General features: G+C 68.3%; 47 protein-coding genes, 1 tRNA gene and 1 other RNA gene (2 of these 49 only partly in view). 20 read left to right on the top strand and 29 right to left on the bottom strand.

Going from position 1 to position 57,305, the window contains the following annotated elements; translation table 11 throughout:
* Window positions 1-772, bottom strand: the 5' portion of a protein-coding gene (locus CIK77_RS06180) for an alpha/beta fold hydrolase (protein WP_087053694.1). It extends 74 nt beyond the left edge of the window; the window shows 772 of its 846 coding nt (coding positions 1-772); the start codon lies at window positions 770-772; the stop codon falls past the left edge of the window.
* 232 nt (window positions 773-1,004) lie between these two features.
* On the opposite strand from CIK77_RS06180, the gene CIK77_RS06175 reads away from it, so the two are divergent.
* From CIK77_RS06175 to CIK77_RS06150, 6 genes are all read left to right on the top strand, one after another.
* Window positions 1,005-1,931, top strand: a complete 927-nt coding sequence (locus CIK77_RS06175) for an exonuclease domain-containing protein (protein WP_332841607.1) — start codon at window positions 1,005-1,007, stop codon at window positions 1,929-1,931.
* A gap of 28 nt (window positions 1,932-1,959) precedes the next feature.
* A complete protein-coding gene (locus tag CIK77_RS06170) occupies window positions 1,960-2,895 on the top strand; it encodes a sugar-binding transcriptional regulator (RefSeq protein ID WP_087053654.1) in 936 nt (311 codons plus the stop codon).
* Between the two features lie 164 nt (window positions 2,896-3,059).
* Window positions 3,060-4,112: a substrate-binding domain-containing protein gene (locus CIK77_RS06165; RefSeq protein WP_087053653.1), complete on the top strand. Its 1,053-nt coding sequence runs from the start codon at window positions 3,060-3,062 to the stop codon at window positions 4,110-4,112.
* A 4-nt stretch (window positions 4,113-4,116) separates the two neighbouring features.
* Window positions 4,117-5,808 carry a dihydroxyacetone kinase family protein gene (locus CIK77_RS06160; RefSeq protein ID WP_114347216.1) on the top strand — a complete coding sequence of 564 codons (1,692 nt, stop codon included), beginning with the start codon at window positions 4,117-4,119 and terminating at the stop codon, window positions 5,806-5,808.
* A 55-nt stretch (window positions 5,809-5,863) separates the two neighbouring features.
* Window positions 5,864-6,325 carry a ribose-5-phosphate isomerase gene (locus CIK77_RS06155; RefSeq protein ID WP_087053651.1) on the top strand — a complete coding sequence of 154 codons (462 nt, stop codon included), beginning with the start codon at window positions 5,864-5,866 and terminating at the stop codon, window positions 6,323-6,325.
* Window positions 6,322-7,062 carry a GolD/DthD family dehydrogenase gene (locus CIK77_RS06150; protein ID WP_249268453.1) on the top strand — a complete coding sequence of 247 codons (741 nt, stop codon included), beginning with the start codon at window positions 6,322-6,324 and terminating at the stop codon, window positions 7,060-7,062. The genes CIK77_RS06155 and CIK77_RS06150 overlap by 4 nt, the downstream gene beginning before the upstream one ends.
* Before the next feature lie 61 nt (window positions 7,063-7,123).
* On the opposite strand, the gene CIK77_RS06145 is transcribed toward CIK77_RS06150, so the two are convergent.
* The gene (locus tag CIK77_RS06145; protein WP_087053649.1) at window positions 7,124-7,372 is read right to left on the bottom strand and encodes a type B 50S ribosomal protein L31; all 249 of its coding nucleotides are present in this window, start codon (window positions 7,370-7,372) and stop codon (window positions 7,124-7,126) included.
* A gap of 209 nt (window positions 7,373-7,581) precedes the next feature.
* Window positions 7,582-8,364: an ABC transporter ATP-binding protein gene (locus tag CIK77_RS06140; RefSeq protein ID WP_087053648.1), complete on the bottom strand. Its 783-nt coding sequence runs from the start codon at window positions 8,362-8,364 to the stop codon at window positions 7,582-7,584.
* A 39-nt stretch (window positions 8,365-8,403) separates the two neighbouring features.
* Between CIK77_RS06140 and serB the strand changes: the two genes are divergently transcribed.
* Window positions 8,404-9,036 carry a phosphoserine phosphatase SerB gene (gene serB, locus CIK77_RS06135; RefSeq protein ID WP_087053647.1) on the top strand — a complete coding sequence of 211 codons (633 nt, stop codon included), beginning with the start codon at window positions 8,404-8,406 and terminating at the stop codon, window positions 9,034-9,036.
* Window positions 9,037-9,050: 14 nt separating this feature from the next.
* On the opposite strand, the gene uvrB is transcribed toward serB, so the two are convergent.
* The 7 genes from uvrB to CIK77_RS06100 form a co-directional block, all read right to left on the bottom strand.
* Window positions 9,051-11,120 (bottom strand): excinuclease ABC subunit UvrB, encoded by a 2,070-nt coding sequence (gene uvrB / locus CIK77_RS06130; RefSeq protein WP_087053646.1) that lies wholly within the window; start codon window positions 11,118-11,120, stop codon window positions 9,051-9,053.
* Window positions 11,121-11,186: 66 nt separating this feature from the next.
* Window positions 11,187-11,792 (bottom strand): alkylhydroperoxidase domain protein, encoded by a 606-nt coding sequence (locus tag CIK77_RS06125; protein ID WP_087053645.1) that lies wholly within the window; start codon window positions 11,790-11,792, stop codon window positions 11,187-11,189.
* Window positions 11,789-12,436: a CMD domain protein gene (locus CIK77_RS06120; RefSeq protein ID WP_087053644.1), complete on the bottom strand. Its 648-nt coding sequence runs from the start codon at window positions 12,434-12,436 to the stop codon at window positions 11,789-11,791. The genes CIK77_RS06125 and CIK77_RS06120 overlap by 4 nt, the downstream gene beginning before the upstream one ends.
* Window positions 12,433-13,203 carry an ABC transporter ATP-binding protein gene (locus CIK77_RS06115; protein ID WP_087053643.1) on the bottom strand — a complete coding sequence of 257 codons (771 nt, stop codon included), beginning with the start codon at window positions 13,201-13,203 and terminating at the stop codon, window positions 12,433-12,435. Before CIK77_RS06115 ends, CIK77_RS06120 begins: the two co-directional genes overlap by 4 nt.
* Window positions 13,200-14,096 (bottom strand): ABC transporter ATP-binding protein, encoded by an 897-nt coding sequence (locus tag CIK77_RS06110; RefSeq protein ID WP_087053642.1) that lies wholly within the window; start codon window positions 14,094-14,096, stop codon window positions 13,200-13,202. Before CIK77_RS06110 ends, CIK77_RS06115 begins: the two co-directional genes overlap by 4 nt.
* Complete coding sequence (locus tag CIK77_RS06105) at window positions 14,093-16,039, bottom strand: ABC transporter permease (protein WP_087053641.1); 1,947 nt, start codon at window positions 16,037-16,039, stop codon at window positions 14,093-14,095. The genes CIK77_RS06110 and CIK77_RS06105 overlap by 4 nt, the downstream gene beginning before the upstream one ends.
* A gap of 3 nt (window positions 16,040-16,042) precedes the next feature.
* A complete protein-coding gene (locus tag CIK77_RS06100; RefSeq protein WP_087053640.1) occupies window positions 16,043-17,197 on the bottom strand; it encodes an ABC transporter substrate-binding protein in 1,155 nt (384 codons plus the stop codon).
* A 155-nt stretch (window positions 17,198-17,352) separates the two neighbouring features.
* Here CIK77_RS06100 and CIK77_RS06095 point away from each other — a divergent pair, with 155 nt between their 5' ends.
* The gene (locus CIK77_RS06095) at window positions 17,353-19,368 is read left to right on the top strand and encodes an FAD/NAD(P)-binding protein (RefSeq protein ID WP_140403478.1); all 2,016 of its coding nucleotides are present in this window, start codon (window positions 17,353-17,355) and stop codon (window positions 19,366-19,368) included.
* Window positions 19,369-19,519: 151 nt separating this feature from the next.
* Here CIK77_RS06095 and coaE read toward each other — a convergent pair whose 3' ends face one another.
* From coaE to rpsA, 9 genes are all read right to left on the bottom strand, one after another.
* A complete protein-coding gene (gene coaE / locus CIK77_RS06090; RefSeq protein WP_087053638.1) occupies window positions 19,520-20,113 on the bottom strand; it encodes a dephospho-CoA kinase in 594 nt (197 codons plus the stop codon).
* Between the two features lie 33 nt (window positions 20,114-20,146).
* Window positions 20,147-20,512 (bottom strand): YchJ family protein, encoded by a 366-nt coding sequence (locus CIK77_RS06085; RefSeq protein ID WP_087053692.1) that lies wholly within the window; start codon window positions 20,510-20,512, stop codon window positions 20,147-20,149.
* A 42-nt stretch (window positions 20,513-20,554) separates the two neighbouring features.
* The gene (locus CIK77_RS06080; RefSeq protein WP_087053637.1) at window positions 20,555-21,934 is read right to left on the bottom strand and encodes an alpha/beta hydrolase family protein; all 1,380 of its coding nucleotides are present in this window, start codon (window positions 21,932-21,934) and stop codon (window positions 20,555-20,557) included.
* An 87-nt stretch (window positions 21,935-22,021) separates the two neighbouring features.
* Window positions 22,022-22,951: a PaaX family transcriptional regulator gene (locus CIK77_RS06075; RefSeq protein WP_087053636.1), complete on the bottom strand. Its 930-nt coding sequence runs from the start codon at window positions 22,949-22,951 to the stop codon at window positions 22,022-22,024.
* A 23-nt stretch (window positions 22,952-22,974) separates the two neighbouring features.
* Window positions 22,975-24,228 (bottom strand): cytochrome P450, encoded by a 1,254-nt coding sequence (locus CIK77_RS06070; protein ID WP_087053635.1) that lies wholly within the window; start codon window positions 24,226-24,228, stop codon window positions 22,975-22,977.
* On the bottom strand, window positions 24,228-25,859 hold the full coding sequence (phnE, locus tag CIK77_RS06065; protein WP_170934016.1) for a phosphonate ABC transporter, permease protein PhnE: 1,632 nt from the start codon (window positions 25,857-25,859) through the stop codon (window positions 24,228-24,230). Before phnE ends, CIK77_RS06070 begins: the two co-directional genes overlap by 1 nt.
* 1 nt (window position 25,860) lies before the next feature.
* A complete protein-coding gene (gene phnC / locus CIK77_RS06060; RefSeq protein ID WP_087053633.1) occupies window positions 25,861-26,655 on the bottom strand; it encodes a phosphonate ABC transporter ATP-binding protein in 795 nt (264 codons plus the stop codon).
* A 22-nt stretch (window positions 26,656-26,677) separates the two neighbouring features.
* Window positions 26,678-27,667: a phosphate/phosphite/phosphonate ABC transporter substrate-binding protein gene (gene phnD, locus CIK77_RS06055; protein ID WP_170934015.1), complete on the bottom strand. Its 990-nt coding sequence runs from the start codon at window positions 27,665-27,667 to the stop codon at window positions 26,678-26,680.
* Between the two features lie 245 nt (window positions 27,668-27,912).
* Window positions 27,913-29,382 carry a 30S ribosomal protein S1 gene (gene rpsA, locus CIK77_RS06050; protein ID WP_087053631.1) on the bottom strand — a complete coding sequence of 490 codons (1,470 nt, stop codon included), beginning with the start codon at window positions 29,380-29,382 and terminating at the stop codon, window positions 27,913-27,915.
* A 264-nt stretch (window positions 29,383-29,646) separates the two neighbouring features.
* Here rpsA and CIK77_RS06045 point away from each other — a divergent pair, with 264 nt between their 5' ends.
* Window positions 29,647-30,000, top strand: coding sequence for a DUF488 domain-containing protein (locus tag CIK77_RS06045; protein WP_087053630.1), 354 nt, complete (start codon window positions 29,647-29,649; stop codon window positions 29,998-30,000).
* A gap of 7 nt (window positions 30,001-30,007) precedes the next feature.
* On the opposite strand, the gene CIK77_RS06040 is transcribed toward CIK77_RS06045, so the two are convergent.
* The 7 genes from CIK77_RS06040 to CIK77_RS06005 all read right to left on the bottom strand — a co-directional run bounded on the left by CIK77_RS06040 (window position 30,008) and on the right by CIK77_RS06005 (window position 38,985).
* Window positions 30,008-30,364 carry a TraR/DksA family transcriptional regulator gene (locus CIK77_RS06040; protein WP_087053629.1) on the bottom strand — a complete coding sequence of 119 codons (357 nt, stop codon included), beginning with the start codon at window positions 30,362-30,364 and terminating at the stop codon, window positions 30,008-30,010.
* A 4-nt stretch (window positions 30,365-30,368) separates the two neighbouring features.
* Window positions 30,369-32,267, bottom strand: coding sequence for a DEAD/DEAH box helicase (locus tag CIK77_RS06035; protein WP_114347215.1), 1,899 nt, complete (start codon window positions 32,265-32,267; stop codon window positions 30,369-30,371).
* A gap of 528 nt (window positions 32,268-32,795) precedes the next feature.
* Window positions 32,796-33,821 (bottom strand): ketol-acid reductoisomerase, encoded by a 1,026-nt coding sequence (gene ilvC / locus CIK77_RS06030; protein ID WP_087053627.1) that lies wholly within the window; start codon window positions 33,819-33,821, stop codon window positions 32,796-32,798.
* Between the two features lie 89 nt (window positions 33,822-33,910).
* Window positions 33,911-34,423 carry an acetolactate synthase small subunit gene (gene ilvN, locus CIK77_RS06025; protein WP_087053626.1) on the bottom strand — a complete coding sequence of 171 codons (513 nt, stop codon included), beginning with the start codon at window positions 34,421-34,423 and terminating at the stop codon, window positions 33,911-33,913.
* 4 nt (window positions 34,424-34,427) lie between these two features.
* Entirely contained in the window at window positions 34,428-36,224 is a 1,797-nt protein-coding gene (locus tag CIK77_RS06020) for an acetolactate synthase large subunit (protein ID WP_087053625.1), read from the bottom strand.
* Window positions 36,225-36,734: 510 nt separating this feature from the next.
* Window positions 36,735-37,547, bottom strand: a complete 813-nt coding sequence (gene otsB, locus CIK77_RS06010) for a trehalose-phosphatase (RefSeq protein ID WP_087053623.1) — start codon at window positions 37,545-37,547, stop codon at window positions 36,735-36,737.
* 16 nt (window positions 37,548-37,563) lie between these two features.
* On the bottom strand, window positions 37,564-38,985 hold the full coding sequence (locus CIK77_RS06005; RefSeq protein ID WP_087053622.1) for an alpha,alpha-trehalose-phosphate synthase (UDP-forming): 1,422 nt from the start codon (window positions 38,983-38,985) through the stop codon (window positions 37,564-37,566).
* Window positions 38,986-39,134: 149 nt separating this feature from the next.
* Between CIK77_RS06005 and CIK77_RS06000 the strand changes: the two genes are divergently transcribed.
* The 4 genes from CIK77_RS06000 to CIK77_RS05985 all read left to right on the top strand — a co-directional run bounded on the left by CIK77_RS06000 (window position 39,135) and on the right by CIK77_RS05985 (window position 40,962).
* Complete coding sequence (locus CIK77_RS06000) at window positions 39,135-39,386, top strand: hypothetical protein (protein ID WP_249268452.1); 252 nt, start codon at window positions 39,135-39,137, stop codon at window positions 39,384-39,386.
* 115 nt (window positions 39,387-39,501) lie between these two features.
* A tRNA-Lys gene (locus CIK77_RS05995) sits at window positions 39,502-39,574 on the top strand.
* Window positions 39,575-39,649: 75 nt separating this feature from the next.
* Window positions 39,650-40,450 carry an inositol monophosphatase family protein gene (locus tag CIK77_RS05990; RefSeq protein ID WP_087053621.1) on the top strand — a complete coding sequence of 267 codons (801 nt, stop codon included), beginning with the start codon at window positions 39,650-39,652 and terminating at the stop codon, window positions 40,448-40,450.
* Window positions 40,447-40,962 carry a hypothetical protein gene (locus tag CIK77_RS05985; protein WP_087053620.1) on the top strand — a complete coding sequence of 172 codons (516 nt, stop codon included), beginning with the start codon at window positions 40,447-40,449 and terminating at the stop codon, window positions 40,960-40,962. Before CIK77_RS05990 ends, CIK77_RS05985 begins: the two co-directional genes overlap by 4 nt.
* A gap of 73 nt (window positions 40,963-41,035) precedes the next feature.
* On the opposite strand, the gene CIK77_RS17630 is transcribed toward CIK77_RS05985, so the two are convergent.
* The 3 genes from CIK77_RS17630 to ssrA all read right to left on the bottom strand — a co-directional run bounded on the left by CIK77_RS17630 (window position 41,036) and on the right by ssrA (window position 48,198).
* Window positions 41,036-41,725, bottom strand: coding sequence for a hypothetical protein (locus CIK77_RS17630; RefSeq protein ID WP_181861399.1), 690 nt, complete (start codon window positions 41,723-41,725; stop codon window positions 41,036-41,038).
* A 5-nt stretch (window positions 41,726-41,730) separates the two neighbouring features.
* Complete coding sequence (locus CIK77_RS05975) at window positions 41,731-47,463, bottom strand: metallophosphoesterase (RefSeq protein WP_087053618.1); 5,733 nt, start codon at window positions 47,461-47,463, stop codon at window positions 41,731-41,733.
* 357 nt (window positions 47,464-47,820) lie between these two features.
* Window positions 47,821-48,198, bottom strand: a transfer-messenger RNA (tmRNA) gene (ssrA, locus tag CIK77_RS05970).
* Between the two features lie 200 nt (window positions 48,199-48,398).
* On the opposite strand from ssrA, the gene CIK77_RS05965 reads away from it, so the two are divergent.
* The 7 genes from CIK77_RS05965 to CIK77_RS05935 form a co-directional block, all read left to right on the top strand.
* Window positions 48,399-49,718 carry a M20/M25/M40 family metallo-hydrolase gene (locus CIK77_RS05965; RefSeq protein WP_087053617.1) on the top strand — a complete coding sequence of 440 codons (1,320 nt, stop codon included), beginning with the start codon at window positions 48,399-48,401 and terminating at the stop codon, window positions 49,716-49,718.
* Window positions 49,715-51,193 (top strand): MFS transporter, encoded by a 1,479-nt coding sequence (locus CIK77_RS05960; RefSeq protein ID WP_087053616.1) that lies wholly within the window; start codon window positions 49,715-49,717, stop codon window positions 51,191-51,193. Before CIK77_RS05965 ends, CIK77_RS05960 begins: the two co-directional genes overlap by 4 nt.
* A gap of 120 nt (window positions 51,194-51,313) precedes the next feature.
* The gene (gene nirB / locus CIK77_RS05955; protein WP_170934014.1) at window positions 51,314-53,914 is read left to right on the top strand and encodes a nitrite reductase large subunit NirB; all 2,601 of its coding nucleotides are present in this window, start codon (window positions 51,314-51,316) and stop codon (window positions 53,912-53,914) included.
* Window positions 53,911-54,312, top strand: coding sequence for a nitrite reductase (NAD(P)H) small subunit (locus CIK77_RS05950; protein ID WP_087053615.1), 402 nt, complete (start codon window positions 53,911-53,913; stop codon window positions 54,310-54,312). Before nirB ends, CIK77_RS05950 begins: the two co-directional genes overlap by 4 nt.
* Window positions 54,309-55,547, top strand: a complete 1,239-nt coding sequence (cobA, locus tag CIK77_RS05945; protein ID WP_087053614.1) for a uroporphyrinogen-III C-methyltransferase — start codon at window positions 54,309-54,311, stop codon at window positions 55,545-55,547. The genes CIK77_RS05950 and cobA overlap by 4 nt, the downstream gene beginning before the upstream one ends.
* Window positions 55,547-56,677, top strand: a complete 1,131-nt coding sequence (locus CIK77_RS05940; RefSeq protein WP_087053613.1) for a uroporphyrinogen-III synthase — start codon at window positions 55,547-55,549, stop codon at window positions 56,675-56,677. The genes cobA and CIK77_RS05940 overlap by 1 nt, the downstream gene beginning before the upstream one ends.
* Window positions 56,674-57,305, top strand: partial view of a sirohydrochlorin chelatase gene (locus CIK77_RS05935; protein ID WP_087053612.1) — the 5' portion only. The gene runs 67 nt beyond the window's last position; 632 of the gene's 699 nt are visible here — the first part of the coding sequence; it begins with the start codon at window positions 56,674-56,676; its stop codon lies off the right edge, out of view. Before CIK77_RS05940 ends, CIK77_RS05935 begins: the two co-directional genes overlap by 4 nt.

Genomic DNA, 57,305 nt, shown 5'->3' with positions numbered 1-57,305 from the left:
CGCTGAGCTCGACCAGCGTCGCGCGAGGGAACTCATCGCGCAGCACGCGCTCCGCCTCGATGTGCGTGATGTCGTCGCGATCGGCGGCGATCATCAGGGTCGGCACATCGATGCGCGAGGCGTACTCCGTCACATCGTGCGACACGCTGGCGACGAACGCCTCGCGCAGCACGTCTCGATCGCTGAAGCCGGAGAAGTAGCGATCGTGCTGGTCGTGCACGAACGCGCGCATGCGCTTGTCCCGCGATTTCACCATGGCCAGGCTCATCACCCGCACGACGATGCGTGTGCGCAGCAGCCACGTGCCGATGCGCCGCGGCAGACGGGCGCCGAGCCAGTAGTACAGCACAGCCAGTCGGGTGAACACGCCGCGCGGCCCTTCCAGCGCTGGCGCGCCGATCGGGTTGACCAGGATCAGCTGCGGCGTGCTCAGACCGCCGGCGACGGCCGCAGAGACGATGATCGAGCCGAAGGAGTGGCCCAGGACGGTGGCGCCCGGAGCGACCGACCGGATGAACTCGGTGACGAAGCGGGCGTAGCCGTCGAGATCGTGCGCGTGCCGTTCCATCGGCGGCGTGGCACCGAACCCCGGCAGGTCGGGCATGAGCACCCGCGCCTCGGGCAGGTGCGCGACGACCGGCTCGAGACCGTGATGGTCGCCGCGGAAGCCGTGCACCGCGACGATCGTCTCCGTGGCATCCGCCGGACCGTACTCCCAGTACGCCGCGCGCGTGCCGCAGACGTCGATCTCCCGCCTGCGAGCGGCGGCCATAGCGTCCTCGAGCAGCTGGGCGTACGGCGCGTCACTCACATCACAACTCTAGTAGCCGCTCCTCCCGCGCTCCGGCCCTCTGCCGTCTCGCGCGGAGATGCCGAACGGCTCGCGTCGCCCCGGACGACGCCGATCAAGCCCGCGGCCCGATCCACAGGCGCGCAAGCCGCGGGCCGTGCACCGCGCGGCGCGGCGGGGTGATTTCCCGCGGCAGGCGACCTATCGTTGCCGCATGAGCGTCCGCTGGCCCGATCCCCCGCCGCTGTTCGATCTGACGGACGTGGAACGACCCTCCGGCTCGCAGCCCACGGCCACAGCACGTGCTGCCCCGGCGTCGGTCGCACAAGCGCCCCCTCACGCGCCCGATTCCACAGCAGCTGCCTCAGCATCCACGCCGCAGGCGGCTTCGCCGGTCGGCCCCAGCACGACGGACTCGTCGGCGGACCTGCTCCCCGACATGGATTCGACCGGGCCGCTGCTGGGGAGCGTCGCGGTATTCGACCTGGAGACGACAGGCGTCGACGTCGAGAACGACAGGATCGTGACAGCGTTCGTCGGCGTCGTCGATGCCGACGGCCAGGTCGGACGCACCTCGAGCTGGATCGCCGATCCGGGAATCGAGATTCCGGATGCCGCTGCCGCCGTCCACGGCATCAGCACGGAACGCGCCAGAACGGAGGGGCGCCCCGCCGGCGACGTCGTCGCAGAGATCGTCGAGACCCTGCGCCTGCTGCTCGCCGAGAACATTCCGGTTGTGGCATACAACGCGGCATTCGACCTTTCCCTGCTTCGACATGAGGCGGCACGGCATGCGCTGCCGCCCCTGGACGCCCCTCGCCCGATCATCGACCCGTTCGTCGTCGACAAAGCGGTGGACCGGTATCGCAAGGGCAAGCGCACGCTCGATCGCGCGGCGGAGCACTACGGCGTCGCACTCGACGACGCCCATGAGGCATCAGCCGACGCGATCGCAGCGGGCCGGATCGCGATCGCCATCGCAGAGCGCTTCGCCGATGAGCTCCCCGACACTCTCGACGCCCTGCACGATCAGCAGATCGTATGGGCCCGCGAACAGGCAGAGAGCCTCACGGAGTATCTCGTCAGGGTGGGCCGATTGGAGCCGTCGGACGCCCTCGACGGCACGTGGCCCGTCCGCTGAGGCGGCTCTTCGGGTATATTCACCGGCTATGTCCACCGGTCCGCTCTCCAGCGTGCAGCTCGCGCACATCGCCCGCGAGCACTACGTGCGGCGCAAGTCGCGCATTCAGATCGCTGAGGAGACCGGCCTGAGCCGATTCAAGATCGGCCGGATGCTCGATGAGGCGGTCGAACGCGGCATCATCCGGTTCGAGATCGTCGCGTCGCCCGGAGTCGACGTCGAACTGTCAGGTCGACTGGCCGCCCACTACGGCTTGGAGCACGCCGTCGTGTTCGAACAGTCCGCCGACACCGATGCCGACGCGCAGCTGGGCCTGGGCGCTGCGGCGGCCACGATGGTCGAGGAGCTGGTGCGTCCGGACGACGTGCTCGGGCTCACCTCCGGCAGAACGCTGAACGTGATGGCGAGCAAGCTCACGCACCTGCCGTGCCGTGATGTCGTCCAGCTCGCAGGTATCGCGGGTCCGATCCTCGAGAGCGGCCTCGAAGTCATCCGGTCGCTGGCGGCACTGCCCGACGTACGCCCGTGGCCGATCTATGCCTCCTTGGTCATGAGCGACACGGAGGCTGCACAGGGCGTGCGGCGACAGCCGGGCGCCCGCGCTGCGATCGATCAGTTCGGAAAGGTCACGGTCGCCCTCTGCGCCGTCGGCTCGTGGGACCCGCCGAACTCGCTGATGATGATCAACCCCGCCGTCACCGACGAGGACCGACGCCGACTGCGCGCCCGCGGTGTGGCAGCAGAGGTGGCGTCCACGCTGATCGCCGAGGACGGCGAGATCCTGCACGACCTCGACGCGCGCTGCATCGCCATCTCCGATCGGCAGCTGCGCGCCGTCCGTTCCCGCGTGGCGATCGCAGGCGGCCCGTCGAAGACTCGCGCGCTGCGCGCCGTGCTGCGTTCCGGACTGATGACCGCCGCCATCACCGACACGTTCACGGCGTACCGCCTGCTCGAGCAGTAGCACTCACGTTCGCCGCGCTCACGTGAGCAACGACGGCACCTCGCAACCTCGACGTGCACACTTGAGCAGCACATTCGCATTCTGAGCAGACGGCGGTCTATCGTCGGATCATCCGCCGCCCGTCAGCGGTCCCCGGATCCCTCCCATCGACGAAGGAGCACGCGATGAAGCGTTCACTGACCATCCGCCTTGCCACCGCCGCTGTTGCCGCCGGCACGGCCGTCTCACTCGCCGGCTGCGGCGCGGGCGACCCGAGCGCAGGAGCTGACACGATCACCGTCGGCGTCTCGGTGTACGACATGTCGTCGTTCATCACCCAGGGCAGGGAGGGCATGGAGCGCTACGCCGAGGCCAACGACATCGACCTGCAGTGGAACTCCGCGGGCAACGACGTGACGGCGCAGGCCGACCAGGTCGACCAGTACGTCAGCGCCGGCGTCGACGCGATCATCATCGTTCCGGTGCAGGCCGACACGCTCGAGCCGCAGGTCGCCGCGGCGCAGGGAGCGGACATTCCCGTGATCGCGGTGAACACTGCGCTGACGGGCGTCGACGTCGACGCGAGCGTGCAGCCGGATGATGTCGCCGCTGGCGCGCAGGAGGCACAGATGATGGTCGACGAGCTCGGCGGCGAGGGCAATGTCGTGATCTTCCAGGGACCGCTCGGCTCCTCCCCGGAGATCAACCGCGGCGCCGGCATCGACAGCGTCCTCGAGGAGAACCCCGGCATCGAGGTGCTGGCCAAGGACACGGCGAACTGGAACCGCGCTGAGGCGGTCAACAAGATGGGCAACTGGATCTCCGCCTTCGGCGACGACATCGACGGTGTCATCTCACAGAACGACGACATGGGCCTCGGCGCGCTGCAGGCACTGAAGGAGGCCGGAATCGACGACGTGCCGATCGTCGGCATCGACGGAATCGAAGACGGCCTGCGCGCTGTGGAGAGCGGCGACTTCATCGGCACCTCGTTGCAGCACGGCACTGTCGAGCTCGCATCAGGTCTCGCCGTCGCCGCCGGTCTGGTTCGCGGCGAGGACGTTCCCCTCGAGCCCGTCTACACGATGCCCGCGGTCACCGCCGACAACGTCGAAGACACCATGAAGAACGTCGTCACGGAGCGCGACCCCTTCCTCGAGAACCTGCCGACGCTGATCGACGAGAACCTCGCGGCGGAGAACATCGCGTACGAGGGCCTCGAGGGACAGGAGCGCTGATCCGATGACCACCATCTTCAACGACCCGGCGGAGTTCGCCGAGGATCAGCTCGAGGGCTTCGTGTCGCTCTACGCCGATCGCCTCACGGGCGTTCCGGGCGGGGTGGTCGCGCACCGCGGCGACGACCCGATCGTCGCGGTGGTCGTCGGAGGCGGATCCGGCCACTACCCGGCGTTCGCCGGTCTCGTCGGTCCCGGGTTCGCATCGGGCGCCGTGGTCGGCAACATCTTCACCTCGCCGTCCGCCGCGCAGGTGTACTCGGTGGCCAAGGCCGCAGACCAGGGCCGCGGCGTGATCCTCACCTTCGGCAACTACGCGGGCGATGTGATGAACTTCGGCATCGCAGCGGAGCGTCTGCGCCGCGAGGACATCGACGCGCGCATCGTGCTCGTCACGGACGATGTCGCATCGTCGCCGAAGGAATCGGAGCGCCGGGGCATCGCCGGTGACTTCACCGTGTTCAAGTCCCTCGGTGCCGCAGCCGCGGCCGGACACGACATCGATGAGGTCGAGCGCATCGGCCGCGCCGCGAACGCCGCCACGCGCTCCTTCGGCGTCGCCTTCTCCGGATGCACGATGCCGGGTGCCGCGGAGCCGCTGTTCCGTGTGCCGGAGCGCCAGATGGGCGTCGGCCTCGGCATCCACGGCGAACCGGGCATCCGTGACGAGCCCGTCGCGACCGCACGCGAGCTCGCCGGACTGCTCGTCGACGGGCTGCTCGCCGACCGGCCGTCCGACGGCGGGAACAGGGTCGCCGCGATCGTCAACGGTCTCGGCACCACGAAGTACGAAGAGCTGTTCCTGCTGTGGAACGAGATCCGGCCGCTGCTGGCGGATGCGGGTCTCGAACCGGTTGAGCCTGAGGTGGGCGAACTCGTCACCAGCCTCGACATGGGCGGGTGCTCGCTCACGCTGATGTGGCTCGATGACGACCTCGAGCACGCATGGCACGCCGACGCATATGCTCCGGGCTACCGGAAGCAGGCATCTCCCCTGGCTGCCCTGGTTCCCGCCGCACGCACTTCCGGCGCCGACGACGACGAGCTCGCACCGACACCGACTCCTGCGGCGGCACGGCTCTCGCCGCTGACCGCCGAGGCCCTGCGCATCATCCGCGACGTCCTCGTCGAGGCCGAGGATGAGCTCGGGCGTATCGATGCGATCGCCGGCGACGGCGATCACGGCCGCGGCATGGTCAAGGGCGCGCAGGCGGCCGTCGCCGCGACGGAACGCCTCGAAGAGTCGGGCCCCGGATGGGCGCTGCTGCAGGCGGGCCGTGCGTGGGCCGCCGCGCGCCGGCGGCACATCGGGCGTGCTGTGGGTGCCGCGCTCGAAGCAGCGGGGCGGCGCGCTCGGCGACGACCGCGACGCCTACGCGCGGATGACGCCGTGCGCGCCGTCGATGCCTTCGTCGACGCGATGCTCGACCTGGGTCGCGCGGAGATCGGCGACAAGACGATCATCGATGCCGCGCTGCCGTTCCGCGAGGCACTGCGCGAGGGCATCGCAGACGGCGTCGGTGCGGCGTGGGCCTCCGGTGCGGATGCCGCCGAGGCTGCCGCACGCGCCACCGCGGGCCTCACCCCGCGGAAGGGACGCGCCCGACCGCTCGCCGAGAAGAGCGTGGGCACGTCGGACCCCGGCGCGACCTCGTTCGCGCTGATCGTGAGCGCCCTGGCGCGATTCACGAACTGAACAATCAGGCCGCGACATTCGGAGCGGCCAAGGACCGAGAAGACAAGGACACGCAATGAGCGACTCACAGCTCCGCCTCGTCGTCGGCAGCGATGACGCCGGCTTCGACTACAAGGAGATCATCAAGGCCGACCTCGAGGCGGACGCCCGCGTCGTCTCGGTCGCCGACGTCGGCGTCGCCGCCGACGGGCACACCATGTACCCGCACGTCGCTGTGGAGGCGGCGCGCAAAGTCGCGAACGGCGAGGCGGACAGGGCGATCCTGATCTGCGGCACCGGCCTCGGCGTGGCCATCTCCGCCAACAAAGTTCAGGGCATCCGGGCCGTCACCGCCCACGATTCCTTCTCGGTTGAGCGTTCCGTGCTCTCCAACGATGCCCAGGTGCTCTGCATGGGGCAGCGCGTCATCGGCATCGAACTCGCCCGCCGTCTCGCAAAGGAATGGCTCGGCTACACCTTCGACCCGTCCAGCGCGTCGTACGAGAAGGTGTGCGCGATCACGGAGTACGAGAAGTGAGTGCCTTCACGGGCCGCATCGCGGTCGTCACGGGTGCCGCCAGCGGAATCGGGCTCACGGTCGCCGAGCACCTCGCCGAGCGCGGTGCGACGATCGTGGGCGTCGATGTCAACGACGGCGTAGGCGAGATCGTCCGCGACCTCCCCGGCGACGGTCACCACGGAATCGTCGCCGACCTGACGGACCCCGAGGCCGCCGCGCGCGTCTTCGACGAGGCGATCGACGCGGTCGGCACGCCGCACATCCTGGTGAACTCCGCGGGCGTCGCGCTGCTCGACAAGGCGCTCGATGTGCCGGCGTCGCGCTGGCAGCTGACCATGGACATCAATCTCTCCGGCACGTTCTACATGGCCCAGGCCGCGGGCCGTGTGATGACCGAGGCAGGCTACGGCCGCATCGTCAACCTCGCTTCGCAGGCGTCTGTGATCGGTCTCGACGAGCACGCCGCGTACTGCGCCAGCAAGGCAGCAGTCGTCGGCCTCACGCGCGTGCTCGCCCGCGAGTGGGCACGCGACGGCGTCACGGTGAACGCGGTCTCCCCCACCGTCGTCGAGACACCGCTGGGCAAGGCTGCGTGGGCCGGAGAGAAGGGCGAGCGCGCGAAGGCGGAGATTCCGGTCGGTCGCTTCGCCCAGCCCGAGGAGGTCGCAGGCCTGATCGCGTACCTCGCCAGCGACGAGGCTGCGATGGTCACCGGCACCAATGCGCTGATGGACGGTGGCTTCACCGCGATCTGATGTCCGCGATGCACGAAAAAGGCCCGCTTCATTCGAAGCGGGCCTTTTTCGTGCGACGGAATTACTTGCCGAAGCCCTTGAAGCGCTGGTTGAACTTCTCGACACGGCCGGCCGAGTCCATGATGCGCTGCTTGCCCGTGTAGAACGGGTGCGAAGCCGAGGAGATCTCGACGTCGATCACCGGGTACTCGGTGCCGTCGAGCTCGATCGTCTTGCTGCTCTTCGCGGTCGAGCGCGTCAGGAACGTGGTGCCCGAACCCAGGTCGCGGAAGACGACGGAGTTGTACTCGGGGTGGATGTCATGCTGCATGAGAAGTCCTTGCGGGAGTCGATGTGAGGAGGGAAGCACGGGCCGCGGCCCGCGGGCGCACCTCGAGCGCCAACGAGCAAGCTTACCAGAGCCGAGCAGGCGCCGCCTGAGCGGTTCGTCACCGATGCGGCGCAGAAAAGGCGGACAAGGAAGACGCAGATGAATGCGCCGACGAGGACGACGCAGTCAGCGCAGTGCCTGCGCGCCGTTCAGTAGGCGCGGGCGGCGTAGCGTCCGCCGGCCTCGGCCAACGCGATCTGCATGCCGAACGCTTCGGTGAGGTTCTCACGCGTGAGCGTCTCGGCGATCGGGCCGGCGGCGACGGTACGGCCCTCGCGCAGCAGCAGCACATGGGTGAATCCTGGCGGAATCTCCTCGACGTGGTGCGTGACCATCACCATCGCGGGCGTCAGCGGCGACTTGGCGAACGTCGAAAGCAGGCCCAGCAGCACCTCGCGGGACCCGAGGTCGAGGCTGGCGCTGGGCTCGTCGAGCAGGAGCAGCTCCGGATCGGTCATGATCGCTCGTGCGATCATGACCCGCTTGCGCTCGCCGTCGCTGAGCGTGCCGAACACGCGGTCGGCGAGATGATCGAGCGCCCAGTCGCGCAGCACCTCGCGGGCGCGCTCCTCGTCGATGCCCTCGTACTCCTCGTTCCAGCGCCCGAGCACCGAGTACGCCGCGGTCATGACGACGTTCAGCACCGTCTCATCTGCCGGTACGCGGCGTGCGAGGGACGACGAGGTGAACCCGATACGCGGGCGCAGCTCGAAGACGTTGGTCTTGCCGAGCGTCTCGCCGAGAATCGTGACGTCGCCCGAGGTGGGGTGCATGAAGGTGTCGGCGAGCTGCAGCAACGTGGTCTTGCCCGCACCATTCGGGCCGAGCACGACCCAGCGCTCGTCATCGTTCACCGACCAGTCGAGTTCATCGACGATGTTCCTTCCCCCGCGACGGACGACGACATCGGAGAACTCGAGCACGCTTGCCATGCCTTTCACCCTACCCGCGTGCCGGTAGGGTCTTTGTCTGTGACGACGCGCTTTCTGGTGGTTCTTGATGCCGATTCGACTCTCATCCGCAATGAGGTCATCGAACTGATCGCGGACGAGGCCGGTCGCGGCGCCGAGGTCGCCGCAGCGACCGAGGCGGCGATGCGCGGCGAGACCGATTTCGCGACGAGCCTGCGCTCCCGTGTGCAGGCCCTTGCCGGGGTGCCGACGCGCGCCTTCGAGCGGGTGCTCTCTCGCATCGAACCGACACCCGGCGTGCGGGAGCTGACCGCGGCGGTGCACGAGCGCGGCGGCGCCGTCGGCGTCGTCTCCGGCGGCTTCCACGAGATCCTCGATTCGCTCGCCCCGACGCTCGGCGTCGACGTGTGGCGGGCGAACCGCCTCGAAGTGCGCGACGGTGTGCTCACCGGGAACGTCTCCGGCGATATCGTCGACGCCGACGCCAAGGCGCATCATCTCGCCGAGTGGGCATCCGAGCGCGGCGTGCCGCTCACCCGCACGATCGCGATCGGCGACGGCGCCAACGATCTCAAGATGATCGCGGCAGCCGGCCTCGGTCTGGCCTTCAACGCCAAGCCCCGCGTGCGCGCCGAGGCCCCTCTCGTGATCGGCCCCGTCGACCTGCGCGAGGTCATCCCGCTCCTCCCCTGACGTCTGTCAGCGAGTCAGGCGTGACCGGCGCGCTCCATGGCGCGCAGCTCCTTCTTCAGGTCCTGCACCTCATCGCGCAGGCGGCCGGCGAGTTCGAATTTCAGCTCGCCGGCGGCCGTGAGCATCTGCTGCGTCAGGTCGGCGATCATCTGCTCGACCTGCTCGGCGCCCTCCGCCGCGATGCCTTCGCGCCTAGTAGGCGTCGGCGCTTTGCCCTTGCCGCTCGCACCGCCGCGCTTGGACAGCAGCTCAGCCGTGTCTGCCTCCTCACGTGTGAGCTGATCGGTGATGTCGGCGATCTTCTTCCGCAGCGGCTGCGGGTCGATGCCGTTCTCGAGGTTGTACGCCACCTGGATCTCGCGACGCCTGTCCGTCTCCTCGATCGCCTTGGTGAGCGAATCGGTCATCACGTCGGCGTACATGTGCACTTGGCCGGAGACGTTGCGCGCCGCGCGCCCGATCGTCTGGATCAGCGATGTGCTCGAGCGCAGGAACCCCTCCTTGTCGGCGTCGAGGATCGCCACGAGCGACACCTCGGGAAGGTCGAGCCCCTCACGCAGCAGGTTGATGCCGACGAGCACATCGAAGACTCCTTGGCGGAGCTCCGTCAGCAGCTCGACGCGGCGCAGCGTGTCGACGTCGGAATGCAGGTAGCGCACCCGCACGCCGTGCTCCTCGAGGAAGTCGGTCAGCTCCTCCGCCATCTTCTTCGTCAGCGTCGTCACGAGCACGCGCTCGTCTCGCTCCGAGCGCACCCTGATCTCTTCGAGCAGGTCGTCGATCTGCCCCTTCGACGGCTTCACCACGATCTCCGGATCGACCAGCCCGGTGGGGCGGATGATCTGTTCGACCACACCGTCTGCAATGCCCATCTCGTACTTTCCGGGCGTCGCCGAGAGGTACACGGCCTGTCCGATGCGCTCCTTGAATTCGTCCCACCGCAGCGGCCGGTTGTCGAGCGCGCTCGGCAGCCGGAAGCCGTGCTCGACGAGTGTGCGCTTGCGCGAAGCGTCGCCTTCGTACATGGCGCCGATCTGAGGCACTGTCACGTGCGACTCGTCGATGACGAGCAGGAAGTCGTCGGGGAAGAAGTCAAGCAAAGTGTGCGGCGGTTCCCCCGCTTCGCGCTGATCGAGGTGCCTGGAGTAGTTCTCGATGCCGGAGCAGAACCCGATCTGCTGGAGCATCTCGAGATCGAACTGCGTGCGCATCTGCAGACGCTGCGCCTCGAGCAGCTTGTTCTGCGCGTTCAACTCTGCGAGCCGCTCGCGCAGCTCGTCTTCGATCGTCTTGATCGCGCGCTGGATGGTGTCTGTGCCCGCTGCGTAGTGCGTTGCGGGGAAGATCGCGACCGCATCGAGCCGGTCGATCACGTCGCCCGTCAGAGGGTGCAGCCGGTAGAGCGCCTCGATCTCGTCGCCGAACAGTTCGATCCGGATCGCATGCTCCTCGTACACGGGAATGATCTCGATCGTGTCGCCGCGCACACGGAAGTTTCCGCGGGAGAAGTCGACATCGTTGCGGTTGTACTGCATGGCGATGAAGTGCCGGATGATCGCATCACGGTCGTAGCGCTCGCCGACCTGCAGCGCAACGAGTGCACGCAGATACTCCTCGGGCGAACCCAGGCCGTAGATGCACGACACAGTGCTCACCACGACCGTGTCGCGTCTGCTGAGCAGCGAGTTCGTGGTCGAGTGTCGCAGTCGCTCGACCTCTGCGTTGACCGAGCTGTCCTTCTCGATGAAGGTATCGGTCTGCGGAACGTAGGCCTCAGGCTGGTAGTAGTCGTAGTACGACACGAAGTACTCGACCGCGTTGTTCGGCATCAGGTCGCGGAACTCATTCGCCAGCTGAGCCGCAAGCGTCTTGTTGTGCGAGAGCACCAGCGTCGGACGCTGCACCTGCTCGATCAGCCAGGCCGTCGTCGCAGACTTGCCTGTTCCGGTCGCGCCCAGCAGCACGACATCCGTCTCGCCCGCGTTGATGCGGGCGGCCAGCTCCGCAATCGCCTTGGGCTGATCACCGCTCGGCTCATACTCACTGACCACTTCGAAGGGGCGCACGCTCCGCGTCGTCTGCATGCTTCCAGGCTATGCCCCACCACCGACACTCGGCGCCGGGCCCGTATACGGGCCCGGCGCCGAGTGTCACTTCTGCGGGAGCTCCGGCTCCCCGAGCGTCAGCATCAGGCGGTTCGCCCAGTTGAAGAACCCGCCGGCAAGGATGACGTCGTACACCTCGTCGTCGCCCAGCCCCGCGTCCGCGAGAGCGTCGAGGGTCGACTCGTCGAACGCGCTCGGCGTCTCGGTGAGCGCGACGGTCGCATCGACGATCGCATCCCAGCGGGCATCCGTGCGGGCAGATACGCCATCGTCCAGCAGCCGCTGCACGTCGTCGGTGCGCTTCGCGTGGTGCGAGGCGAACCTGGCGTGCACGGAGGCGCAGTAGACGCATCCGTTCAGGCGCGACGCCGCCGCCGCCGCGATCTCGCGATCGGCGCGCGGGAGCCCCGCGGCCTTGTTGAAGAAGATGTCGAAGTCCGCCCGCGTGCGGTGTAGCAGCACTGCGGGATCGTGAGCGAGCAGGCGGAAGTACTCCTGTTTGGCGCGACCGCGCTGGATCATCGCCTCATACTGCTCTTCGGTGAGGTCGGCTTCCGCCACGGGCTCGAGCCACGACACCCAGCCGAGGATCTCCTGCGTGAACTCCTCTGGCACGTTCACGTCGCGCTGCGGCGCCAGCTGCTCGCTCATGCTTCCTCCCCTTCCTGAGCCGCGGCAGTCGCCGCAGCCAGCCGGTCTGCATCGATGTCGGACACGCTCACGCCGCGGCGGCCGAGCACGGCCAGACCGTGCACGAGCCGGATCTGGAAGGCGAGGAAGGCGATCAGCTGCGACAGCGTGACGGCGCCCGTCGTCGTCCATCCGGCGTCGAGGAGCGCCTGCAGGTGCTCTCGCTTCGCGTCGCGCGGGTGGAACGTCAGCAGGTGCGCGTGCTCGAGCGCTGCGCTGAGCCTCTCCCCCATCGCCGCGCGGTCGGCGACGCGATAGGTGGGGCCCTCGACCGACTCGTCGGCCAGCGGTCCGTCGAACCCGCCGTACGGCCCCTCCGCCTCACCGTCGTCCGACGCGCCCGCCACTGCTTCTGCGAGCTCCTCGTCCTGTTCGGAGAGCAGATCGCCGTAGTGCTCCGCCACCGCCGACTGACGATGCAGCAGCGCGACGAACAGGCCGACGGCGCGCCGCTCGGCGAGGCTCGCATGCGTCTCGTCGACGCCGACGAACAGCGCCTCGTACGCCGCTTGGGCGTTGCGCCTGGCTTCCGGCCTGCGCGCACGGAGCGCGTCGAGTGCGTCCCCTGGGCGCACGCCGACGATGGAATCGACCACGTCAGTCATCGATCGTCCTTTCTCTGCGGTCGTGAATCATCCGGATCCTGTTCCTCAGCACTCTGACCGAGATAGGCCTCCCGGATCTCCGGATCGGCGAGCAGCTCGCGCGCCGATCCCTCCAGCCTGACGACGCCGTTGACCAGAACGTAGCCGCGGTGCGCGATCGACAGCGCCAGCTCGGCCGCCTGCTCGACCATGAAGACGGCGACGCCGAGCTCCCGGTTGATGCGCTGGATCGACTCGAGCACCTGGTCGACCACGATGGGCGCCAGGCCCATGGTCGGCTCGTCCATGCAGATCAGCCGCGGCTTCGACATCAGCGCCCTCGCGAACGCGAGCATCTGCTGTTCGCCGCCTGACATGGTGCCCGCCATCTGGCGCCGCCGCTGCGCGAGCTTGGGGAACATCTCGTACTGCGTCTCCAGGTCGGCCTTCAGGTCCGCACCGCCGCGCCTGGTGTAGGCGCCCACGAGCAGGTTCTCCTCGATCGACATCTCGGGAAACACCCGCCGCGCCTCTGGCACGCTGGCGATGCCTGTGCGCACGACTTCGGCCGTCGAGGACTTCGTGATGCTGCGACCGTCGAACCGGATGTCGCCTGAGCGAACGTCGACGAGGCGGAGGATCGTCTTCATCGTCGTGGACTTGCCTGACGCATTGCCTCCGAGGAGAGAGACGATCTCTCCCTCGCCGATCGTGTAGCTGACGTTCTGCAGGGCGTGGAACTCGCCGTAGTAGACATCGACGTTCTGAACGTCCAGAAGCGTGTTCATCGTGCCTCGCCTTCGTCATCGAGCACGGCCGAGGCGACGTCGTGCGTGCGTGCGGCGATGGTGCCGCGCCGCTTGCCCAGGTACGCCTCGATCACACGCTCATCGTTCTGGATCTCGACAGGCGTGCCCTCGGCGATCACCTGGCCGCCGTCCATCACGATGATCCGATCCGATACGGACATCACCAGATCGAGCTTGTGCTCGACGAGCAGGATCGTCTGCCCCTGCGCCTTGAGATCGAGCAGCTGGTGCATGACCTCCTGGGTCTCCGCCGTGTTCATGCCGGCCGTCGGCTCGTCGAGGAGCAGCAGCTCCGGATCGGAGGCGAGCGCCCGCGCGATCTCGGTGCGCCTGCGGTTCGCATACGACAGCGTCCACGCCGGGTGATCGCGCCGCGGCAGCAGACGCTGGCCGAAGCGTTCGAGCTGCGTCTCGGCGCGCTGCTGCCGCTCGCGCTCCTCCCTGCGCTGCGCCGGCGTGCCCACGATCGCCAGCACGGTCTCGACGACGAGCGCCGCCCACCGGATGATCGGCATCCGGCGCAGCGGTTTCAGCGGTGCCGTCGCGCGTGCGAGCGGCGCCTGACCGATCAGCACATTCTCCTCGACTGTGGCGTTGGCGAACACACGGCCGTTCTGGAAGGTGCGGCGCAGCCCCTCGCCCGCGATCCGGTCGGCGCTCAGACCAGCGAGGTCGCGGCCGCGGAATCGGATGGCACCGCCGTCGGGCTTCAGCTCGCCGCTGAGCAGGTTGATCGTCGTCGTCTTGCCCGATCCGTTCGGGCCGATGATGCTGACCACCTCGCCCTCGTCGACGTGGAAGGAGGATTCGTCCACGGCTCTGAGCGCGCCGAAACGGCGGGTCAGACCTGACACCTCGAGGATCCGGGTCATCGCTCGCTCCCCTTCTCGGCGGGCTCCGCGTCGCCCGAGGCACTGAGGGTTCCCACGGTATGGGACGACGCCGTCGCGGCGACGTGGGCGTTCGGGTCGGATCGGCGCGCGCGGAGACGCTCGAGCCAGCGCGGAACCGTCCAGAGCCCCTCGGGACGGAACCGGACGAGCAGGAGCAGGATCACGCCGTAGATCACCAGGCGCCATTCCGCACTGAAGCGGAACACTTCCAGCCCTCCGACGAGGATCACCGATCCGACGATCGCGCCGAACGGCCGCAGCATCGAGCCGAGCACGGCGATCGTGACGATCTGGAACGACAGCATCGGGTCGAAGATGCGCGGCTCGAGGTAGCCGTACTGTCCTGCCCAGTACGCGCCGGCGACGCCGGCGATGAAGCCTCCGACGCCGAAGGCGAGCGACTTGTACTGCGGAGCCGCGATGCCCGCCGATCGCGCGGCGACCTCGTCGTCGCGGATCGCCCGCCAGTAGCGGCCGATGTGCGAGCCTCCGAGGCGCCATACGATCAGCACCAGCGCGAGCAGCAGCACGAGGCCGATGGCGTAGATCTCGCTGGTCGAGGTGAGCTCGTAGCCGAACACGTCCATGAACGGGATCAGTGAGATCCCGGATCCGCCGCCGGTGAGCGGTTCGGCGAACAGGATGAGCGCCGAGATCCCCGCGCCCGTGGCGAGCGTGGCGATCGCCGGATAGTGGCCGGACAGGCGCCAGCTCGGCGCTGCGAGCAGTGATACCAGTACCGCGGAGATGAGACCGGCGAGGATGACCACCACGAGGAACGGAAGTCCGGCGCTCTTCATCAGCAGCGCGGCCGCGTAGGCACCGATCGCGACGGCACCGGCCTGCCCGAGGGAGAGCTGGCCGGCCGCTCCGCCGATGACCGTCATCGACAGCGCGATCATCGAGAACGCGATCACCTGGATGCCCACCTGAGTGGTGTAGCCGGAGAAGATCCCTGGAATGATCGGCAGCGCGGCGAGCACGACGAGGATCGCGATCTGCCACCATCGCATCACGATCGCGCGCCCCTGCGAGAAGAAGGTTCCGGTGAGCGGTTCTCGTTTCACGGTCTTCTTGCCGAAGATGCCCTCTGGGCGGATCCAGAGCACGAGAAGCAGCGCACCGAAGGTGATCAGCTGACGCACGGAGTCGCCCCAGAAGCTCACGCCGATCGCCTCGAGCACGCCGAGGATCCAGCCGCCCACCACGGCACCGAGCAGCGAGCCGAGCCCTCCGAGCGTCGCCGCGGCGATGCCGGCGATGCCGATCTGGAAGCCCTGCGTGGGGGCGATCGTGCCGAAGTACGCCGCGACGAGAACACCCGCGAGACCACCGAGGGCTGAGGCGACGATGAAGGCCAACGCCTGCACGCGACGGACGGGAACCCCCATCTGCGCGGCCGCATCGCGATCCTGGCTCGTGGCGCGCACCGCACGGCCCAGCTTGGTGAACCGGAGCACGAGTGAGAGCGCCACCATCAGGATGATCCCTGTGGCCAGGATGATCACATCGATCAGTCCGATCGAGATGCCGCCCACCTGGAGCCTGACATCCGGCAGTCCGGTCTCGAATGGGCGCACCTGCGGCCCGAAGACGACCTGCACGAGGTTGTCCAGGATGATCATCACCGCGATCGTCGACAGCACGGCCGCGATGGGCGCGCGCCCCGCGAACGGGCGCACCGCGACGAGGTTGATCACCCAGCCGAGCGCACCGGTCACGACGATCGCAGCGAGCGCGGCGGCCCACAGCGGCATGCCCATGGTCGTGGTGACCCACCAGCCCACCATCGCACCGACGGCGAACAGCGAGCCCTGTGCGAAGTTGACGACGTTCGCAACGCCGATCACCAGCGACAGCCCGAGCGCGACGAGCGCATAGGCGTTGCCGTTGATGAGCCCGGCGACGAGTGTGTCGAGCATGCGTCAGTTCAGGTCGTCGGTCTGAACGAAGTCGCCGTCCTGCACCTGGAGCCAGGTGAAGGTCGGGTCGTCGATGCGGCGCTCGTCGTTGAACGTGGTCGGGCCGAAGATGACCGAGGGGATGTCGCTTCCGTCGGCGAGGGCGTTGCGGAGGCCGTCGCGATCCGGTGTCTCCGCATTCTCTGCGGCCCAGGCGAGCTGCTTCACGCCGTCGTAGGCGTAGGCGGCGAACGAGTTGGGGTCGTAGCCGAACTCGTCGTTGAACCTGGTCACGAAATCGGTCACGGCCGGGTCATCGGCGCCGGGGAAGAAGACCGTGTTGAGGTAGACGTCCTCGACGGCCTCCCCGCCGAGGTCGAGCAGCTCCGGCGAGTAGTTGGAGCTCACCGCGACCTCCGGAACGTCGAGCCCCACCTGGTCTGCCTGCTTGGCCAGCAGTGCCGTCGACGAGTAGTACGTGTAGTAGAGCACCACGTCCGCGCCCGCGTCGCGCGCCTCGATGAGCTGGGGACGGAAGTCCGTCGACTCCTCCTCGACGCCCGTCGAGTACACGAGGTTGTTGCCGTCCTCAGCGATCTGGTCCTCGATCACGTCGAATGCCGTCGTGCCCCAGTCGGTGTTCAGGTAGAACACCGCGATGTTCTCGCCGAGGGTGCCTGTCTTGGTGGCGACCTCGCGGCCCTCGACCTCCTGTGTGATCGAGGTGGCGAAGATGTAGTCACCGGTCGTGGTGAAGTCGGGGTGCGAGTTGGTGATGCCGAGCTGGGTCAGGCCGCCGCGCTGATACAGCGGGCTCGCAACCATCGACGTCGCCGACGAGAAGTCGCCCATCACGGCGAGGACGCTGTCATCGCTGACGAAGCGCTGCGCGATCGTGGTGGCCTGGCTGGCCTCGCCCTGGCTGTCCTCGAACTTGATCTCGACATCGCGACCGTTCACGCCGCCGTCGCCGTTGATCTCGTCGAGGGCGATCTGGAAGCCCTCCTGCCAGTTCTTGCCGTACTCGGCCTGGTTGCCCGTGAGCGGGCCCGAGGCACCGAGCACGATCGGGTCGTCGGAGGAACCGCCGGACGAGCCGTCGCCGGCAGCACAGGCCGTCGCGGCGAGGGCAGAGGCGGCGATTACGGCTGCGGCGGCCGCGCGGAAACGCTTCGTCATGATGGTCCTTCTTCGGGATCGGATGCCACGTCGTAGCTAAAGACGTAGGTACTATCTTCCCCCATGCGCTGGCTCGATGTCGCGGCGTGACGAAACACGACGACACGATCCGCGCGGTGCGCACCGACGCGCCAGGGCCGCGGGAGAATGGAGCGATGACCTCCAGCCGACCCGCCATCGCGATCGTCGGGGGCGGCCCCCGAGGCGTTCTCCTTCTCGACCGGATGGTCGCGAACCTCGGCGAGCTCGGCCCTCGACCGCTCGACGTGCACATCATCGACGACACGCAGATCGGCGCGGGCCGGGTGTGGCGCACCGATCAGACCCGCGAGCTGTGCATGAACACCCTCGCCGATGCCGTCACACTCTTCACCGACGAGTCGGTGACGATGGCTGGTCCGGTCAGGCAGGGGCCCACGATGTACGAGTGGTGCCAGCTCGCGCTCTCACACGGGATGCCGGATGCCGTGCCGACCGACGAGGTCCGTCGCCGCATCGGCGGCGTCGATCCGGGGCGCGTGCGGGTGTTCGAGTCTCATCCGGTGCGCGAGGGCTTCGTCGAGGAGTACCGCGACGAGCTCGAGGCGCAGCGCCCGGAGTCGCACCCCAGCAGGCCCCTCTACGGCGAGTACATCCGCTGGTGCTGGGGGCGCGCCGTCGCCGCTGCCCCGAATGACGTGCGCGTGCACGAGCACACGGATCGAGTCACGGGCGTCTCTGAGCGGGGAGGCAGGCAGGTTCTCTCCCTCAGATCGGGTGAGCGGATCGAGGCGGACGCTGTCGTCGCCGCCACCGGATGGCTTCATTCTGCGCCCCCGTGGCACGAGGCGGAGCTGGCCGATGCGGTGACGGCGAGCCCCGCGCTGGTGTGGGTGCGGCAGGGAAGCCCCGTCGATCAGAACCTCGTCGAGGTGCCTGACGGCTCCGACGCGATCGTCCGCGGCGTCGGGATGGGCTTCTTCGATGCCATGGCGCTTCTCACGGTGGAGCGCGGCGGGCGCTTCGTCGCCGACGGCGAGATGCCGTGGGGGCTGCGGTACGAACCGTCTGGCAGAGAGCCCCGCCTGCTCGTCACCTCGAACCGTGGCGTGCCCTACCGCGCCAAGACCCTCTACGGCTCGCTGCCGCCGAAGGCCGAACTGCGCTACGCGCGAAGCGTCGACTGGTCGGCGCACCCGCGCCCGATCGACTTCGACCGCGAGCTGTGGCCTCTGATCGCCAAGGACGCCTACTGCGCCCACGGTACGACGCTCCATCGTGTGAAGCCGGGCGCCATCGACCTCGACGGCGCCCTCGCGGCGATCGACGGCGTCGACATCGCGGCAGGCAGCGGTCATCCGGATGCCGGCGATCCGGCCCGCTCCCCGATCGTGACCGCCCTCGCTGAGGCCGTCGCACCTTTCGTCCCGGATCCCGACGATCGCCTCGATCTCGGGGCGGTGATCTCCCCCGGCCACGACATCCGGTTCTCCGGGCCCGACGAGTTCGACGAATGGGCGACACGCTTCGTCGCGGACGACCTGCGCGAGGCCGAGCGAGGCGCGGACAGTCCGGTGAAGGCCGCCCTGTGGACCGTCGCGTCAGCGCGCGGCGTGGCTTACAGGGCAGGCGCGTTCGGCGGCTTCGACGCTGAGTCGCGCTGGGGCGGGCAGGCGCGGTTCCAGGCGATCGGCAACCACGCAGGCTCCGGGCCGCCGGCGTTCCGCAACCGTCAGCTGCTTGCGCTGCACGAGGCGGGGCTGGTGCGCTTCATCGGCCCGGCCGCCGGCATTGAGGCCGACGCCGACGGCTTCCGTGCGACATCCGCTGTGACCGGTGCCGATGTGACGGCGCCCGTGCTGATCGACGCTCTGATGCGGTTCCACGACGTCGGCCGCAGCGCCGACCCGCTCATCCGGTCGCTGAACGATGCGGGTCGCATCCGCCCCTTCGAGGTGTCGTCGCGCGACGGCGACGACGTAGCGACAGGCGGAGTCGACATCGACCCTGGCACGGGGCGGCTCATCCGCGCAGACGGCACGGTCGACCGAGCGTTCCATATCGCGGGCATTCCTGTCGACGAGACCATGCACGACGCGATCATCAGCCCCATGCCGGGCGCCGATGCGACGATGCTGCGTGAGACGGACCGCGTCGCCCGCAGCCTGCTGCGATCCGCCAGGGGCGGCTGACGTCCGGCGCGGCGGGACACGCTGGTGGTCGCCCCCGCTGCACAGCACTGCCGGAGCACAACGCAGTCGGTTCCGGATGTCCGAGTCGAGCGTACGCACGATTCCGGCGGTCGCACCGGGTGCGCGCAGACCGACTGCGTTGTGTTCGCCTTCAGCCCGTGACCCGCGCCCACAGGGCATCGGCACCGCGAATGGTGTCCTCGAGCGCGCCTGATGTGTCGATCACGACGTCGGCGATGGCACGGCGTTCGGCGTCGTCGACCTGATTGGCGATGCGCGCCCGCGCATCGGCTTCGCTCATGCCGCGTTCCGAGACGAGCCGTGCCGCCCGCTCGTCCGCAGGCGCGTCGGCGACCACGACGAGGTCCCACTCCCCCGTGCCGCGCGCCTCGGCCAGCAGCGGCACGTCATAGACGACCACGGCGTCCGGATCGGCGGCGAAGGCCTCCGCGAAGCGCCGCTGCGTCTCCTGCTTCACGGCGGGATGCACGATCGCGTTCAGCCGCGCGAGAGCATTCGGGTCGCCGAATACAACCGAGCCGAGCGCGGCGCGATCGAGGCCGCCGTCGGCAGCCACGACACCGGGGAACGCCTCGCCGATGGCGTGCGTGACCGGCGTGCCTGGCTGCTGCAGCTCGCGGACCGTCGCATCGGCGTCGACCACGACGGCACCGTGTTCGGCGAGCCTCCTCGCGATCGTCGACTTCCCCGACGCGATACCTCCGGTGAGCGCGATGAGCGGCATGATCCGAGTCTAGGCCGAGGCTGCGCCCTGTCGTCAGCCCTGATCGCCGTCGACGTACACCCAGCGACCCGCACGCCGGACGAAGCGCGAGTGCTCGCGCAGCTCACCTACACCGTTTTGGTTCTCGTATGCGGCGATGAAGTCCACCGTTCCGGTCTCGCCGTCATCGCTCGATCCGCTGATCGTCAGCCCCGTCCACCGGATGTCGGCGTCGAGGCCCACGTCGTCAGGACGCGTACGCGGATGCCAGGTGCGGGCGAGGTAGAACGGATCGCCCTTCGCGAAGGCCGAGTACCGCGACCGCATCAGCTTCTCCGGCGTCTGCGCGCTGCGCTTCCCCTCGTGCAGCGGGCCGCAGCAGTCCCGATAGGCTCCGCCGCCGCACGGACATGTCTCCATGCCGTCCATTGTGCCCCGACATCGCGGCGAGGTGCGCCCTCGTCATCCGTCGGTGCCCCGTTCGGGGCGCAGCATCCGGTCCGGCGCATAGCGCGCGAACGGATCATCACCTTGATCGAGTCCGGAATCCGCCGAGATCCGTTCGGCCGAGGCGTTCAGCGCTTTCGCGGTGGTCGTCGCACCCCAGCGACCGGTGTCGAGGCGGGTCTGGAGCGCGGTGAGCAGAGCCGCCACCTGTGCGTCGGCGTAGCCGCAGTGGCCCGGAACATCGATGAACGTCTGCCTCAGCAGCGGTGCGGCACCGGCGGACCTGACGCGGTCGGCGTAGGTGCCGGCCTGTGCCGCGGTCGGGGCCGTGTCGCCGGTCTGGTGCACGGTCAGTACGGGCCCGGAGATCTCACCGGTCGGCGTCGCATTCTGCCGCATGTACGCCACAGCACGCGGGTCGGCCGAGATGCGCTCCGCACGTGCGAGGGCGCCGAGGTCATCACGCAGCGACACCCCGGCCTCGCGGTACAGCTCCCGCACGAGGCGTGCGTTGCCGGAATGGATCAGCGAGCGGCCGTAGTCGACGCCGGTGTTCCACGAGAAGTTGCCGCCCGCCCGCTCCTCGAGCGGCTGCCGTGGCGATACGACACCCCATTGGAAGGCCGCGTAGAGCTGCTCCTGCTGCTCCCGGATGTCGTGCCTGCCCGGGCGCTCGTCATCCGGCTGCGTCCAGGTCGGAATCTGCGCGACGCTCGCGGCGAGCGCCAGCCTCGCTCGACCCTCTGACGTCGACTGCGCCCGCTCGATCGCGGCGGCGAACGCCGCCTGTCGCGCCGATTCGTCTTCGACGTGCACGAGTTCCATGGCATCGTCATCCGGAGCGATCAGCTCCTTGAACACGAAGGTGCCGTCGAGCGCGCCGTTGAGCATCGGCACCGCTCCTGCGACCGACCCGCACAGCGGCAGTGCGGCATCGAAGACGTCCGGATGAGCCTCCATGAGCGCCGCCGAGGTCAGACCGCCCATGGACTCGCCCCATGCGATCACATCATCCGCATCGCCGAGCCCGTCCTCGATCACGTCCACGAGTTCGCGCTGGTCCGACTGCAGATCCTCGACGCTCCAGCCGCCGGCGAGAGTGGAGGTGCCGGCGAGCGCATACCCCTCGTCGAGCGCCCAGTCCAGCAGCTCCTGGCTCGGCGCGGCGTCTGCGTTCGGCTGACCGCCGCCCCCATAGCCGGGACTCCAGACCAGCACGGTGCCGTTCCACGCCGCGGGCTCGTGCAGGACGTACGCGCCGCCGGAGCTGAGAACGCCCCTGATCGGTGCCGGATGAGCGAGGTCGGCCGCCGAGGCGGTGTTCGGTGCCGCCATGAGGGCGACTGCGAGCGCGAGCGCTCCGACGGAGCGCGCGATGGTCTGGTTCCTGGACATGCTCGTCCTTCCTGCGGCACGCAGCACCGCGCGCCGCCGAGTTCCGGCAGCCGCAGCCCTGCGGTGCCGGTGTGTGGGTGCTTCTGGTCAGGCGTTCAGCAGCGCGTCCGATGCTGCGAACGTGTGGTAGTCGACGTGCTGCGCGAGCAGGCTGTCGTGAGAGGCCAGGATGCGGCGCACGACCGATTGTGCCCGCCCGCCGAGGCTGTCGTAGACCGCCGAGCACACCTGTCTGGCCTCGTGGGAGGGGAAATCCGCTCCGAGCAGCTCCATCGGCAGCCGTGGATCGCTGCGGCGCAGCAGACGCCACTCGGTCATGATCGACGTCCGCACACGGAGGTCCTCTTCTTCGCTGTCGCCTGGCGTCTGATCGCCGTTGCGCAGACGGTCGGCGAGCGGACGCCAGCTCGCCGAGAAGGCACGGTAACCCGCAGCGAGATCGTCGAGGTCGTAGGCCGTGCGCACGGCGCGCAGGCTGATCGAGTCGGGAAGCCGTGCACCAGTGAAGACCGTGAGATGCTCTGGTCTCAGACCGATGATCTCGCCGCGCACACCGCGCAGCTCTTCGATGTGCTCCCCTGGGCGCGCCCAGAGCGCGTCGTAGAGGTTCCCGAACCGATGCCGACGCAGCTGTTCGCGCAGCATCCGCCGCATTCCCTGCTCGTCGTCCGGCAGGGAGTAGGCGACCAGCGTCCAGGTGCCGTCCCATCCGTGCAGGTGAGCGTCGGAGAACAGCGACATCACGTGGGCGTTCACCTGCTGGCGGCTCATCGGCGAGACGCCGTAGCTGGTGCTTCTCCCCTCCTTCACGCTCCGCAGGAACCCGCGGTGCGCAAGACGCTGAATGGCCGCTCGCGCACCGCTCGCCGTCACCCCGAACACGCCGAGCAGCTCCACGAGAGCGGCAGACGGAATCGGCTCGTCGCGCGCGAACCAGTAGTCGCCCAGCAGCACCGTCAGAAGCTGCTGCGACCGCGGCCCCTGTTGGAAGCGCGGCAGGAGCTGAACGGACGTCATGCCTCGATCCTGCCACCACGGCGTCACGCCTCGGCCTCAGCCGCGCCCTTCGATGGTGTCAGTCGCACCGGAACCGACCGCGGACCGTATTCGAGCCAGTTCATCATCACGACCTCGCCCGCCGGTTCGAACGACGTCGTGCGCTCAAGCAGGACCTGCAACGCGATAAGCAGCTCCATCCGGCCCATCGTCGCGGCCGGGCACTTGTGCGCTCCCTTGCCGAACGCAAGATGAGAGTTCCCCTTGCGGCGGAGCACGAACTCGTCCGGCGCATCGAAGACCTCCGGATCCCGATTCGCCGAGGGGAACACCAGCGCGATCGGCTCCCCTTCGCGCACCAGTCGACCGTTCACCTCGACATCGTGCTTGGCGGTGCGAGCGAAGACGCGGTAGGGCGCGTGCAGCCGAAGCAGCTCCTCGATCGCCGCCGGCAGGTCCTCGGGGTGAAGGCGCAGATGCTGCTGCAGCCCCTGGTCGCGGGCGAGATGCACGATCGCGCTCCCCAGCGATGCCTGCGGAGCCCCCATGCCTGCGACGATCATCTGCCGGATGGTGGCGATGGCTGTCTGCTCCGTGATGTGGTTCTCCGGATCATCCGCGGCCGCTGCCAGACCCGCCACGAGGTCGCGATCGGGGTGAGCAGCCGCCGAGATCCTGTCGCGATACACGCTCTCGGCGATCCGATACAGCTCGGCGCTGCACTCGGCGATCACCTCGTCATCCATGTCCTGAATCGCAAACGAGTACCGCACACCGATCTCCCGGATGTGCCGCGTGCGTTCGGCGGGAACACCCAGGAACACGGCGAAGCACTCGACGACGAAAGGCGCCGCGAAGTCCCTCACCGCATCCGGATCATCCGTGTCGAGCATGCGATCGACGAGTTCGGCGGCGGTGGCACGGAATGCGGCCTCGTGCTCGCGCACGACGGACCGACGCAGCACCGGATCGATCGCCCTGCGGTAGGCGGTGTGCTCAGGCGGGTCGAAGTGCAGCGGCGGCCGCCGCGAGGAGCGCGGCACATGCGGCACCACGTTCTGCACCGACGTGATGAAGCCGTCGTCATCCTGTGTGATGCGTGCCACGTCGTCGTAGGTCGTCGCCGCCCAGAAGCCGCCGTACTCTTCGCTCCACGGGAACGGATTCTCGGCGCGCAGCTGCGCGTACTGAGCGTGTGCGCTGCCGAAGGACTCATCGCGCTCCGGCGCCCATTCGGTGCCGCGCTCCGCACGGGTCCGTGCATCCGCACCGTCGTATCCATACGGACATGCGCCCATCAGATCACCCTCTTCCTGGCCCACCTGGCCGTCGACTCCAGTGCGACCACGACGACGATCAGCCCGATGATGATCCCCGCGGTGACCTGGTAGTCGAGCGTCGCGACGGATTCGTCGAGCAGGAAGCCGATGCCGCCGGCGCCGACGATGCCGAGCACGGCCGACTCGCGCAGTGCGAGATCGGACGTGAACAGACTGTTGCTGATGAAGGCGGGGACGAACTGCGGCCACACGCCGCTGACGAACACCTGAAGCCTGTTGGCGCCGGTCGCCTCGAGCGCACGGAGGGGCGCGGGGTCGACCTTCGCCAGAGAATCCGTGAAGAACTTGGCGGCAAGTGCCGTGCAGGAGATCGACAGCGCAAGGAATCCGGCGAATGGTCCGAGCCCGAGTGCCGCAACGAATACGAGCGCGTAGATGATGTCGGGAACGCCGCGCATGAGCACGATCGCACCGCGCAACAGCAGTGAGAGCGGCTCGAACCGGATCAGATGGCGCGTGGAGAGAACGGCGATGACGAGACCGAAGATCACGCCGGCCGTGGTGGCGGTGATCGCCATGATGACGCTCTCGAAGATGCCGACGAACACGCTCCCCGTGAACACCGGCGGCACGAAGCCCGCCATCAGCGCGAGCGCGGTGTCCCAGGCTCTGAGCACGCGATCCGGTGAGAAGGACAGCTGCGACAGCGAGGCGAGGAACAGCACCGCGGCGACGAGCGCGCCGACCGTGCGCATGATTCGGCCGCGGTTCCAGCCGAGCTTCGCCCGGTCGGAGCGGATGGCATAGAGCTGCGCCTCGGTGCCGACGTCGGCATGCTCGGCGACCGCTCGTTGAGCCGCGTAGGAGACGGCTTCGAGAACGAGAAGCATCACAACGATCACACAGATGATGCCGGCCGCACGCTGGTAGTTCAGAGACCCGATGGCGGTCTGCAGCGCGACGCCGATGCCGCCGGCTCCGACCAGCCCGAGCACCGCCGAGGCGCGGATGTTGATGTCGAGCCGGTAGAGCACGAGCGATGTCGCGGCCGGCAGCGCACGGCTCAGCGTCGTGGCGACGAAGTTCTGCGCACGACTCGCGCCCACGGCGGCGACCGCGTCGTGCGGCGCCTGCTCCTGCTCTTCGAACACGTCGGCCATCATCTTCCCGATCATCCCGACCGAGTGGAGCGCGATTGCGATCACACCGGCGAGCGGGCCCAAGCCGAAGATGCGCACGAAGATGATCGCGAACACGAGAGACGGCACGGAACGAGTGACGACGATGATCGCGCGCGCAGCGAGCTGCACCGCCCGCGGCCCGACGAATCGGCGCGAGGCCGCCGCGGCCAGTGCAACGGATACGATGGCCGCGAGGCCGGTGCCGGCGATCGCGATCCACAGCGTTTCGAGCGCGAGCGCCAACAGGGATCCGGTATCACCGGTTGTCGGCGGCACCATGCGCTTCACGAGGTTCGCCAGGTCACCGAAGCCGGCGACCAGCGCGGCGGGACGGATATCGATCCACCACACGCCGAAGGCTGCAACGGCGATGTACGCCGCGGGAACGAGGAGTGCCGCCTTCCCTGGCGAGGACCGCTTCCGTGTCTTCTCGATCGGCATCCGATCCCGTTCGAGGACGGACGTCATCTCAGTTCTCCCCGGTGTCGCCGTAGACGGCGCGGATCTGTTCCTCGGACGTCTCGTTCGTCGCCGCATCGAGGATCAGGCCGCCGTCGCGCACGGCGACCACCCTGTCGGAGACGCGCAGCGCCAGATCGACCTGGTGCAGAGAGCAGATGACCGTGAAACCGTCTTCCGCGCTGAGTTTGCGCAGCGTCTCCAACACGGACACGCTCGCATTCGGATCGAGGGATGCGACGGGTTCGTCGGCGAGAACGAGCTCGGCGTCCTGCATCAGGGTGCGCGCGATCGCGACGCGCTGCTGCTGACCGCCGGACAGCGTGTCGCAGCGCTGGAACCGTTCCTCGGCGAGGCCGACGCGCTCCAGGTTCTGCAGTGCTCTCTCACGTAGCGGGCGCGGATAGCTGCCCGCGCCGTAGCGCGGCATCCGAAGGGAGCCGAGCGCCCCCATGAGCACGTTCTCGAGGGCGCTGAGCCTCCCGACCAGGCCGAACTGCTGGAAAACGAAGCCGACGCGGGCACGGAGGGCACGCAGCTGAGAGCGAGAGCATCGCGCCGGGTCCGTGCCGAGTACGGATACCGCCCCGCCCGTGGGCCGGTGGCTGCCGTTGATCAGGCGGAGCAGCGTGGACTTTCCCGCTCCGGAGGGACCGACGAGAGCGACGAACTCCCCGGGCCGGACGGCGAGATCGATGTCCCGCAGCACCGATTTGTCACCGAATCCCATGCTCAGACCGCGGATGTCCAGACTTCTCGGATCCTGCACGTCGTCGGAATGTACGGGGCTGCTCCGCTGCGCCATGACTGCCACGTTCGCTTCCCCGTCACTCGCTGCGGCAGACCTCGGCGCCCGTGGCGTCGCAGATCTCCCCGATCACGTCGAAGTCGCTGTCCTCCGCTGGTTCGAAGGCGAAGGCGCCTGTGCCGCCCCACTCGCACGCCGTCGCGCCGGCGTGCTCGTCGCCCCAGCTCTCGGGGGCATCACGCTCATCGCCATCGCAGAGGCCTGCCTCTGCCGCAGTCACGGCATCGTAGGTCGAGGTGACCGTCTCGGTGATCGTCGCTGCGAGGTCGTCGGTCAGCCAGTCGCCGATGACGAACGGCGTCCCGGGAATCGGATCCGACGTCCAGATCGTCTCGGTGTCGCCGTCCTCGATCACGCCGCGAGCGGGCAGCAGGTCGGTGATGAACGTCTCCGCGACGAACGCGACATCGCAGTCGCCTGCAAGCATCTGCGTGACGGCGACGTCGTGCGAGCCCGCATTGATCGCGGTGATGTCGTTCTCCGGGTCGATGCCCGCATCGATCAGGCCTGCGGCGGGCGCGAGGTAGCCGGTCGTCGATGCCGGGTCAGTGAAGCAGACGCTCTTGTCTGTGACGTCCGAGACATCCTGAATGTCAGATCCGGCCGCGACCACGCCGACCGAGGATACGGCTCCTGAGCCGCTCTCCGGCGTGAGCTGGTCCATTGCGATCGGCGTGACGTCCGCGACGTCTTCTGCGAGGTAGTACGAGAACGCACCGTACACGGCGATGTCGACGCGCTCGGCCACCTGCGCCTCGATGACGCCGGCGTTGCTGCTCACGGGCTCGATCGTGGTCGGTATGCCCGTCTCCTGTTCGATCGCGGCGACGATCGGCGCGAACGAAGCCTCCAGCTCCTCGCTGTTGTCCGTGGGGACGACGGCGAATACGAGCTGCGACGGCGACTCGTCGTCGCCTGCGTCAGGCTGCGCATTCGGACTGGCACCGCAGGCTGTCAGCAGCAGAGCCGCGGCCGAGAGCGAGGCGAGAGCGGTGATTGCTTTTCTCATGGGTGGACTTTCTGTTCGGGCGACGTTGTCCGGGTCCTGATGTGCTGCCACCATCCTTGATGACAACGTGTTTCTGCTCTGGTGAACAGTTATCTGTGGCCTATTGCTCAGTCGATCACACTGTTTCCTGCCACGAGCATCCTCAGCCTAGCGATTCCATTGAGATTGTCAATCACTTTTCGCACCAGAACACACAGAACGGGCCGGCCCCCGAAGGGACCGACCCGTTCCTGTGTGCGGATCGCTTAGGAGCCGGCGAGCTTCTCGCGCAGAGCGGCGAGTGCCTCGTCGTCAGCAAGCGTGCCTGCACCGTTGGCGTCAGCCGTGTACGGCTGGTCCGAGGACGCGGCGGGCTCGCCGCCGAAGTCCTGGCTGGCAGTCGCCTCGGCCTCGAGTGCCTTGGTGACCTGCGCCTTGTGCGCTTCCCAACGAGCCTGAGCAGCGGAGTACTCGTTCTCCCATGCCTGACGAGCCTCGTCGTGGCCCTCGAGCCACTGGTTCGTCTCCGGGTCGAAGCCCTCGGGGTACTTGTACTCGCCGTTCTCGTCGTACTCGGTGGACATGCCGTACAGCGCCGGGTCGAACTCGGTGCCGTTCGGGTCGACCATCTCGTTCGCCTGCTTGAGCGAGAGCGAGATGCGACGGCGGTCGAGATCGATGTCGATGACGCGGACGAAGACCTCTTCACCGACCGACACGACCTGCTCAGCGAGCTCGACGTGCTTGTCCGACAGCTCCGAGATGTGCACGAGGCCCTCGATGCCGTCTGCGACGCGAACGAACGCACCGAACGGAACGAGCTTGGTGACCTTGCCCGGCGTGATCTGGCCGATGGCGTGCGTGCGGGCGAAGACCTGCCACGGGTCCTCCTGCGTCGCCTTCAGCGACAGGGAGACGCGCTCGCGGTCGAGGTCGACGTCGAGAACCTCGACGGTGACCTCCTGGCCCACCTCGACGACCTCGCTGGCGTGCTCGATGTGCTTCCAGCTGAGCTCGGAGACGTGCACGAGACCGTCGACGCCACCGAGGTCGACGAACGCACCGAAGTTGACGATCGACGAGACGGTGCCCTTGCGGACCTGGCCCTTGTGCAGACCATTGAGGAACTGCGCACGCGTGGCCGACTGCGTCTCCTCGAGGAGGGCGCGGCGCGAGAGCACGACGTTGTTGCGGTTCTTGTCGAGCTCGAGGATCTTCGCCTCGATCTCCTGGCCGAGGTACGGCGTGAGGTCGCGAACGCGACGCAGCTCGATGAGCGAAGCCGGAAGGAAGCCGCGGAGTCCGATGTCGACGATGAGGCCGCCCTTGACGACCTCGATGACGGTGCCGGTGACGACGCCGTCGTTCTCCTTGATCTTCTCCACGTCGCCCCACGCGCGCTCGTACTGCGCACGCTTCTTCGACAGGATCAGACGGCCTTCCTTGTCCTCCTTCTGGAGAACCAGGGCCTCGACGTTGTCGCCGACCTCGACGACCTCGTTGGGGTCGACGTCGTGCTTGATCGAGAGCTCGCGCGAGGGGATGACGCCCTCAGTCTTGTACCCCACGTCGAGGAGCACCTCGTCGCGGTCGATCTTGACGATCGTGCCGTCGATGATGTCGCCGTCGTTGAAGAACTTGAGAGTCTTCTCGACCGCGGCCAGGAAGTCCTCAGCAGAGCCGATGTCGTTGATCGCGACCTGCTTGGTGGCCGTGGCGGTCGTTTCGTTAGTCATGTAGTGGTTTGCCTTAAGGGTTTGTTACTCGGGCTTCGGTTCGGCGGAGCGTCGGCGTCCCGGCGCACTCAACCACGGATGAACCGAGGCGATGGTTGGGTTGTGCTGTGCCCCGCGGGCGAGCGACCGGTGAACACGCCGATGCGCACGCACACGCGTGACACCCCATGCTAACAGGTTCCCGACGCCCTTCGCGAGGCGTCGAGATGCGACGAGACCTGCTCTTCCGACCAGCGATCCGGCCCGGGTACGATCGGCCTCACCATGGGCGAGTTGCGGATCAAACGCGCATACGAGAAACCGGCACCGGATGACGGATGCCGTGTGCTCGTCGATCGGCTCTGGCCGCGCGGGGTCTCGAAGGAACGTGCACAGCTCGAGGAGTGGATGAAGGACATCGCACCGTCACCCGCACTGCGCACCTGGTGGAACCACGATCCTGCTCGGCTCGATGACTTCGCCGCACGGTACACGGCGGAACTCGATGCCAACGACGCCGTCGCCGACATCCGGGCTCTCATCGGCGCCCATCCGGTCGTGACGCTCGTCTATGCCGCCCGCGACCCGCGCATCAACCACGCCGCGGTTCTGCGGGACTATCTTGTACGGACGGCGTGAGACCGCGCTACACGGCGCAGTCGATGCAGCGCGCGGCCATCGGACGAATGCGCAGCCGCCCGACGGCGATGCGTCTGCCGCACGACTCGCAGGTGCCGTACTCGCCGGCGTCGAGCTTCGTGATCGCACGCTCGATGTCGTCGAGTTCGCGCTTCGCCTCTGCCTCGAGCCCTGCCGCGCGCGACCACTCCTCCGAGAGGGTTCCGCCCTCCGGATCGTGTTCGTCGTCCGCCGTGGCGAAGCTGCGCGCGTCAGCCACGATGGCCATCGTCTCGTCACCGACCCGCTCGCGCTCGCGCTCGAGCACGGCCTCGCGCCGCGCCACGAGCAGCGCGCGCAACTCGGAAGCCGTCTTCTCGTTCATGACGTCACCGTAGTCGCATTCCGCGCAGATTCAAGGACCGCGCGCGGCCGACCGACGATCCGCGGTCAGCGCGCGGCCGACGGCTCAGTGCCGCGGCTTGCGTCCGCCGCGGCTTCCGGCGCCGTCGCCGCGCCGCGCCGTCGTCCCGATCGTTGCGGAAACCGCGCCGATCGTCGCGGTCTCCGCGGCCCGCTGGCTTGCCGCCCCCGCGAGGCCCTCCGGTGCTGCGGAACGGACGCGAATCGGCCTTCAGTTCGATCAGCTGGCCCGAGATGCGCGTCTGCGCAAGCTTGTCGTACACGTCGCGCGGCAGTTCGGCTGGCAGCTCGACGATGGAGAAGTCGGGCCGGATGTCGATGCGCCCGAAGTCGTCGCGGCGCAGGCCGCCCTCGTTCGCGAGAGCGCCGACGATCTGACGCGGCTCGACGCGCTGGCGGCGACCGACCTCGATGCGGTACGGCGTGAGGTTCGCACTGCCGCGCGATTCCCGCGGCCCGCGGTCCTCGCGCTGCGCTCGCGCGGGGCGCTCGCGCTTGGGCGGGTCGGGCGGCAGCAGCAGCGGCGTATCCCCCTGCGACACCAACGCGAGCGCCGCGGCGACGTCGGATTCGAGCACGTCGTGATGCGAGACGTAGTGGGCGACGATGTCACGGAACTCGGAGAGTCGCTCCCCGTCGGCGAGCGCCGTCGTGATGGCGTCGTCGAAGCGGCTCAGGCGGGTGACGTTGACGTCCTCGGCCGTAGGGATGTGCATCTCGGTCAGCGGCTGACGCGTCGCGCGTTCGATGGCTGAGACGAGCCTGCGCTCGCGCGGCGTGACGAAGCTGATCGCCGCGCCGGAGCGCCCTGCCCTGCCCGTACGCCCGACACGGTGCACGTACGACTCTGTGTCGATCGGGATGTCGTAGTTCACCACGTGCGTGATGCGGTCGACGTCGAGACCGCGCGCTGCGACATCCGTGGCGACGAGGATGTCGAGCTTGCCCGACTTGAGCTGGTCGACGGTGCGCTCTCGCTGCGCCTGGGCGATGTCGCCGCTGATCGCCGCAGCCGTGTACCCGCGGGCGCGGAGCTTCTCCGCGAGCGTCTCGGTTTCGCTCTTGGTGCGCACGAACACGATCATGCCGTCGAAGTTCTCGACCTCGAGGATCCGCGTGAGTGCGTCGACCTTCTGCGGGTACGACACCATGAGGTAGCGCTGGGTGATGTTCGCGGACGTCGTGGTGCGCCCCTTGACGGTCACCTCGGCCGGATCGTTCAGGTGCTTCTGCGAGATGCGCCGGATCTGCGCGGGCATCGTCGCTGAGAACAGCGCGACCTGTTTGGTCGCCGGCGTCTCGGCGAGGATCGTCTCGACGTCCTCGGCGAAGCCCATCTTGAGCATCTCGTCCGCCTCGTCGAGCACGAGGAACTTCAGATCCGACAGGTCGAGCGTGCCCTTGTCGAGGTGGTCCATGATGCGGCCGGGAGTACCGACGACGATGTTGACGCCGCGCCGCAGCGCCGACAGCTGCGTGCCGTAGCCCTGCCCGCCGTACACCGGCAGCACGTGCACGCCCTTGACACGCGCGGCGTACTTCTCGAACGCCTCGCACACCTGCAGAGCCAGCTCGCGGGTCGGCGCGAGCACCAGCGCCTGCGGCGTCTTGGGCCTGGTGTCGATCTGATCGAGGATCGGCAGCGCGAACGCCGCCGTCTTGCCCGTTCCGGTCTGGGCGACGCCGAGCACGTCGCGGCCGCCGAGCAGCAGTGGAATGGTCTGCGCCTGAATGGCCGACGGAGTCTCGTAGCCGACATCCTTCAGTGCGCGGAGTACGGCATCGCCGAGCCCGAGGTCGGTGAAAGTCGGGGTCGTCTCGACCGGAGCCTCAGGGGGGTTGTCGGTCGAATCAGTTGATGCCATACCCCAACGGTATTGCGATCGGCCCGATTCTGCCGCTTCCTGGCCCGATCAGCGGCGTGTCTGACCCCATTTGACTCGCACTGCTCATCCGGATATCGGCTCGCGAGATGCGCACTTTTCGTCCGAAAAGACGTAAAAGGCGGCGCATCTCGACGATGTGTGCGCATCTCGGCAGCGGGGCGCGGGCACGGCAATGGCCCCGCACCTTGTGGGTGCGGGGCCATTGCCGTGAGAGTTACCGCGCAGCGGTTCCCTCGACCCGCAGCGCGACTGCGCCGCCGCGAGCAGAGCGAGCAGACAGCACTGCGTCGTCCCGACGACTATGTGTCGGGGGTTACCGCGCAGCGGTTCCCTCGACCCGCGGCGCGACTGCGCCGCCGCGAGCGGAGCGAGCAGACAGCACTGCGTCGTCCCGACGACTATGTCGAGGGTTACCGCGCAGCGGTTCCCTCGACCCGCGGCGCGACTGCGCCGCCGCGAGCGGAGCGAGCAGACAGCACTGCGTCGTCCCGACGACTATGTCGAGGGTTACCGCGCAGCGGTTCCCTCGACATAGTCGTCGTCGCCGCCCTGCCAGGAAAAGAGAGCGCGGAGGTCCTTGCCGGTCTTCTCGATCGGGTGGCCCTCCTCCTTCTCGCGCAGTGCGTTGAACTCGGGGGCACCCGCGTCCTGGTCGTCGATGAAGCGCTTCGCGAATGCCCCGGACTGGATGTCAGCGAGGACCCCCTGCATCCGCTCCTTCGTGCCGGCGTCGATGATGCGCGGGCCCGAGACGTAGTCGCCGAACTCAGCCGTGTCGGAGATCGACCAGCGCTGCTTGGCGATGCCGCCCTCCCACATCAGGTCGACGATCAGCTTGAGCTCGTGCAGCACCTCGAAGTATGCGATCTCGGGCTGGTAGCCGGCCTCGGTCAGCACCTCGAACCCGGTCTGCACCAGGTGGCTCGTGCCGCCGCAGAGCACGGCCTGCTCGCCGAACAGATCGGTCTCGGTCTCCTCGGTGAAGCTCGTCTTGATGACGCCGGCGCGCGTTCCGCCGATCGCCGCCGCATACGACAGCGCGAGATCCCACGCCTTGCCTGAGGCATCGTTCTCGACACCGATGATGTCGGGGATGCCGCGGCCGGCGACGAACTCGCGGCGCACCGTGTGACCGGGGGCCTTGGGCGCGATCAGGATGACGTCGACGTCGCTCGGTGCCTGGATCAGGTCGAAGCGGATGTTGAAGCCGTGGGCGAAGGCGAGCGCCTTGCCAGCCGACAGGTTCGGTGCGATGCCGTCGGTGTAGATCGAGCGCTGGTGCTGGTCCGGCGCGAGGATCATGATGACGTCGGCCCACGCCGTGGCGTCGGCGACCGACTTGACCTCGAAGCCGTCGTCTGTGGCCTTCTGGGTCGACTTGGAGCCGTCCTTGAGCGCGATGACGACCTCGACGCCGGAATCGCGCAGGTTCTGTGCGTGGGCGTGGCCCTGCGAGCCATAGCCGACGATCGCCACCTTCTTGCTCTGGATCAGCGAGAGGTCGGCGTCTGCGTCGTACAGGATCTCAGCCATTGTTCTCCTTGTGTTTGTGACTTCGGTCTGGAGGATCGTGCGGGAGGGCATCAGGATGCCCTCCCCTGGTTCGTAGGTTTCGGGATGTCTCAGCCGACGGAGCGCACGCGCTCGGTGATCGACTTGCTTCCGCGCCCGAGGGCGAGCAGGCCCGACTGCGCCAGCTCTTTGATGCCGAACGGCTCGACGGCCTTGAGGAAGGCCTGGACCTTGCCCTGGTCGCCGGTTACCTCTATCACGAGCGCGTCAGAGGCGTAGTCGACGATGCGCGCGCGGAACAGGTTGACGACCTCGATCACGTTCGAGCGCGACTGGTTGTCGGCGCGCACCTTCACGAGCATGTGCTCGCGCCGCACCGACTGATCCTGTTCGAGCTCGACGATCTTGAGCACGTTGATGAGCTTGTTGAGCTGCTTGGTCACCTGCTCGAGCGGGAAGTCGTCGACGTCGACCACCACGGTGATCCGCGACAGGCCCGGAATCTCCGTGACGCCCACGGCGAGGGAGTTGATGTTGAAGCCTCGGCGAGCGAACAGCCCGGCGACGCGGGTGAGCAGACCGGGTGTGTCCTCGACGAGGAGGCTCAGCACGTGAGTCGACATGGGATCAGACCTCCTCATCGAATGCCGGCGCGTGTTCGCGCGCGTACTGGACGTAGCTATTGGAGACGCCCTGCGGAACCATCGGCCACACCATGGCGTCGGCGCTCACGACGAAGTCGATCACGACGGGCCGGTCGTTGGTCTCCAGAGCGAGCTTGATCGCGTCATCGATCTCCTCCTCCTTCTCCACGCGGATCGCGAGGCAGCCGTACGCCTCGGCCAGCTTGACGAAGTCGGGGACGCGTCGGGTGTCGTGCCCGGTGTTCAGATCGGTGTTCGAATAGCGGCCGTCGTAGAACAGCGTCTGCCACTGGCGCACCATGCCGAGCGAGGAGTTGTTGATGACCGCGACCTTGATCGGAATGTCGTTGAGCACGCATGTGGCGAGCTCCTGGTTGGTCATCTGGAAGCAGCCGTCGCCGTCGATCGCCCACACGTCGCGCTCCGGCTGTGCGACCTTCGCGCCCATCGCGGCGGGGACCGAGTACCCCATCGTGCCGGCGCCGCCCGAGTTCAGGAACGAATTGGGGCGCTCGTACTTGATGAACTGCGCGGTCCACATCTGGTGCTGGCCGACGCCGGCGACGAACACGCCCTCCGGCCCCGTCAGCTCACCGATGCGCTGAATCACCTGCTGCGGGGCGAGCAGGCCGTCCGTCGTCGGCGAGAAACCGAGCGGGTACTGATCCCGCAGGCCGCTCAGGTACGCCCACCACTCGTCGATCTCCGGCGCCTCCGCGCCGCGCAGTGCGGCGTCGAGGTCGACGAGGACCTCTTTGAGGTCACCCACGATCGGCACATCCGCCGCGCGGATCTTCGAGATCTCAGCGGGGTCGATGTCGACATGCACGACCTTCGCGTCGGGGGCGAACAGGTTCGCCTTGCCCGTCACACGGTCGTCGAAGCGAGCGCCGAGTGCCACGAGCACATCCGCCTCCTGCAGCGCCAGCACCGCCGGAACCGCACCGTGCATACCGGGCATGCCGAGGTGCTGCTCATGCGAATCCGGGAACGCACCGCGGGCCATCAGCGTGGTCACGACGGGGGCGCCGCTCGTCTCAGCGAGCGCCTTCAGCTCCTCAGCCGCGCGGGCACGGATCACGCCGCCGCCCACGTAGAGCACCGGCTTCTTGGCCTCCGAGAGCATCTGCGCCGCTGCCTGGATCTGCTTGCCGTGCGCCTTGGTCACCGGTCGGTATCCTGGCAGGTCGTAGCGCGGGGGCCACACGAACGGCGCCTCGTTCTGCTGGGCGTCCTTCGTGATGTCGACGAGGACGGGGCCGGGGCGGCCGGTGGAAGCGATCTCGAACGCTGCGGCGATCGCGCCTGGAATGTCTTCTGCCTTCTTCACCAGGAACGAGTGCTTGGTGACCGGCATCGTGATGCCGACGATGTCGGCCTCCTGGAACGCGTCGGTCCCCATCAGCGTCGAGAAGACCTGACCCGTGATCGCGACCAGCGGCACGGAGTCCATGTGCGCGTCGGCGATCGCGGTGACGAGGTTGGTCGCTCCGGGGCCTGACGTCGCGATCGCGACGCCGACCTTGCCGCTCGCCGAGGCGTACCCCTCGGCTGCGTGGCCTGCGCCCTGCTCGTGGCGAACCAGGATGTGATTGAGCGAGTTCGCGCTCATCAGCGCGTCGTATGCGGGAAGGATTGCGCCGCCTGGCAGGCCGAAGACGTCGTCCGCGCCGAGCAGCTCGAGCGAACGGACGACGGCCTCTGCACCCGTGAGCACGGGCGCCTGGGCGGAACTGCGTGCGGGAGGCCGGGGAACGGCCGGAGCGGTGTCAGATGACATGTGGCTTTCCTAGATCTGATTGCGTAGCTGTCTGCTGGCCGCTGCGGAACCACGACGTTCGGCGTGATTCGAGCGGTGCGGATCAGCCGGTCATCGCGCACTCCGAAGCGGAGCGGACGAGCATGAGGAGCTTCGCCTGAGCGGTGCGCATGAAGCGCGGGGGCTGGCGCCCCGTCGCGGAGCACCGAGATTCGAGCCCTGCTTCGCCGACGCGTGAGTCGGGAGCGCGAGCCGCGATATCGACCCTGATCAGATCACCATCGCGCATCCGTGAAGCGGAGGCTTCCGCTCCGGATGCAATCCGGCCGCCCGAGCAAGTTGTGCCGCCAGGGAATCGGCCGTTCCCCCAGCTTAGTGCATCCGGAGCAGTGTTCCCGCCCCGCGCCGTTCCACGCGCGTCGAACCTCTGCGGCGCGGACACGGCGAAGCTCATACCTACGAGTGTAGGCCGCCGGACGGTGCGAGTCAGGCCCACCGGTCGACTGTTCGCTCGGGCCGGTCGCCCGAGGCTCACCTCGCGGAGGCCCGCAGGTCGGCGAGCCGGTCGAGAAGCGCGGCGAACTCGTCCGCGTCGGCCACCCGCACTCTCGCGTGCGTCGCCCCCTGACCGACCCTGACGCCGAGATCCTGCGGCTCGAGACGGGCGAGCGCGTCCTCATCCGTCACGTCGTCGCCGGCGAACAGCACCGCGGTGGCACCGGTCTCGGCACGCAGTTTCGCGACGCCCGCGTCTTTGCCTTCGTGCCGCCACGTGTACTCGCTCATGTCGATGCCGGTGCGCGCCCGCCAGGTCGGCGCCTCCCGCTCGATGAGCTCTTCGATGGCGGCGTGCACTCCGTCTGCTCGGTCCCTCGCCGTGAGCCGCGTGTGCACCGTGAAGCCGACTGCTTTGTCCTCGATCCAGGCACCGTCGACCGGTTCCACGATGCGCTTGGCCTCGGCCCGCAGTCGCTCCGAGAGCGCGAGCTCCTCCTCGTCGCCGAGCGCGTCGTCGCCCTGCGGCGCCTCCTGCCCCGCGGGACGCCAGATCTCCACCCCGTGCGAACCGGACAGCCACACGCGGGATCCGTCCCCGTGTTCGGCGATGATGCGCAGGTGCTCGATCGTGCGCCCCGACACCAGCGCCACGATCGTCTCGGGAAGCGCGACGAGTCGCTCGATCGCCGCGACGGCCTCCGGAATCGCCCTGGACGTCATCGGGTCGTCGCGCAACGGGGCGAGCGTGCCGTCGAAGTCGAGGGCGATGAGCAGTCGATGCGTGCCTGCGATGTCTGGCAGCGCCTCCGCCCAGTCGATGGTCGCGTCCGTGGCCTGGTCGGTCATCCGGTTCCTCTCGATGTCACTGCTCGCGCTGCTCGGCGCGAATGTCTTCGACGGCGGTCATGAACTTCTTGCCCCAGCGCTCGACGTCATGCTCGAGCACCCTGCGCCGCATCGATCGCATGCGCCGGCCCTGCTCGGCCGGAGTCATCTCGATCGCCTGGATGATCGCCGCTTTCATGCCGCCGATGTCGTGCGGATTGATCATCAGCGCCGCGTTCAGCTCATCGGCGGCACCGGCGAACTCGCTCAGCACCAGCACGCCGCGCTGGTCTGTGCGCACGGCCGCGTACTCCTTCGCCACGAGGTTCATTCCGTCGCGCAGCGCGGTGATCAGCAGCACGTCGGCGGCGAGGTACAGCGCGACCATCTCTTCGCGGGGGAACCCCTGATGCAGATACCGGATCGCCGTGTGATGCATCGTGTCGTGGTCGCCGTTGATGCGCCCCACTGTGAGCTCGATCTCGTCTCTGAGATCCTGGTAGGCCTCGACTCCGGGGCGGCTCGGGCTTGCGACCTGCACGAGCGTGACCTCACCGACCTTGGCCGTACCGTCCTCGAGCATCTCCCCGAATGCCTTCAGCCGATGCCTGATGCCCTTGGTGTAGTCGAGACGGTCGACGCCCAGCAGAATCTTCTGGGGGTTGCCGAGCTGCTCGCGGATCTCCTTCGATCGCGCGATGATCTCCGGTTTCTTCGCGAGGTCGACGAAGGCCTGGGCGTCGATGGAGATAGGGAAAGGCGCCGCCACGACCGAACGGGTCGTACCATCTCCGGCGGGAACCTCGATCCGATTCGACTTGGTCGGATACCGGAACAGCCTGCGCACGGAGCGCTGGAAGTTGCCGGCGTCCGCCACACGCTGGAAGCCGAGCACGTCGGCGCCGAGAAGTCCCTCGATCACCTCGGACCGCCACGGCAGCTGCGCGTAGAGGCCGTATGCCGGAAACGGAATGTGATGGAAGTAGCCGATGGTGAGATCCGGACGGATCTCACGCAGCATCTTCGGCACCAGCTGGAGCTGGTAGTCCTGCACCCAGACGAGACCGCCCTCGGCGGCGACGGATGCCGCGGCGTCGGCGAATCGCTTGTTGACCCGCACATACGAGTCCCACCAGCTCCGGCGATAGATGGGCGTGGCGATGACGTCGTGATAGAGCGGCCAGATCGTGCCGTTGGAGAAGCCCTCGTAGTAGTACTCGAGATTATCCTGCGACAGGCGAACCGGAACGAGCAGGTTTCCGTCGAACTCGAACGGGTCCATGAACAGGTCGGCCTTGCCGGGCCAGCCGACCCACGCAGCATCGGAACCGGCCATGACCTGTTCCAGAGCCGTCACCAGGCCGCCGGGCGAACGGCGCCACGACTCGTTTCCGTCCTTGTCCGTGACTCTGTCCACCGGCAGGCGATTCGCTACGACGACAAGCTCTGACTGAGCCATGACGGTCTCCTCTCGTCGGAACGCCCGTGCGGGATGCCGCCAGCGTACCCGGTTCCCTGCGACCGCGACGGCGCCCGCGGCATCCGCCCCGAGCGCCCCGCTGAGAAACGCGATGGCCGGATGTCGACGAGCGCGATAGCGTGGGACGCATGGGCATGAGCAAGTACGTTGCGAGCACGGGGATCATCGGCGTCCTGCTTTCCGGTCTGTCACTTCTGCGCGGCTCGGACGAGCAGCAGCTCACGTGGCGCGTGGCGCTGTCGTGGGCGAGCTGGGCGCTGACCCTCGCACTGTCGATCGGGATGATCCTCGATATCCGCAAGGCGTCGCGCGGCGGAACGGTCGACGATGACTCCCCGATCGCGGGCAAAGAGCACAAGTACCGTGCGACCGAGGCGTAGTGGACGTTCAGCAGACTCTCGTACACGCCCGGGCATCCCTCTCAATTCGCCCTGTCCTGAGCGATCGTGTAACGTAGTCTCTCGGTTCGCAGAGCGGAAACGCTAGGCATACTAGGCGCCTTTAGCTCAGTCGGTAGAGCAACTGACTCTTAATCAGTGGGTCCAGGGTTCGAGCCCCTGAGGGCGCACCTCACATCGAGACCCCGGCACGGAGACACTCCGGCCGGGGTTTCGCATAGGCCGCGCGCGATAGCCTTGTACGCATGACGCACTCCCTCGAGGATGACCTCGCCCTCGCGCTGCGCCTCGCGGATGCCGCGGACGCGGAGTCGCTGCCCCGCTTCGACTCGGCGGGGCTCGAGGTGAGTCTCAAGGCCGACCGTTCGCACGTGACGGAGGCCGACCTCGCTGCCGAGCGTGCCATCCGGGAGCTGATCTCCTCCGAGCGTCCGCACGATGCAGTCTTCGGCGAGGAGTACGGCGCGAGCGAAGAGGCGTCTCGCCGTTGGGTCATCGATCCGATCGACGGCACAGCCAACTACCTGCGCGGGATTCCCGCGTGGGGCACCATGATCGCCCTGGAAGTCGACGGTGCCGTGGTGGTCGGCGTGGTGAGCATGCCCGCGATGGGCCGCCGCTGGTGGGCGGCGGACGGGCTGGGCGCGTGGACGAACAGCCTCGACAGCGCCCCCCGCCGTATCGGCGTCTCCCCCGTCGACACGCTCGAGCAGGCGAGCATCAGCTTCCAGAGTCTCGGGCAGTGGCGCGACGCCGGACGACTCGATGCGCTGCTCGACCTGCAGGATCAGGTGTGGCGCGACCGCGCCTACGGCGACGTGTGGTCGTACATGCTTCTCGCGGAGGGCCGCCTGGAGTTCGTCGGAGAGTTCGATGTGAAGGAGTACGACGTGGCCGCCGCCGCTGCCATCGTGCGCGAGGCGGGAGGACGGTTCACGTCGCTGGAGGGCGACGAATCGCTCACGACGGGTTCGGCGATGGCCAGCAACGGCGTTCTGCACGAAGAGTTTCTGCGCGCACTGCGGAGTCGGGCTTCGAGAGCATGACCCGCCGCCGCGCACTCGTATTCACCACCGGTGCGCTCGCGCTGCTGGTGCTGACGGGGTGCGGAGCCGCAGCAGAGGCGCCGGCGGACGACGGCGCCGCCGCGGAGCCCGACGCAGCGCCGACGTGCGAAACGCTCATCACCCCCAGCCTGATCGAAGACCTCGAAGGCCTCGGCTGGAGCGCCAAGGAAGAGCCGTTCATGGTCGGTGCCACCGAGGTCGACGGCGGCATCCAGTGCAAGTGGGGCGACCCCGAGGGTGCCGGCGAGACGCTGCAGATCTACGGCTGGGCCCCGGTCGACGCCGATGCCGCGGCCGACTACCAGGATCAGCTCGAAGCGGAGGGGTGGATCCGCGAAGAGCAGGACGGATCGGTGTTCCTCACGGAAGACCCGAGCATGGCCTTCCAGGTGGACGAAGACGGCTATGGCTACACCTACGGCTTCGCCGAGGGCTGGATGGCGGTGTCAGACACGAAGTCGGGCCTCGCTGTCATCCGCTGGCCGCGGTGAGAATGCGACCTACCTGTGCCGCCAGGGCAGGACTCGTGTCGACGTGAGGCGTTCTCACGCGCGTGAGAACGCCTCACGCGCGCCGGCGTCGAGTGAGCACCGTTCCACCTGCAACGAGTGCGGCGCCGCCGAGGAGACCAGCAGGGATCAGCCACCAGGCCATTCCTGTCACTGCGAGATCACCGTCGTCACCGCCTGACTCGGCCACCTCGTCTCCCCCGGAGTCGGCGCCGTCATCGGAATCGTCTCCGCTTCCGTCCGTTCCGTCGCCATCGGTTCCGGAGCCGTCATCACCCGAGCCGTCGTCACCGCCTGATCCGTCACCGTCTGATCCGTCGTCACCTGACCCGTCGTCATCCGACCCGTCGTCACCGCCACCCGCCGAACCGTCGAGCATGGCGACGTAGCGCTCGTCGTCTGCGGTGCTGGCAAGCCAGTAGTCGAGGCCGTCCTCGAGGTGTGCTGTGAAGCTCGCTGTGCCGGCTTCATCGAGGACCACCTGCGAGGCGAACGCGATGTCGGCCTCGGTCGGTGCATCGGGGTCGGCTCCGGAGTCGAGCACGAGAACACTCGCGTCCTGCTCGGCGTGCGTGCCGCCGAAATCGATCCGCACCGTCACCTCAGTCGCCTCCGCGGACGCCTCGTGCTCGGCCGCCGCCGCGGCGCCCGTCCCCACCATGACGAGCGCTCCTCCCAGCGCCAAAGCGCACGCTCCCGCTGCTGCCGTCCGCACGAACATAGATTTCTCCCGGGTCTTCATCATGATCCTCACCGCACGTTCTCCAGCACGGGTCGTTGTGCGCCCGGGTCCCATGCCCAGACCGTGTCGAAATCCCAACCGATCTCGGCGTATGTCTCACGCTGCGACGCGGCCTCCGGCGAGACCGTCTCGCCGTTGAGCGTGTCGCGTCCCTCGTCGAGGACGGTCTGTCCGACGATGTCGATCGTCGATGCTGCCAGGTTGTCGACGAAGGTCGCCCGTTCGCCAGCCAGCTCCCGCGCGGCGATCCGCCCGGCGTGACCCGTCGCTGTGATGGACGAGTTGAGTGCGACCGCACCTGTCACGTTCGTCGTGGCGTACGAGTAGCCGACGATTCCTCCGGCGTTCTGGTTGCCGACGACTTCGACGTCTCCCGTGGCGTAGACACGCTCCGTCGTACTGCCTCGCCCTGCAATGCCTGCGACCCCGCCGGCCTGCCGGCCCGCTGTCGCGCTCACCGATCCCTCGGAGTACGAGTCGCGTACGGTTCCGTTCAGGTATCCGACCACGCCGCCGACTGTGGAGCCGCCGCTGATCTCACCGCTGGTGCGCACCTCGGCGAGCACGCCGCCCTCCCCGAGCCTGTCGACGAGGATCCCGACATCCTTTGCGACGGTCATCACCCGCGCGTCCTCGAACGCGATGGCCTCGAGCGAACCCGTCACCTGAGCGAACAGTCCGCCCTCGTCCGAGGCGTAGCCGGAGAGCGTGTGTCCCGCACCGTCCAGATCGCCTGAGAAGGAGGCTGTGATGCGTACGTCCGCGCCGGACAGATCGATGTCGTCGACGAGACGGTAGCTCTCGGCCGGCCAATCCTGGATCTGTTGCAGATCCTCGACCGACCCGAGCAGGAAGGCACCATCCGCGTCCGCCTCGAGCGACGGTCCGGCGGGATCGTCGCCGCCGTCCTCGTCGCCGTCCGGCACGTCCCGCGCCTCGCCGACCTCGCGCAGCAGCGGTCGCTCCTCCGACGAGCTCCACTGCCACACCTGAGCGTCGAACCCGAGAGTGTCGCGGTAGAACGCGAAGGTCCCGATCTCCCCCGTGCTTGCAGTCGCGCCGTGCAGGTTCGTCGCGGCGGGCGCCGCAGTGTCAGTCGAGACCGATGCCGTCGTCGCTGCTGATGCCCAGTTGTTCTCGAGAGAGGCGGTGTTCCCCGCCAGCACACGGCCCAGGAACCGGTGCGCCCAGCTCGGGGCCGTCACACTCGGCGCGAGCGCCAGGCTGTCGCGGATGACCGTGCCGGTGTAGCCGTACCCGAAGACGCCGCCGACATTGCGGGTCGCCGCCGAGACGTCCCCAGCGGCATACACCCGCTCTGACACCGAGCCCGCGAGCGCGACACCGACCGCGCCGCCCGCTTCGGTCCCGTCCGAGCGCACGTCGGCCGTGCTGTAGGCGTCGCGCAGCTCACCGCCTGCGTCCCCCAGGATCCCGCCCACGCGACCAACACCCGTGATGTCGCCGCTCGTGTGCACTCGCTCGACGATGCCGGTGCTGACGTTGGCGAGAATCCCGGCGCTGGCGGAAGCGTTGGTCACGTGGGCGTCCTCGATGGCGAGATCGTGGATGTGGCCGCCGTTGAGAGCGAACAGCCCTCCGCTGTCGGACGTCAGGCCTCGGAGTGCGTGACCCGCACCGTCGAGTTCCCCTGCGAAGGGGACCTCCGCTCCAAGGGGCGAGAACTCGGTGCCTGACAGATCGATGTCCGTCGTCAGGACGAACCGCTCCGCGGGGAACTCGTCGAGCATCCGGAGCTGATCCGCCTCGGCGATCTCGAAGAAGCCCTCATCGTTCGTCGGCAGCTCCGGCGTCTCGCGTTCGTACTCCTCAGGATTCGAGGCGAGCACGGGGCGGCGCGCCTCGTCGTTCCACTGCCAGATCCCGCCGAGGTCCCAGCCCAGCGTCTCCGAGAAGTGCCCGGCCGACTCCGCAGCCTCCGGGGAGATGTGTTCTCCCTTGAGATTGTCGGATGCCGGCTCCTCATCGAGCGACTCAGCGGACACGAAGGCATCCTCGCGTGCGTACAGCCCGCTCAGCGTCGCCTCGTTCCCGGAGAGCACGCGGCCGAGCACTGCGTGAGCCCAGCTCGGGGCGACGACCGCGGGGTTCAGCGACATGGCGTTTCGGATGACGGTCTCGTTGTACCCGTACCCGACGACGCCGCCGACGTTCCGTGTCTCCGAGCGCACCGTGCCGGAGGCATAGACGTTCTCCGTCGTCGATCCGCCGAGCGCCACACCGACTGCCCCGCCCGCTTCGGTCCCTGTCACCCGCACGTTCGCGGTCGAATAGCTGTCCCGGATGATCCCCGACGAATCACCCACGATGCCGCCTGCCCGCGACGGCGCGACGAGGGATCCTGAGGTCCAGCTGCGTTCGATCGTGCCGTTGTTGGTATCAGCGAGGATTCCGGCCGTGCCGACCTCGCTGGTGATCTCCGCGCCCGTCACGGCGAGATCCCGGATCTCGCCGTCGTTGGTCTGGAACAGGCCGGATCCCGCGTGGGCGTCCGTCGCGAAACCCCGCACGGTATGTCCGCCGCCGTCGAACACACCCGTGAACGGCGTCGCGCCGGACCCGATCTGCTCGCGGGCCTCCCCCTCGCCGTCGAGGTCGTTCAAGAGCACGTAGTGGGCGTCAGGCTCCTGCGCGATCTTGGCCACATCGGACCAGGTGCGCAGCTGATAGGGGCTCGTCTCCGTGCCTTCGCCCGGCATACCCTCCCTCACCAGCGTCTGAGGCAGCAGTGCGCGCCCGGAGTCGAGGCCGTCCCAGACGAACACACGAACCGTGCTGTCAGACGCCACCGGCAACGGCGATGCGAATGAGGCGACCTGTTCGATCCCGCGATGATCGAGCGTGACCTCCGTCGTGCGCACGTCGAGCAGCGTCTCCTCGTCGAGGTCGTACGCGGCGGCCACGATCGTCGCATCCTCTGGAGCGCCGTCGGTGCTGAGCATTCCGACCCCGCTCAGTTCTCCGTCGACCACCTCGTGCGAGGTCACCCGCAGCTGCGCGTCCGGCTTCGCCACGGCGAACTCGTCGACGAGCTCACCGCCGATCGTGTAGGCGCGCGCCTGGAGCTCATCCCCGGCTGCTTCGAGGACGAGTCCGGTCTGGGTGTCGTCGTCGTAGACGATGTCGTCCCACCACTGCGGGTCGTTCTCATAGAACTTCGGTCCACTCGACCCCATCGTCACGAACGTCGTGCCGAGATCGCGCTCGGCGTCATCGGTGACGAGCTCGCCGTCGCGGATCGTGCTGCGCTTGTAGACGTGGTCATGCCCGCCGATGTGCAGATCCACACCGAGCCGGTCGAGCGTCTGGGTCATCTTCGCGCGCGCCATCGACATGCCCGCATCGCTGCTGTGACTGCCGCCGTAATACGGGAAGTGCTCGACCACGACGTTCCAGTCGGCACCGCTGGTGCGGATGTCGTCGGCGAGCCAGGCCAGCTGAGCGTCGAGATCGTAGTTCGAGTTCAGCACCGCGAAGTGGATGCTGCCTCGGTCGAACGAGTAGTTGCTCTGACCGACTGCGCTGCCGTTGTCCGGATGGTTGAAGAAGCCGTTGAAGATCCGGCTGCGCTCGGTCGAGAGCACGTCGTGCACCTCGTGGTCGCCGTACGTCTCGTGGTTGCCCACCATCGTGGCGAACTGCAGATCGAGGCCGTCCAGCGAGTGCGCGAACGTCTGCTCCCACAGCGTGCCGTTGCCGGCGTTGTCGACCAGGTCGCCGACCTGGATCACCGTCTCGCCGCCGGCGCGCTGCTCGCGCAGCTGTTCGAGCATCTCGGCGGGGAGCTCGAAGTCGCTCTGCAGCCCCGTACTCACCTGCACGTCGCCGAGGACGTAGACCGGCGCGTCCTCGACACCGCCGGCGAGGAACTCCCCGCGCACATCGGTCCATGGCCCGTTCTCGCTCACGCCGAACCGGTACTCGTACGTCTGCCCCGGTTCGAGCTGCGTCAGGTCGAACTCGTGGCTGCGCATCGCATGGGAGGTGACGCCGTCGATGTAGGTGTCAGCCTCGACGGCCGTCGAGTTGACCTCGAAGACGCTGTTCGAGGACGCCGCGCTCGCCTCGGCGCCGAAGCCGAACAGGCTCCCGGTCGGCTGGACCTGCACCCAGGCCTCCGTGACCGCGAGATCGGTCGGCACGCTCAAGCCTGTCTCACCCGGCTTCTCGCCGACCGAGGCGACCGACCCGTAGTGACGGAAGGCGACTTCCGGGTCGAGCTCGGCCGTATCGATCTCGATCCGGAGGATCTCCGCGGACGTCGACCCTGTCTCGTCCTCCGCCTTCACGACGATGAAGTGGTCGTCATACCCTTCGACGGTGAATCGCCCGTCGTCGACCGGTATCTGCCGCTCACCGTTGTACACCTCGAAGGAGACAGCGGGGGTCTCACCGCCGTCATCGGTCGCCGCCACGTGCGGCAGTTCGATCGTGTCGCCGTGCTGCGCATGATCCGGCGTGCCCGCGGCGACCTCGATCTCGGGTGCGTAGTCGGCACCGCGAACCCGCTCGCCGATCCAGATCGGTGCGGAGACGAGCTTCGCGCCGTCAGCCTGCGCGGCTTCCACGAAGAAGTAGTCGCCGTCGGCGACCTCGATCGTGGACGACAGATCCAGCGGGTTCCCGTTCGCGCCGGGGAACTCGTGGGCCACCTCGCCGCCGTTGGTGATGACCCGCACGGAGGAAAAGGACCCTCCGTCGTCGGAATCGGCGACCTGCACCTCGATGTCGAGCGAATCGGTGTCGGCAGGCAGGATCGAGCCCATCATCTCGCCGTTGCCGCTGAAGCCGAGGATCGCGTTCTCGTCGGGTGTCATGTACACGCTGCGATCACGCATCGCGTTGTGGAAGCCGTCGAGACTTCGCTCCTCGGCCCACATGCCCGTCAGCGCGGGGTTCGAAGCCACCCAGTTGTCTCGGTGCTCGTCGCCGCTGTACGTCGGCGCGACGTGCCATCCCTGGTCGAGCGCAAGTCGCCACTGTTCGTCGTAGGCCGGTCCGCCCTTGTGCTCGAACAGGGGGACGGATGCGTCAGCCTCCGGCGTGAGGTGGTCGAAGTCCCAGAAGTTGCCCTTCCCTGAGGGAGAAGGATGGTTGAACTGGGCGAACGCGTCCGAATCCTGCGCGAGGCGCGCATACAGCGTCGGCAGGTCGTACATGTAGTCGCCGACGGGGAACGTGCCTCCGAGCGCATCGCTCGAGCCGCGGACGTACCCGGGAGCCGTGGCGAACCACTCGGCGCCGTAGATGTTCAGATGCCCTGTGCCGTCGTACCAGGTCATCTCCTCGCCCGTGTCGACGACGAGATCGCTTGAGCCAGATGCATTGTGTGCCGCCGCGCTCTCCTTGAGGTGGCGCCATTCCTCCGACTCCGCGTCGGCGTGATCATCGATCCAGTCGTCGGCGGCCCTGACGTCCATCGTGACGTCGTGGTCGGTCGTCGCGAAGAAGTCGACGTCGGAGTGCTCCTCTACGACCGCGTACGCCTCCTGCGGTGTGCCCATCCCGTCGCTGATCGCTGTGTGGGAATGGAACTCGCCGGTGTAGTGCGTCAGTCCCAGAAACTCAGGGTGCGGATCGGACCCATCGATCGCCCCCGTCGCAGCCTGGGCCGGGACGACAGTCAGCAGGGAGCCGACCAGCGCGAGTGCGGCACCGACCGCGGAAACGGCAGTCAGGCGTCGGACGGACAGTGAGGACGGGAGTACAGGAGCAGGCACCCGCCGACCGTAGGAATCTCATAGAAACGCTTCGCGGCCGAACGACGAACCTTTGGTGAACGCTGCGCGTACAGCGGTGGCCGCCTTGACCGTCCCGTCCGTCGCACCGTCAGGGCCGGCTCGGTCAGGTCGGCACCGACCTGACCGACGACTTCGCCGACACCGCTCTGTCGAAGCCACCGGAAACGAGTTGAGGACTCGCCCAATTGGGCGAGTCCTCAACTCGTTGAAAGTGTGTGAGCGGTTCGTTCTGCGTTTCTGTCGAACGCAGTCGGTGTTCCGGCACTTACGTGCCGGTCAACGGACTCAATCAGCTCGGACAAGAGCGCAAGCGCTCTTGTCTCTCACCTCAATCGTCTGTGGAGCTGGGGGGAATCGAACCCCCGTCCAACGCTGGTTCACTGAAGTTTCTCCGGGCGCATTCTGTGGAGACGTTCTGCTCGGCCCCGATCTTCAGCACAGACACATAGATCGACGGGCCCAGTCGCGGAAAAGTCCCGTGTGACGTCGCGACGCCGTCACACAGCAAGACCCCTTAGATGGCGCCAGGAACCGTGACGGGGACGATCACGGGCTGACGGACTCGAGCTCGCTACTTACGCAGCGAGGGCGAAGTCAGTGCGCTCAGCGTTAGAGTTGGCACTTATAGTTTCGCAGGGGGCGTTAACGAGATAACCCTGCATCCTCGGCCCGCTTCTGTCAGATCGGCAGGCGCTGTCGAAACCGATCAGCCCCGTGGATCCTTCTTGCGAAGGGACCTCTCACACACTGTGGAATTGCCAGCGACCCTGCGGTCGCACGGTGCCCGGTGAACCGGGCGTCTCGGAAACTCTCCGAGCACTACAGCCTACAACACACGGGCCCGGAAGGAAATTCCGGATGAGGGGCGCAATGCGCTCCGCCGCGCTGTCGCCGGTCTGCGCTACGCTCGCGCCATGGACGACGACCCTCCGATCGCACAACGACTGTCACGGATGATCCGAGTGCCCACCGTGAGCGCGGCGGCCGCGTCCGAGCAGCCGTTCGAGGAGTTCGTCAACCTGCTCCGCGAACTGTATCCGCGGGTGCATTCCGAGATCGAGCCGGAGCGCATCGGTCCACGAGGCCTGCTGTATCGGTGGCGGGGCCGCACCGACAACGATCCGGCCGTGCTGATGGCACACTATGACGTCGTTCCGGCAGATGAAGCGGACGGGTGGGAGCGCGACCCCTTCTCAGGCCTGATCCGCGACGGATGGGTGCACGGCCGAGGCGCACTCGATGACAAGGGTCCATTGCTGGTCATCCTCGAAGCGGTGGAATCGCTGCTCGAGGCGGGTCACGCCCCCGCGCGCGATGTCTATCTGTCCTTCGGCGGCGACGAAGAGGTGCACGGAGCCTCCGCCGCGGCGATTGCGGAAGAACTCGCGACCCGAGGTGTGTCGCCGTGGCTCGTCATCGACGAGGGCGGTGCCGTCGTCGATGCGCCGCTCCCCTTCGTCCGCGGCAGCGCGGCCATGATCGGCGTCGGTGAGAAAGGCGTGGCCACCCTGCGCCTGACAGCCCGCGGCGACGGCGGTCACGCCTCAGCTCCTCGCGGGCACACCGCCGTGACGCGGATCGCAAGAGCAGTCGAGCGGCTCGAACCTTCGACGTTCCGCCCCCGGATGCCCCGCTCGATCTCGCGCATGCTGCGCATCTTCGCGGTCAGAGCGTCCCGACCGGCCCGGATGCTGCTGCTCGCGCTCGCGCGGTGGCCCTGGTTGGGCGGTCGCGTGTTCGCCGCTCTCGGAGGGGAGCCTGCCGCTCTCATCCGCACCACGATCGCGACGACGATGCTCGCGGGCGGTTCCGCCTCCAACGTGCTCCCCGCGCACGCCTCAGCGACTCTCAACCTGCGCATCGTCCCCGGGGAGACGGTTGAGTACATCGTCAGGCGTGTGCGCCGCCGCATCGCAGACCCCCGCATAGACATCGAGGTGCTCGAAGGCGACGATCCGTCGCCCGAGTCTCCCGTCGACGAACGGCAATTCGCCGCCGTCGCAGGCGCTGTTGCCGCGGCGTATCCGGATGCACTCCCCGCACCGTACCTGATGATGCAGGCCAGCGACGCCCGCCACTTCCACCGGCGCTGGCCCGCCGTGTACCGCTTCGCGCCGCTGGAGATGTCGAGCGCACAGCGCGCCTCGATCCACGGCACGAACGAGTGCGTGTCGATCTCCTCTCTCGAACGCGGACGCGACTTCCACTCGACCCTCATCCGGAGTCTGGCGTGACCGCGCCCGCCGCGGCCACGGGGCTGCGCGCGCTCGTCGGCATCGTCGGTTTCCTCGCGTTCGTCGAGTTCACCAGCGGCATCCTTCAGGGTTACTACACGCCGATGCTCACCGACATCGCGCGTCACCTCGGAGTGCACGACGCCGACGTGAACTGGCTCGAGGGCTCGCAGCTGATGCTCTCCGCTCTCGTCGTTCCCGCCTTCGCCAAGCTCGGCGACATGGTCGGCCACAAGCGCATGCTGCTCGTCTCAACGGCTGCGACGGCGCTGGCGTCGCTCGCGATGCCGTTCACCGACTCGTTCGCGGTCTTCCTCGTCGCCTGGGCGCTGCAGGGGTTCTACGTCGTCTGGCTCCCGCTCGAGGTGGCGCTCATCTGGATCCGCGCCCGCCGGCTCGCGGAGCAGGCAGGCGTGAAGCCCGCGTCCGTGACCGCCAAGGCGGCGGGTGTGCTCGTCGCCTCCCTCGAGCTCGGCGCGATCGGCGGAGCACTCCTCGGCGGAGCGCTCATCGATACGCTCCCCCTCTGGCTGGTGCTGCTGATCCCCGCCGTCGCGGTCGTCATCTGCTTCTTCGTCATCCTGTTCGGCGTCGCGGAGCCGCCGGATCCCGTGGGCGGCGTGTTCGACACCGGCGGCCTCATTCTCGTCTCCCTCGCGCTCGTCGCCTTCACGGGCGGCCTCAGTCTGCTGCGCATCGGCGGGCCTGGCGACCCGTTCGCGTGGGGCGCCGTCGCCGTCGGAGTGCTGCTGATCGTGCCGTTCGTGCTGTGGGAGCTGCGCTGTTCCGACCCGCTCATCGACGTGCGCATGTTCCGCTCCCCGTCGCTGTGGCCCGTGTTCCTCACTGCAGGGCTGTTCGGCGTGAGTGTGCTCGGCGCCCAGGCGCCGCTGTCGACGTTCGCCCGCACCGACCCCGACGTCTACGGATACGGCCTCGGCACATCCGGGTTCGACACATCGCTCATCATCGGTTTCTACCTCATCGCCATGATCGTCGGAGCGCTGCTGTTCCCGTACCTCGCCCGTGCCACGACCCCGCGCGTCGCGCTCATCATCGCGGCGCTTCTCGTCGCCGTCGGGTATCTGATGTTCCTGCCGCTGCACGACACCTATGCCCAGACCACGATCAACATGGCCGTCGCCGGGCTCGGATCGGGGGCGCTCGTCGCCGCCCTGCCCGCGACCGCCGCCGCGGCCGCCCCACCGTCGCAGACCGGAGTCGCCACAGGGCTGACCAACTCCGTCAAGACCGTCGGCGGGGCGATCGCGTCGTGCGTGTTCGGCATCGCCCTGCTGAACGGCGCGGCCACGGCCATCGACGGCGGCGACGCGACGGCCGGCTCGCTCACCGGCTATGTCACGGTGTGGCTCGTGTGCGGACTCACGGCTCTCGTGGCTGCGGCCGCACTGCTCATCGTGCCGCGCGAGGCCTTCACCGACACCGACCGCACCGCGGCGAACGCCACCGGCTGACGGTCCAGGCGCCGGGAACACACAGACTCACACGAGCCGAGCTGTGGGCGTGAGCTTTCCGTTCACGTGAGGAAACACACGCGCACCTGCGACGAAACACGCAGTTCCTAGCCTGGCGCCATGACCTCCCGATCGCACGTCGACCCCTCGCCGAGCACCGACACCCACCGGGTGGTCGTGATCGGCGCCGGCATGGTCGCCCACCGCTTCGTCGAGAGCCTGCTCTCGCGCGGCGACGCTCCATGGCGGATCACTGTCATCGGCGACGAGCCGCGCGCACCCTACGACAGGGTCGGCCTGACCAGCTGGTTCGACGGCCGTGCGGCAGAGGATCTCGCTCTCGACGCCTCTCCCCTGCTCGACCCGCGGGTCGAGCTCGTCACCGGCGATGCCGCGACGTTCATCGACCGCAGCGAGCGGATCGTGACGACGGCCGCTCGCCGCCGATACGCGTACGACACGCTCGTGCTCGCCACTGGCTCGTACGCCGCGCGCCCCGCGATCGACGGCTCGCACCTGCCAGGCACCTTCGTGTACCGCACGGTCGATGACCTCGAGGAGATCACGTCGTTCGTGCGCCAGCGCTCCGCCGAGCTCGGCCGCCCCCTGCGCGGCACTGTCGTCGGCGGCGGCCTGCTCGGGCTCGAGGCGGCGGGCGCGCTCCAGGGCCTAGACGCCGAATGCAGCGTCATCCATTCGGGCACCCATCTCCTCTCCGCGCAGATCGACCGTGCGGGCGGCGAGGTGCTCGGCCGCCTCATCCGGGAGCGCGACATCCGGATCCGCACCGAGTCGCGGGCGACGCGCGTGGCCCCCGGACCGGAGGGCGCCGTGGCGGCGCTCGAGTTCCCCGACGGCTCCTACGAGGAGACCGACATCGTGATCTTCACCGTCGGCGTGCGCCCCAACGACTCCCTCGCCCGCGAAGCCGGTCTCGAGGCGGAACCCCGCGGCGGTGTGCGCATCGACGACGGATGCGCGACGAACGACCCCGCGGTGCTCGCGATCGGCGAGGTCGCCAGCCACGGCGGCCGCAGCGTCGGACTCGTCGCGCCAGGCTACGCGATGGCAGAGGTCGCCGCCGATCGGCTCTGCGGCGGGGAATCGACGTTCCCCGGCTTCGACGAGTCGACGAAGCTCAAGCTCTCCGGCGTCGACGTCGCAAGCTTCGGCGACGCGTTCGCGGCCTCCCCGAATGCACTCGACGTCGTGTTCTCCGACCCCGTCGGCGGCACCTACAAGAAGCTCGTCCTCTCCGACGACGCGAAGACGCTGCTCGGCGGCGTACTCGTCGGCGACGCCTCAGCGTACGGCTCGCTCCGCCCGTTGGTCGGCGGTCCGCTCGGCGCAGACCCCTCCGGATACCTGATGCCGGCCGACGGCGTGGCAGCGCCCACCGGCGACCTTCCCGACGAGGCGATCGTGTGCTCGTGTTCGTCGGTGACGGCGGGCCGGATCCGTGGCGCCGTGCACGAGGACGGATGCGCCGACGCCGATGAGGTCAAGGGGTGCACCCGCGCCGGCGCCACGTGCGGTTCGTGCTTCGTGCTGGTGAAGAAGCTCGTGGGCAAGGAGCTCACCTCGCTCGGCAAGACGGTCTCGAACGCGCTGTGCGAACACTTCGATATGTCGCGCCGCCAGCTGTTCGATGCCGTGCGCGTGGCGGAGCTGACCACGTTCACGCAGATCATCGAGCGCTTCGGCCGTGGTCGCGGCTGCGACGTCTGCAAGCCGACTGTCGCGAGCATCCTGTCCGGTCTGGTCGGCGAGCACGTGCTCGACGGCGAGAATGCGACGCTGCAGGACACCAACGACCACGTCATGGCGAACATGCAGAAGGACGGCTCCTACTCGGTCGTCCCGCGCATGCCGGGCGGCGAGGTGACCCCGGAGGGCCTTGTGGTGATCGGCAACGTGGCGAAGAAGTACGGTCTGTACACGAAGCTCACCGGCGGTCAGCGCATCGACATGTTCGGCGCCCGCCTCGAACAGCTCCCCCTCATCTGGCGCGAACTCGTCGACGCCGGGTTCGAATCGGGGCAGGCGTACGGCAAATCGCTGCGCACGGTGAAGTCGTGCGTCGGCTCGACCTGGTGCCGCTACGGCGTGCTCGACGCGGTCGGCATGGCCGTGAACCTCGAACTGCGCTATCGCGGCCTGCGCTCCCCGCACAAGCTCAAGCTCGGCGTCTCCGGATGCGCCCGCGAATGCGCCGAGGCCCGAGGCAAGGACGTGGGAGTGATCGCCACGGAGAACGGCTGGAACATGTACGTCGGCGGGAACGGCGGCTTCACCCCGCGGCACGCGGAGCTGCTCTCCGAAGGGCTCAGCGACGCGGAGCTCATCCGCGCGATCGACCGCTTCTTCATGTACTACATCCGCACGGCCGACCGACTGCAGCGCACGGCGCCGTGGATGCAGGAGCTGGAGGGCGGCCTGGACGGGCTGCGCGAGGTCATCTTCGAAGACTCGCTGGGCATCTGCGATGACCTCGACGCCGCGATGGCGCGCCACGTCGCCGGCTACCAGGACGAGTGGGCGGCGGCGCTGGAGGATCCCGACAAGATGCGCAGGTTCCATTCCTTCGTGAACGCACCCGACACCCCCGATCCGTCCCTCGCCTACGTCTCCGAGCGCGATCAGGTGCGCCCTGCCTCGGCCGAGGAGCGCGAATCGGGCGCCGTGATGATCGCAGGAACCACCCTGGAGGTGCGCCGATGACGATTCAGACGGTCCGGATGGAGCAGTCCGCCGACCCAGGCGTCCGCGTCGACGTCTGCGCCGTCACCGACCTCGAGGTGGAGCGCGGCAGGGCGGCACTGCTCGACGGCGGCACGCAGGTCGCACTCTTCCTGTTGCCGGACGGCTCCGTCCGGGCTGTGTCGAATTGCGACCCGTACTCCGGGGCCAACGTCCTCTCGCGGGGTATCGTCGGAACGCGCCTGGTCGCCGACGGCACCGAGACGCCCACGATCGCATCCCCTCTGCACAAGCAGGTGTGGGATCTGCGCACGGGGGAGGTGTTGGAGACGCACGGTCGCGAGTCGCGGCACCTGCGTGTGCACGCCGTCGAGATCGACGGCGGACGCGTACTGATCGGAGAGGCGGAGACACGGTGACGACCACACTGGGCATCAGCCTCGCCGGACGACGCGTTCTCATCGTCGGCGGCGGCTCGGTGACCGCGCGGCGCCTTCCCCGTTTCGTCGACGAGCAGGCGCACATCGTGATCGTCGCCCCCGAGCTCTCCCCCGCCGTCTCGGCGATCGTCGCCGACCGCCGCATCGAGTGGCATGAGCGCGAGGTGCGCTCCGACGACGTCGACGGCGCTTGGATCGTGCACACTGCGACGGGCGACGCGCGCGTCGACGCAGACGTCGCCGCGTGGTGCGAACGTCAGCGAGTCTTCTGCGTGAACGCCTCCGACGGTGCCCACGGCAGCGCCAGGATGACCAGCGAGGTGCGCTCCGGCGACGTCGTCATCGGCGTCACCTCGGGCGACGGGGTCGACCCTCGCCGATCCGTCCGCGTGTCGGCGAGCATCCGGGAGGTGCTCGACTCCGGCGGCGTCGATCTGCGCAGGCACCGTTCCGTGCCGGGCCGCGTCGCGCTCGTCGGCGGCGGTCCTGGCCCCGTCGATCTCATGACGCTCAGGGCGAGGCGCCTGCTCGCGGAGGCCGACGTCGTCGTCACAGACCGTCTCGGTCCGGTCGCCGTTCTGGATGAACTCGCTCCGGATGTCGAAGTGGTGCATGTAGGCAAGGCGCCTGGCAGCCATCCGGTGCCTCAGCCCGAGATCAACGCGCTGCTCGTCGAGTTCGCCCGCGCAGGAAAGCGTGTCGTGCGGCTCAAGGGCGGCGACCCGTTCGTGTACGGACGCGGAGGCGAGGAGGTCGCCGCGTGCCACGCCGCCGGCGTGCCCGTCGAGGTGGTCCCCGCACCATCCAGCGCGATGGCGGTGCCGCAGGCGGCTGGCATCCCGGTCACCCACCGCGGCGTCGCCTCGAGCATGCACATCATCAACGGGCAGAGCGGCCTGAGCATGGCCGACATCGCGGCGATGCGCGACGATTCCGTCACCACCGTGCTGCTCATGGGAGTCGCCGCGTTCGCATCGATGTCGCGGCAGGCCATCCGGATGGGTGCGCCGGCCGGGCGGCCGGTCGCCGTCGTCGAGAACGGCCATTCCGAGTGTCAGCGCACGATCCGCTCGACCCTCGGCGACGCGGCCCGTGAGCTCGTCGAAGCGCAGGTGCGCAACCCGTCCGTCATCGTGATCGGAGAGGTCGCGAAGGCGGGCCTGCTGCTGCCTGAGACAGGGGCCACCGCACCGGTCTCGGCGGGAAGCGCCTGATGACGACGGGCGGGCAGCTCTCGGCGGCGCTGGACGGCTGCCGCATCATCAGCACGGCGCACCGTCGCTCGTCCGAGCTGGCCGCTGCGCTCGCCAGGCACGGCGCCGCCATGATCGCCGCGCCCGCACTCACGATCGTTCCCCACGCCGACGACGACGCCCTCCTGGTCGTCACCAGGGAGCTGATCGCGTCTCCTCCGGATATCGTGGTCGCCACGACCGGCGTCGGCTTCCGCGGCTGGGTCGAGGCCGCACACGAAGCAGGCCTCGCCGATGAGCTGCTCGGTGCCCTCGCCGATGCCCAGATCGTCGCCAGGGGGCCCAAGGCACGCGGGGCGATCCAGCAGGCGGGACTCACCGCGGACTGGGTCGCGGAGACGGAGACCACGGCGGAGCTCGGCGAGTACCTCGTGGCCCGCGGCGTCACCGGCCTCCGCGTCGCGGTGCAGCACCACGGATCCGGCGCAGACGGGCTCGACGAGCTTCTGACGGAGCACGGCGCGGACGTCACCAGCCTGACCGTGTACCGCTGGGGTCCGCCGCTCGACGCCGGCGCCGTGAGCGTCTCGACGATCGCGGCGGCCGGCGGAGACGCCGACGCTGTGCTGTTCACCTCGGCGCCTGCGGCGCACGCCTGGCTCGACGCCGCGGAGAAGGCGGACGCACTCGACGCGATCCGTGAGCGTGCGGCGACCAACCGTCTGCTGCTCGCCTCCGTCGGCCCGATCACCGCAGGCCCGCTGCATCGGCGCGACCTCGTCACGTCCATCGCTGAGCGAGGACGCTTGGGCTCACTCGTGCGCCTCGTCGTCACGCATTTCGGCGCGGGCGGCGCACCGTCGCTCACCACGAGGAGCGGCCATCTCGAAATGCGCAGCTCCGGTGCCGTGCTCGACGGCACGCACCTGCCGCTCTCGCCGACCTCGACCTCCGTGCTCAGCGTGCTGTTCGACGCCGGAGGTTCCGTCGTGACGCGCGGCGAGATCCAGGGCGCTCTGCCCGGCACCGGACTGAGCCCTCACGCCGTCGACATGGCCGTCGCACGGCTGCGCACCGGCCTCGGTGATCCGACGCTGGTGGCGACCGTCGTCAAGCGCGGGTACCGGCTCGATGTGGAGGACTCCGCATGACGGCACCCACACTCGTGTGCTGCTCGCACGGGACCGATTCCGCAGAGGGGCGACGAACGATCAGTGCTCTCGTCGCGGCTGCGGAGCGCGCCGTCGGCGCACCGACCATCGAGACGTACGTCGACGTGCAGCATCCTCAGGTCGACGAGGTCGTCTCCTCATCCGACGGCCCGGCCGTGATCGTGCCGCTGCTGCTCTCGCCCGGCTTCCACACCGCCGTCGACATCGGCCGCGCCGCCGCACAGCGCGCCGGGGTCGTCGCGACCGGCACGCTGGGCCCGCATCCTCTGCTGGTCGATTCGCTGGCCGAGCGGATCGCTGCGTTCTCCCCCGAACCCGGCGACCGCGTCGTGCTCGCCGCCGCCGGATCCTCGCGCCCCGAGGCGGCGGCACGCGTCGAAGAGATGCGCACAGCCCTGGAGGCGCGCATACCCGTTCCCGTCACCTGCGGCTTCGCCTACGGCGCGCAGCCCACCGTCGCCGACGCGGTGCAGCAGGCCCGCGAGGCCGGTGCGGAGCGCGTGATCGCCGCCAGCTATGTGCTCGCTCCCGGTCATTTCGCCGATCTCATCTCTCGCGCCGGTGCCGATGTCGTCACCGCGCCCCTCGGCGTCGGCGACGACGGCGC

The sequence above is a fragment of the Microbacterium sp. JB110 genome, from assembly GCF_003335195.1.
Classification (GTDB): Bacteria; Actinomycetota; Actinomycetes; order Actinomycetales; family Microbacteriaceae; genus Microbacterium.
The sequence above is the reverse complement of the archived record's forward strand: the minus strand, read 5'-3'. Positions and strand labels throughout refer to the sequence as shown.

What these genes read in the sequence shown, in the direction of transcription:
- nirB (WP_170934014.1), top strand. Translation starts at nt 51,314, where the DNA reads ATGACCTCCCGATCGCACGTCGACCCCTCGCCGAGCACCGACACCCAC.
- CIK77_RS06020 (WP_087053625.1), bottom strand. Translation starts at nt 36,224, where the DNA reads ATGTCATCTGACACCGCTCCGGCCGTTCCCCGGCCTCCCGCACGCAGT.
- otsB (WP_087053623.1), bottom strand. Translation starts at nt 37,547, where the DNA reads ATGACCGACCAGGCCACGGACGCGACCATCGACTGGGCGGAGGCGCTG.
- CIK77_RS06145 (WP_087053649.1), bottom strand. Translation starts at nt 7,372, where the DNA reads ATGCAGCATGACATCCACCCCGAGTACAACTCCGTCGTCTTCCGCGAC.
- phnE (WP_170934016.1), bottom strand. Translation starts at nt 25,859, where the DNA reads ATGACGTCCGTCCTCGAACGGGATCGGATGCCGATCGAGAAGACACGG.
- CIK77_RS05985 (WP_087053620.1), top strand. Translation starts at nt 40,447, where the DNA reads ATGACCCGCCGCCGCGCACTCGTATTCACCACCGGTGCGCTCGCGCTG.
- CIK77_RS06155 (WP_087053651.1), top strand. Translation starts at nt 5,864, where the DNA reads ATGAGCGACTCACAGCTCCGCCTCGTCGTCGGCAGCGATGACGCCGGC.
- CIK77_RS06170 (WP_087053654.1), top strand. Translation starts at nt 1,960, where the DNA reads ATGTCCACCGGTCCGCTCTCCAGCGTGCAGCTCGCGCACATCGCCCGC.
- CIK77_RS06085 (WP_087053692.1), bottom strand. Translation starts at nt 20,512, where the DNA reads ATGGAGACATGTCCGTGCGGCGGCGGAGCCTATCGGGACTGCTGCGGC.
- ilvN (WP_087053626.1), bottom strand. Translation starts at nt 34,423, where the DNA reads ATGTCGACTCACGTGCTGAGCCTCCTCGTCGAGGACACACCCGGTCTG.
- ilvC (WP_087053627.1), bottom strand. Translation starts at nt 33,821, where the DNA reads ATGGCTGAGATCCTGTACGACGCAGACGCCGACCTCTCGCTGATCCAG.
- CIK77_RS06035 (WP_114347215.1), bottom strand. Translation starts at nt 32,267, where the DNA reads ATGGCATCAACTGATTCGACCGACAACCCCCCTGAGGCTCCGGTCGAG.
- CIK77_RS06040 (WP_087053629.1), bottom strand. Translation starts at nt 30,364, where the DNA reads ATGAACGAGAAGACGGCTTCCGAGTTGCGCGCGCTGCTCGTGGCGCGG.
- CIK77_RS06140 (WP_087053648.1), bottom strand. Translation starts at nt 8,364, where the DNA reads ATGGCAAGCGTGCTCGAGTTCTCCGATGTCGTCGTCCGTCGCGGGGGA.
- CIK77_RS06070 (WP_087053635.1), bottom strand. Translation starts at nt 24,228, where the DNA reads ATGGGCGCATGTCCGTATGGATACGACGGTGCGGATGCACGGACCCGT.
- CIK77_RS06000 (WP_249268452.1), top strand. Translation starts at nt 39,135, where the DNA reads ATGGGCATGAGCAAGTACGTTGCGAGCACGGGGATCATCGGCGTCCTG.
- CIK77_RS06125 (WP_087053645.1), bottom strand. Translation starts at nt 11,792, where the DNA reads ATGAGCGAGCAGCTGGCGCCGCAGCGCGACGTGAACGTGCCAGAGGAG.
- uvrB (WP_087053646.1), bottom strand. Translation starts at nt 11,120, where the DNA reads ATGCAGACGACGCGGAGCGTGCGCCCCTTCGAAGTGGTCAGTGAGTAT.
- CIK77_RS05950 (WP_087053615.1), top strand. Translation starts at nt 53,911, where the DNA reads ATGACGATTCAGACGGTCCGGATGGAGCAGTCCGCCGACCCAGGCGTC.
- CIK77_RS06095 (WP_140403478.1), top strand. Translation starts at nt 17,353, where the DNA reads ATGACCTCCAGCCGACCCGCCATCGCGATCGTCGGGGGCGGCCCCCGA.
- CIK77_RS06160 (WP_114347216.1), top strand. Translation starts at nt 4,117, where the DNA reads ATGACCACCATCTTCAACGACCCGGCGGAGTTCGCCGAGGATCAGCTC.
- rpsA (WP_087053631.1), bottom strand. Translation starts at nt 29,382, where the DNA reads ATGACTAACGAAACGACCGCCACGGCCACCAAGCAGGTCGCGATCAAC.
- CIK77_RS06075 (WP_087053636.1), bottom strand. Translation starts at nt 22,951, where the DNA reads ATGACGTCCGTTCAGCTCCTGCCGCGCTTCCAACAGGGGCCGCGGTCG.
- CIK77_RS17630 (WP_181861399.1), bottom strand. Translation starts at nt 41,725, where the DNA reads ATGATGAAGACCCGGGAGAAATCTATGTTCGTGCGGACGGCAGCAGCG.
- CIK77_RS06100 (WP_087053640.1), bottom strand. Translation starts at nt 17,197, where the DNA reads ATGACGAAGCGTTTCCGCGCGGCCGCCGCAGCCGTAATCGCCGCCTCT.
- phnD (WP_170934015.1), bottom strand. Translation starts at nt 27,667, where the DNA reads ATGAGAAAAGCAATCACCGCTCTCGCCTCGCTCTCGGCCGCGGCTCTG.
- CIK77_RS05965 (WP_087053617.1), top strand. Translation starts at nt 48,399, where the DNA reads ATGGACGACGACCCTCCGATCGCACAACGACTGTCACGGATGATCCGA.
- CIK77_RS06120 (WP_087053644.1), bottom strand. Translation starts at nt 12,436, where the DNA reads ATGACTGACGTGGTCGATTCCATCGTCGGCGTGCGCCCAGGGGACGCA.
- CIK77_RS06110 (WP_087053642.1), bottom strand. Translation starts at nt 14,096, where the DNA reads ATGACCCGGATCCTCGAGGTGTCAGGTCTGACCCGCCGTTTCGGCGCG.
- CIK77_RS06045 (WP_087053630.1), top strand. Translation starts at nt 29,647, where the DNA reads ATGGGCGAGTTGCGGATCAAACGCGCATACGAGAAACCGGCACCGGAT.
- CIK77_RS06165 (WP_087053653.1), top strand. Translation starts at nt 3,060, where the DNA reads ATGAAGCGTTCACTGACCATCCGCCTTGCCACCGCCGCTGTTGCCGCC.
- CIK77_RS06115 (WP_087053643.1), bottom strand. Translation starts at nt 13,203, where the DNA reads ATGAACACGCTTCTGGACGTTCAGAACGTCGATGTCTACTACGGCGAG.
- phnC (WP_087053633.1), bottom strand. Translation starts at nt 26,655, where the DNA reads ATGGCGCAGCGGAGCAGCCCCGTACATTCCGACGACGTGCAGGATCCG.
- coaE (WP_087053638.1), bottom strand. Translation starts at nt 20,113, where the DNA reads ATGCCGCTCATCGCGCTCACCGGAGGTATCGCGTCGGGGAAGTCGACG.
- CIK77_RS06105 (WP_087053641.1), bottom strand. Translation starts at nt 16,039, where the DNA reads ATGCTCGACACACTCGTCGCCGGGCTCATCAACGGCAACGCCTATGCG.
- CIK77_RS05990 (WP_087053621.1), top strand. Translation starts at nt 39,650, where the DNA reads ATGACGCACTCCCTCGAGGATGACCTCGCCCTCGCGCTGCGCCTCGCG.
- CIK77_RS06005 (WP_087053622.1), bottom strand. Translation starts at nt 38,985, where the DNA reads ATGGCTCAGTCAGAGCTTGTCGTCGTAGCGAATCGCCTGCCGGTGGAC.
- CIK77_RS05940 (WP_087053613.1), top strand. Translation starts at nt 55,547, where the DNA reads ATGACGACGGGCGGGCAGCTCTCGGCGGCGCTGGACGGCTGCCGCATC.
- CIK77_RS06080 (WP_087053637.1), bottom strand. Translation starts at nt 21,934, where the DNA reads ATGTCCAGGAACCAGACCATCGCGCGCTCCGTCGGAGCGCTCGCGCTC.
- CIK77_RS06175 (WP_332841607.1), top strand. Translation starts at nt 1,005, where the DNA reads ATGAGCGTCCGCTGGCCCGATCCCCCGCCGCTGTTCGATCTGACGGAC.